Below are 56,393 nucleotides of genomic sequence, written 5' to 3' on the forward strand. Positions count from 1 at the left end.
GGAAAACCCCGTCAACGCCCACAAAGCAGGCACCATCACCGGCCTGACCGTCACCGCAGGCGACGCCATCACCCAAGGCACCGTCCTCGCAGAGATCAAGTAGGGGAGTGTCCGATGACTGCCATCGCTGAATCGTTCGACGGTGGTACCTCGCCGGTGCATTCCACCGAGCTCGAAATCGTGTCCACGGTGCTGCGCATGGCGTCGGCCGCGCGGGTCCGTCTGGCGGAGGCACTGGACGCGCAGGGGCTGAGCTGGGCGAGGTACGAGGTGCTGGAACTGGTGTCCAGGCGAGGGCCGATGTCCTACAGTGCGCTGTCGCGGGAGTTGGTGCGGCACCGGACGAGTATCACCGCCACGACGGCCAGTCTCGTCGAGTCGGGGCTGTTGGTGCGGAGCGCCAATCCGCGAAATCGGCAGCAGTACATGGTCGAGGCCACCGACTCGGGGCACCGTGCGGTCACTCGGGCCGAGCGTGCGCTCGAACGCGCTCGGTCGAGGATGGCAGTCGATGCCGATTCTGCTCGGACGCTCGAGGTGTTGCGCGGCATCGAGAAGCAGTGGAACGGTCGGCGCTGACCGGCAGGTGACAACACCGGGCCGTCGGCTCTGAATGCAAGTACCCCTGGGGTGATACCCCCAGGGGTACTTGCATACCCCCTTGGGTATGTGCGAAGGTGGGCATGTTCGATCGATCCGGGGTTTCGTCTGCCCCCTTCGATACCCCCACCCGTATAGGAGCACCATGTCGCTGCGTGATGCCGAAGTTCTTCGTCCACCGGATGATCGGCCGGTAGCCGCGCCGGGCCTACTCGGCCGTGCGGGCGGCGCGATGGTGACCCATCGACGATGGGTGTTCGGTGTGTGGCTCATCGCGCTCGTCGGCCTCGGTTCGTTCGCGCCCTCGGTGTTCTCGTCCCTCGCCGGAGCGGGATGGCAGGCGAACGGATCCGAATCCGTTCAAGTTCGAGAATTGGCCCAGCAGCACTTCGGCGGTAATTCCTCCGCCGCGGTGCAGGTGGTCGTCCACTCCGACGCGGAACCCATCACCGATCCCGCTGTTCGGAACGTGATTGCCGACGTGTCCGATGTGTTCGCCGGTGACACCAGATTCGGGGACGTCGTTGCGCCGCAACCGGGGATGACGATCAGCCCGGACGGCCGAACCGGCATCGTCATCGCCGGGGCGAACGGCACGACCGACGAGATGGTCGAAGCCGTCGACGATGTGAAGGAGCGGTTGACCGCGCTCTCGACCGACGGAATCGAGGTGTACCCCACCGGTTCGTCGGCCCTGTGGTCGGACTTCAACCAGGCGAACCACGACGCGATGATCCAAGCCGAATTGTTCTCGTGGCCGGTCACATTGGCGATCATGGTGCTTGCGTTCGGATCACTCGTCGCCGCCGGATTGCCGCTGCTGCTCACCGTTGCCGGTCTCGTCGCATCGGCTGGTGGTCTCGTTCTGCTCAACGGAGTCACGCCGATCTCGGTGTGGGCCATGAACTTCGCGATGATGTTCGCGCTCGCGCTGGGAATCGACTACGCGCTGTTCGTCGTCGCTCGATTCCGCGATGCGTTGCGTCACGCAGACCCTCGGGCGGCAGTGGCCGAAACCATGGACACCGCAGGCAAAGCCGTCGTGTTGTCCGGGCTGACGGTGCTGGTGAGTCTGTCCGCAGTGTTGCTGGTCCCCGCGCCTGCGGTGCGCACGATGGCTGTCGGAATCATGCTGGCCGTTGCCTTCGTGTTGCTGGCGACCATGACACTGCTCCCTGCGGCGTTGGGCGCGCTCGGACCCAGGGTCGACGCCGCCTCGTTGCCGTACGCCAAGCGGCAGGAACATCGATCCCCGAAGTTCGCGGCCTGGGGCGAGTTGTTGCACAAGCACCCGTGGCCGTTCGCCGTCGTCTCCGTGGGAATTCTGATCGCCCTCGCCCTACCTGTGCTGGGATTGAAGGTGGCGATGCCGTCGATCGCGGTGGTGCCCGAGAACGCACCGGTGCGCCAGGGCTACGAGCTCGTACAGGCCCAGTTCGGGCCGGGTGCACCGGGAGCGCTGCAGATCGTGGTGCCCGACGCCGATGCTCTCGGCACCGCGACCGCCGCTGCCGGGGTCGACGGGATCTCGATGGTGACTCCGCCACAGAGTGCGGCTGACGGTTCGGGATATGCTCTGCTGCAAGCAATTCCGTCGGTGGATCCGTCCGACGAATCGATGGGTACCATTCTCGCCGATCTGCGATCCACGCTGCCCGATTCGGCACTCGTCGGCGGAGCACCCGCGGAGAACCTGGACCTTCAGCAGGCTCTGAACGACTACCTGCCGATCGTCGTCGGGATCATCCTGGTCCTCGGGTTCGTGCTGCTTCTGGCCGCGCTGCAGGCTCCGCTGATCGCGCTGCTCGGCACTCTGGTGAGCCTGCTGTCCACGGCGGCGGCCTTCGGAGTTGCCAAGTTGATCTTCCAGGACGGCCACGGCGCGTCACTGCTCGGTTTCACCCCGCAGGGATTCCTGGACGGGTGGGGCCCGGTGTTCTTCTTCGCGATGATCTTCGCGATCGCCATGGACTACACGGTTTTTCTGCTGGCCACCGCGAAGGAACACTACGAACGCTCGGGCGATCCCAAGGCTGCTCAGGTCGACGGCTTGGCCCACTCGGGGCGAGTCATCTTTGCTGCCGCGGCGGTGATGGTGGCAGTGTTCTTCACGTTCGCACTGTCGGATCCGTTGCCCCCGAAAGAGATGGGCATCATCCTGGGTGTTGCGGTACTGCTCGACGCGTTCCTGGTTCGACTCGTCCTGCTTCCGGTCCTGCTACGGCTGACCGGACACGGCGCGTGGTGGTCGCCGGCGTGGCTGCGTGCGGTGCTGCCCTCCATTCGCTTTTCGCACTGACACAACAATTTTCGAGGAGTCATCATGAACATCGCATTGTCCACCACACTGACCGACACCGATTTCGCCGACGCGATCGAGAGCACGAGAAAGGCGTTGTCGGAGCAGGGATTCGGAGTTCTCACCGAAATCGACATGCAGGCCACGTTGAAGGCCAAGCTCGGCGAGGACATGGAGCGCTACGTGATCCTGGGCGCGTGTAACCCGGGACTGGCTCATCGCGCCGTCGGAGTGATGAAGCAGATCGGTCTGCTGTTGCCGTGCAACGTCGTGGTCCGCGAGAACACGTCGGTAGCGGGGTCTGTCGTCGTCGAGGCGATGAACCCGGCCATCATGGTCGAGGTCACCGGTGAGCCCGAGTTGGGTGCGGTCGCCTCCGAGGCCACCGTGAAATTGCAGGCGGCGATCGCGGCACTGGGCGGTACCGGATCCGATCTCGCTTGATGCCCCCGGGGGTACCATCGGGTTCACTACCGCAACCACCGAGGAGATCGACATGATCGGCGACGAAGACAGCATCGCACTGGTATTGAACCGGCTCAAGCGCGCGCACGGTCAGCTCGCCGGCGTCATCGGGATGATCGAGAACGGACGCGATTGCAAGGATGTGGTCACTCAGCTCGCTGCTGTTTCCAGAGCGCTGGACAAGGCCGGATTCAAGATCGTGGCAACGGGCCTGCGTGAATGCATGACGGGCGAGAGTGCGGGGCAGAAGGAGCCGATGACCGAGGCCGAACTGGAGAAGCTGTTCTTGGCACTGGCCTGATCCCGTCCCGAATCCAACCGAGGAGTGTAGGGAAAGCGAACAGTAGGAGTCGCGGTTGCTCGGTGACGGCGCTGTTGTTCGGCGTCCAGGTCGACATCCGGCGAATTCGTCTGCATACTTGACTTTGTCCAGAAAAGCGGAGGATAGTATTGCTGTGATGCCGATCTCACCGTACGCGGAGCTGTTACGCACCGCCGACATGCGCGTGACCCGTCCCAGGGTCGCGGTGCTCGAGGTCGTCGGATCCAATCCTCATGCAGACACCGACACGATCCTCGGACTCGTGCGATCGGTGCTGCCCGAGGTGTCGCGGCAAACCGTGTACGACGTGCTCAATGCGTTGACCGCGGCGCGCCTGGTGCGGCGAATCGAACCGGCAGGATCTCCCGCTCGGTACGAATCTCGCGTCGGCGACAACCACCACCACGCGGTGTGCCGCTCCTGTGGCGTCATCGCCGACGTGGACTGCGCGGTGGGCGAAACGCCATGTCTCACCGCATCGGACTCCGTCGGTTTCACGATCGACGAGGCGGAAGTCATCTACTGGGGCTTCTGCGCACAGTGTTCGACTGCTCGACGGCAGTCGACAGCTCCTGTTTCGTTCCCTCCCGGTTCTCGGACACAGCAGTGTTCGTGAACCGACCTCGATCACAGCCCGATCGTCACACCCTGGAAGGAAGCACGTGTCAGAAGATCACACAACACGCGAAAAAGAGATGAACGAGGATCAGCCACAGGAGTCGGGTGGCAAGTGTCCCGTCATGCACGACTCGATGCCGATGCCCGTCGAGGGCGGTAGCAACCGCGAGTGGTGGCCCAAGTCTCTGAACCTCAAGATTCTCAAGAAGAACCCGGCCGTCGGCGACCCGATGGGTGCCGACTACGACTATGCCGCCGAGTTCAACTCCCTCGACCTCGCCGAGGTCAAGCGCGACATCGAAGCGCTCATGACCAACTCGCAGCCCTGGTGGCCTGCCGACTTCGGTCACTACGGCCCCTTCTTCATCCGCATGGCGTGGCACGCCGCGGGCACCTACCGCAAGCAGGACGGACGCGGCGGTGCCGGAGCGGGCATGCAGCGCTTCGCACCCCTGAACAGCTGGCCGGACAACGCCAGCCTGGACAAGGCTCGCCGGCTGATCTGGCCGATCAAGCAGAAGTACGGCCGCAAGCTCTCCTGGGCCGACCTCATCGTGCTGACCGGCAACGTCGCGATCGAATCGATGGGTCTGCCCACCTACGGTTTCGCCGGCGGACGCGTCGACGCCTGGGAGCCGGACGAGGACGTCTACTGGGGCCCGGAGCAGACCTGGCTGGGCGACGAGCGCTACGACGGTGATCGCACGAGCCTCGAGAACCCGCTCGCCGCAGTGCAAATGGGTCTGATCTACGTCAACCCCGAAGGCCCCAACGGCAACCCGGACCCGGTGCAGTCCGCGCTGGACATCCGCGAGACCTTCGGCCGGATGGCCATGAACGACATCGAGACCGCGGCACTGGCCGTCGGTGGGCACACGTTCGGCAAGACGCACGGCGCAGCCGATCCCGACGAGCACATCGGTGCCGAGCCCGAGGGTGCACCCATCGAGCAGATGGGCCTCGGCTGGAAGAACAGCTACCAGAGCGGTGTCGGTGCGGACGCGATCACCAGTGGCCTCGAGGTCATCTGGACGCCCACGCCCACCCAGTGGGACAACAGCTTCCTCGAGACGCTGTACGGATTCGAGTGGGAGCTCTACAAGAGCCCCGCAGGCGCGCACCAGTGGCGTCCGAAGAACGGTGAGGGCGCAGATCTCGTTCCCGACCCCGCCGATCCCACCAAGCGTCGCCACCCGTCGATGCTGACCTCCGACATCGCGATGCGTGTCGACCCGATCTACGAGCAGATCACCCGTCGCTGGCTCGACCACCCCGAGGAGCTCGCAGAAGAGTTCCAGAAGGCTTGGTTCAAGCTCACCCACCGCGATATGGGACCGGTGTCGCGTTACCTCGGCCCCGAGGTTCCCTCGGAGACCCTGCTCTGGCAAGACCCGATCCCGGCCGTCGATCACGAGCTGATCGGTGAGGCGCAGATCGCCGAGCTCAAGCAGACGATCCTCGACTCCGAACTGACTCAGGACCAGCTGATTTCGGCTGCGTGGGCCGCGGCGTCGTCGTTCCGCGTCAGCGACAAGCGCGGCGGTGCCAACGGTGGCCGTCTGCGTCTGCAGCCGCAGGCAGGCTGGGAGGTCAACGAGCCCGACGAGATCGCACAGGTCATCCGCGTGCTCGAAGGCATCCAGCAGTCGTTCTCCGGGACGGTCTCGTTCGCCGACCTCGTCGTCCTCGGCGGCGTTGCCGCACTGGAGAAAGCGGCGGGAGTCAGCGTTCCGTTCACCCCGGGCCGCATGGATGCGACGCAGGAGCAGACGGACGTCGATTCGTTCTCCGACCTCGAGCCCAAGGCGGACGGTTTCCGTAACTTCCTCGGTAAGGGCCAGAAGCTTCCGGCGGAGTACTCCCTCGTCGATCGGGCAAACCTGTTGTCGCTCAGCGCACCCGAGATGACCGTGCTGGTCGGCGGACTGCGTGTGCTCGGAGTCAACTTCGGAAAGTCGTCGCACGGCGTCCTGACCGACAAGGTCGGAACGCTCACCAACGACTTCTTCGTCAACCTCCTCGACATGGGCACCGAATGGGTCCCCACCGCTGAGGACGGCATCTACGAGGCCAAGGATGCCGCGACCGGTGAGACGAAGTGGACCGGAACCCGTAACGACCTGGTGTTCGGATCGAACTCCGAATTGCGCGCTCTCGCCGAGGTTTACGCCTGCGACGACGCCAAGGACAAGTTCGTTCAGGACTTCGTGGCGGCGTGGGACAAGGTCATGATGCTCGATCGGTTCGAGCTGGCCTGACCTTCTCTACCGAACTCGAAGTTATGGATGGAAACCGTGCTCGATCCATCCATAGCTTCGAGTTCGTCGTTACCGGTCCGTGACCTTTCGTTGCCGATTCGTGTCCTCGGTCCCCGGCTCGCTGCAATTTGCGAGCGGCAAGCTACAAGACATGACACACGACGAGGGGGCGGCAGGAGCCGTCGACCACAACATGGACGAATCACGCAAGGGAGCATCCGGCTTCGGGTCGTTCCTGGAGATGTTCCAGGATGCCTCCACCGACAAATCCGACATCGAGCGCTGAATCCTCAGCGAGTACCGATCGTGTTGGTAACCGATCCGATTCGTTCGATGCTCAGTTCGACGCGATCGCCCGGGGCTATCCAGCGGTCGAGCTCCAGGCCGCATCCGCGGGGAAGCGTGCCGGAGGTCAACAACTCACCGGGGTAGACGTTCTCGCCGCGACTGGCGTACGCGAGTGATTCTCCGATCGAGTACCGCATGCCTGCGGTGCCCGTGGTCGACCACACTTCGTCGTCGACCGTCACGGTGGCCGTCAACGAGTCCAGATACGGTGACACCTCGTCAGCGGTGACGATGTCGGCTCCCATGGAGCTGGCGAAGGTCTTGGTCTTGACCACCGGGCCGAACGGGGTGCGGCGCTGCTCCTCCCACTGGGTGTCGCGAGCACTGATGTCGTCGAACACTACGTACCCACCGATCGCAGCGGTGGCTTCCCGCTCGGACACGTCGCGAACGGGCCTGGTCACCACGGCTCCGAACTCGAGCTCGAAATCCAGTGCCCGGCTGTAGGACGGCCACTCGACCGGAGCTTCGTCGGCGACGACGGTGAGGTGATTGCCCGTGTAGTAGACCGGATGGTCGTCGAACCCCGGTCCCGGACGGAGTGCAGGAAACGTCGACCGTGTGACGGCCTCGAACCCGCGGATGAAGGGGACAGCTCTCGGGAGGTTACGGCGAACCAGGTTGTGCGCAGCCAGATCCCAGTGCGCCTCCCAGCCGAGGAAGCACCGAAGCGACGCAGGAACCACCGGCAGTGTCGGTGCCGGTCGGTCGATCACCGCAACTCCCTCGGACACCGCACGCTGCACCACGGACCGAGCCGAGTCGCGCGCACGTTCGCCGGCGTCGAGAAATCCGAGCACCGTGCGGGTGAGTGGGCGCAGAGCCTCGTCGGCACCCAGCGTCGACACTGCGGCATCGAGATCGACCCAGGCACCGGACTCGGGTGCGTACACGGCCAGACGATCTGTCGAGTCGGCAGCGATCAGGCGTCGCAATCGCACGTCAGGAATCCGATCTTCGCGGGAGGGGCCCTACAACGGTTGAGGAACCAGGAGTGTAAGCGGCAGTACGGCCGCGATGTCAAGGCCTGTTCGTCGAGGACTAGCGTGGACACATGAGATCGCCTGTTCCCGAATACCTCGCATCCGTGTTGGAGGACTGTCGAGAGTTCGACGGCGGGACCGTGACCGAGGGCAACCCGGTAGTGGCCTCGGCGGATCCCGACACGTTCGCGGTCGCACTCGCCACCGTCGGGGGATCGCTGCACGGAGCGGGCGATACCGACACCGAATTCTCGATCCAATCGATAGCCAAAGCGGTCGCATATGCGCTCGCCATCGAGGACAACGGCATCGAGGCGGTGCTCGAGGCCGTCGACGTCGAACCGTCGGGCGACTCGTTCAACGAGATATCGCTGGAAGCAGAGACCGGAAGGCCGCGGAACCCGTTGATCAATGCCGGTGCGCTGGCAGTGCATTCGATGATTCGAGGCCACGGGAGCGAAGAGCGGGCGGGGCGAATGTCGGACCTTCTGAGCAGGATGGCAGGCCGCGAACTCTCCGTCGACCGTCAGGTGTACGAGGCCGAACTGGAATCCGACGACCGGAACACCGCGATCGCGCACCTGCTGAAGTCGGTCGGCCACCTCGGAGCCGAGCCCGCCGATGTCGTCGACGGCTATGCGCGTCAGTGTGCGGTGACCGTGACCTGTAACGACCTGGCCCGGATCGCCGCGGTGATGGCGAACGGCGGCAAAGATCCTCGGACGGGCGAGCAGACACTCGATTCGGCGATCGATCGTCACGTACTGGCGGTCATGGCGACCTGTGGAATGTACGACGGCAGTGGCAGCTGGCTCGCGACCGTGGGTATACCCGCCAAGAGCGGGGTGGCCGGGGCGATCATCGGTGTGTTGCCGGGTCAGGTGGGTATTGCCGTCGTCTCACCCAGACTGAACGAGCATGGCAACAGTGTGCGCGGGGTGGCGGTGTTCGAGAGACTCTCGCGCGATCTGGGCCTGCACATGATGAACGTCGCGCCCAGCGGTGAATCGGCCATCCGCAGCGTGACCGAGGCGGACGGCGTGACCACCGTGGAGCTGCAGGGCGATCTTCGGTTCGCGGGTGCAGAGGCGGTCACGTCCCGTTTGGTCGCCGATGTCGGCGAAAACACCTGTACTACGGTCGATTTCAGTGAGGTACGTGCCATGGACGGCGCGGCTCGACGGCTCCTGCGCGATGCGTTTCGCGCCCTGGACGACGACGGACATCGGGTCGTCGCTCACGACCCCGACGGGTTCATGGAGTCGCCCGACCGGTCAGAGTCGGCCGGCGAGAATCATGTTCCAGTAGGACAGCGGTAGGCCGTATCGGTCGAAGGCCCAGGCGGAGCGCCTCGGCTTCAGCGAATCGAGGAACGACGGCAGCGACGGTGTCAGGGTTCCGGTGCGGTCGAATTCGGCGGCGATCAAGCTGTGTGCGCCGACGGCGATGGGGGCAACGGTGTAGCCGTCGTACTCCGACAACGGTTTCCCGCTACGCGCTGCGATCAGATTGTCGACGAGAATCGAAATCTGTTTGCGCAGTGCGCCACCCGAGGAGTCGGTGTCGATTGCTGCTCCGTCACCCGCGGCCCAGACCTCCGGATACACCCGGTGGCGCAGAGTCCGACCGTCGATGTCGACGACACCGTGCGCCGCAGATCCGGTCAGGTTCGACTCCTCCAGCCACGTCGGACCGCGGAACGGCGGTACGAGGTGCAGCATGTCGTAGCGGATGCGATCGTCGACGCCGTCGTTGTCCGTGACGGTGATGTGTCCGGTCTCCGGATGCAGAGCCGTCACTGCGGTACGGGGGAGTATTCGCACGCCGAGCTCGCGTAGTCGCCCGACGACGATGGCGTCGAGCTCGGGATTGCCCAACATTCGATGTCGATCCACCACCAGTGTGATTTCGATTCCCGGCAGGCGCCCGCTGCGCATCCAGTGGTCCGCTGCGAGAAACAACGGCTTGAGCGTGGTGCCGGTACAGCCCACCGGTGGGCGGGGCACTGTGAACACAGCACTGCTGCCGACGGGGAGATCCCGTGTCAGGCGCCAGGTGGCTTCTGCTCGGTCGAGGTAATTGCTTGCAACACCGGGGAATTCGAGTGCCGCGTGTACTCCGGGCAGGGCGTCGGTGTCCACCACGAGACCCTGGCCGAGAACGAGGTCTCGATAGCCGTACGCCCTGCCGGACGTGCATCGCACCAGACGGTTCACCGGATCGATCGCTGTCACCGAGTCTTCCAGCCAGACGCATCCGGTCGGAATCACCGAACGCTGTGTGCGTTCCGCCTCGGTCAGCGCTGCCTGACCGGAGCCCACGTAGGACAGCAGTGGACGATACGTGTGCACCTGCTCGGGCTCGATGACAGCGACGTCGGAGATGCCCTTCTTCAGCAGCCGCGCAGCCGCGCTGATGCCTGCGTTGCCTCCGCCGACGACGAGCACGTCGTAGGTCTTGCTCGGGGTGGTCACTTACGACACCTCTCGCGAATCGGCAGGCCATACCGTCGCCGAACGGATCACCTGGTGTCTGCTGCCGGTACCGCCACGGACTCGGTCGTCGAGCGACGAACGTCGACTCGCTCCGGTACGAGACCGATGACGGACTGCTGCAGATCTGGTGAAAGCACCACTGCCAGTTTCTGATTCCATCGTCCGAGTCGGATGGAGGTGGCGTCGAGCACGGAGCGGACGCCTGTGGCGACGCCTGCCACCGAGGACAGATCGAGGATCAACGTGCGTCCGCGTTCGGCGGCCTCGCCGAGTGTTTCGGCGAGAACGGGGACGTCCGCGTCACCGATCGTTCCGATCACTCGCACGATGATGTCGGCACCCGCGCTCTCGTTCACCGACAGCGTCATCTCGGGTTCGAGACTCGACGACTCGGACAGCGACGGAACGACTTCCGTGAGGCGTGGCGTAATGGACGGTACGACGATCATGGACACTCCTGTGCAGCCGAACTCCCCACCGGGTGCACGTGAGAAATCGACAGTCGACATTCGGGGACGGCGGGCTACTCCTCAACCACGCTCGACAGGACTACCCCGGGAGGCCGGATCGTAAGCATCGAGACAGCAACGGGTTTGACTGCGAGTCTCACGGGAATACGACTTCGATCGCTACACCGTGGGAGGCACGCCGATGACGACAGCCGAAACCGAATCCGCCAGAACCCTGGCGGCCGTGCACGCCGATCCCGGAGTGTACGAACCGCAGGAGGATTCGCTACTGCTGTGCGATATCGCCGCCACGACGGGCATCGTTCCCGGTGCGCGAGTGCTCGACATGTGCACCGGCAGCGGTGCCGTGGCCATCACCGCCGCACTGTTGGGTGCGCGTGAGGTCGTCGCGTTCGACATTTCCGCACGGGCCGTCGACTGCGCGCAGCGCAACGCGCGCTCGGTGGGCGTCGAGGTGGACGTCAGGTTGGGTTCCCTTGCAGAGGCGGACGCACTCGAATCGTTCGACGTCGTGCTGTGCAATCCTCCGTACGTTCCGTCCGAGGCAGAGCCGACCGGAATGGGACTTCACCGGGCCTGGGACGCAGGTGAGGACGGCCGCATGGTGCTCGACCCGCTGTGCCTGGCAGCCGCCTCGCTGCTGGTTCCGGGTGGAACACTGCTGGTTGTACATTCCGAGTTCTCCGGGCCGCGACGCACCGTCGACATGCTCGCGGACAACGGATTCTCGGTCGTCGAAGAGATCAGGCAATCCATCGATTTCGGCCCGGTGATGCACCGCCGTGCCGGGTGGCTCGAAGCCCGCGGTCTGTTGGCTCCGGGGCGTCGAACGGAGGAGTTGGTGGTGATTCGTGGCGACAAGCGATGACTCGGCCGGCACACGGACGACGGTGAGAATCGTTCGTGGTGGCCCGATGCTGATCGACGGACCGGTGAACATCGAACTCGACGACGGCACGAAAGTGGAGTCGGACCGCTTCGTCGTCGCGGTGTGCACGTGCAAGCGGAGCAAGAGCTATCCGCTGTGCGACACGAGCCACCGCGCGAAGAGGCGACCCTCTCAGTCCAGCGAGGACTGACCGGCCGACCATCGCCGCATCACGTGGTCGGCGAGTTCGTTCTCGACGAAATCCAGTGCGCGCATTCCGAACACCACATCTGCTTCGAGTTCGGGCTCGTGGCGAAGAAGAGTGCCGACCACGTCGTGACGTAGCACCTGCTCGTGCACGGCGTCCGCCTCGACGTGCTCGGCGTAGAACGCGATGCATGCCGACGGTGCATCGAGCCTCCGCAGTCCCTGCACGTAGCGCTGCGAGCCGGGCGACGACGTGATCTCGGTTGCCGCCAAGTGGCCCACGGTGGCACCGCGCAGCCCTCGATGCAAACCGAACAACGACATGAGATTGACCCAGGCCAGTGTCTGTGCCGGGACGCGATCGACATAACCGAGATACGTCGGATCGAGATCGGCCGCCACCATCGATTCGGCCCACAGATGCTGGTGCAGGCGGTCGCCCTTGCCGCCGCCGTACTCGTCGAATTCGACCGCGACGTAGGAGGCCTTGGTCTGGCCCGTCAGACGGGGGATGGCCCACGCGTGCGGGTCGGCTTCCTTGAGGTGGTAGACGGACCGGTGCACGAAGTACTCGCGCATCTGCTCCCACGAACCTTCGTCGCGAAGGAACCACGAGGGGCCGCTCCCCGAGGTCGCTTCGATCGACAGCGCGTCCATCTCCGCCACTGCGTCGGTGCCGGGCTCCACGTTCTCTCGCACGTATCGCAGAAAAGCGGATTCCAGCCCTCCTCGCAGCCGGAGGAGCTCGGGGTCCCACTCCCAGGCGTCGTCCACGCCCTCGAATCCGCGGTAGTGCAGTTCGTAGCAGATCAGAAGCGCGAGTTGCGCGTCTCGGGACGTGGGATCGGCCTCGATCGGATCGGGCATCACCGGGGTTCCGGTCGGCACACCCGCGGCCAGCGATTGGGTGACGGCTTCCGAGATCGGCCCGCAGGGGGTGGGTAGGGCGGGAGATCGAGCGGTGGACGGATCGACTGAGAACAACGCGGTCATAGTGGTGGCTACCCGCTGCCGGGCGGTACCAACCACTGCAGGCGTATGTGTTTGTGACCTGTCACAACAGGCAATGCGCAGTGCAGCGAACATCGAACTTCGAAGTCGCTTCATGGAAGGACGTCATGCGCGCAGTGACCTGGCAGGGCAAGAGAAAAGTCAGCGTCGACACCGTTCCCGATCCGCGGATAGAACTTCCGACGGACGCGATCGTGAAGATCACGACCACCAACATTTGCGGCTCGGACCTGCATTTGTACGAAACGCTCGGAGCCTTCATGGACGAAGGTGACATTCTGGGGCACGAGCCGATGGGCATCGTCGAGGAAGTCGGCTCGCAGACAGGCGATCTGGCAGTCGGAGACCGAGTGGTCATTCCGTTCCAGATCTCGTGCGGACACTGCTACATGTGCAATTCGAGCCTGTACACCCAGTGCGAGACCACACAGGTTCGCGAACAGGGAATGGGCGCGGCACTGTTCGGCTTCTCCAAGCTCTACGGTCAGGTCCCCGGTGGGCAGGCCGAGTACCTCCGTGTGCCGCAGGCGCAGTTCACGCACATCAAGGTGCCGGAGGGACCGCCGGATTCGCGATTCGTATACCTCTCCGACGTACTGCCCACCGCTTGGCAGTCGGTCGAGTACGCGGCGATTCCCGACGGGGGATCGGTGACGGTTCTCGGTCTCGGGCCCATCGGCGACATGGCAGCACGCATCGCGCAGCACAAGGGCGCACGAGTGATCGCCGTCGACCTGGTCCCCGAGCGCCTCGCCCGCGCCGCGGCACGGGGTATCGAGACGGTGAACCTGGCCGAGCACAGCGGTGGCGTCGGCGACGTCATTCGTGAGATGACCGACGGCAGGGGTACCGATTCCGTCATCGATGCGGTGGGCATGGAGGCGCACGGATCTCCGGTCGGCAAACTCGCTCAGCAGATCGTCGGCATGCTCCCCGATGCCGTTGCTGCGCCGATGATGCAGAAGGCCGGTGTCGATCGACTGGGAGCGCTGTACTCTGCGATCGACATCGTTCGACGCGGCGGAACCATCTCGATCATCGGTGTGTACGGCGGTATGGCCGATCCACTGCCGCTGATGACCATGTTCGACAAGCAGATTCAGCTCCGCATGGGCCAGGCGAACGTCAAGAGGTGGGTGGACGACATCATGCCGCTGCTCGGCGACGACGACCCGCTCGGTGTCGATTCGTTTGCCACACACGAGCTTTCGCTCGAAGAAGCCCCGCACGCATACGAGATCTTCCAGAAGAAGCAGGACGGTGCCATCAAGGTGTTGCTCAAGCCCTAGCGGGTTGCTTCGAATACAGCGATGCGGCCCGGAAGTTCACGGGCCGCATCGGTATTCGCAGAAGGTCAGTCGATCGAGATGACGTCCTTGGCGATTGCTGCCACGCGCGTCTGTCCTGCGGACACGACTCCGTGGCGGTTCTTGTGTGCCTCTTCGTACGCCACGACGGTGCGAACGTCGGTCGGGTTCGTGAGGTCCTTGATGGCGGCAACGGCGTCCGAGACGTTCAGGTCGTCGTAGTCCGCGATCGGCAGCTCGTCGGCGTCCAGGGTTCCGCTGGCCGACCGTGCGGTGTGGATCGCGTCGGCGACGGTGTCGACTCCCTCGCTACGAGTGACGTCCTCGGCTGCTTCGAGTGCTGCATCGCGGCTCGCCGTCAGCGTCTTGACTGCCACGTCACCGGCGTGAGCTCCGCGGCCCAGCAGAGCGGCGAGGCGATCCGGGGTGGCTCGGGCTGCGTCCAGTGCGCGGTCGAGACCGCGGGCCGACCAGGTTGCCGGAGCGTTGACGATCTTGACTGCGGTGCCCGTGGCGGCCTGGAACGGAGTGCGGCGTAGCGCTGCGGGTCCGCCGAGTGCGTCTTCGGCGAGCACGGTTTCGAGCCACTCCACCGTTGCGCTGTGTGCTGTGGCCAGCCGGGTCGCCAACGCGACGACGGTGGGCTCGTTCGCTGCCGTGGCCAGTGCCTTGATGTACTTGGCGCGGCCCAGCAGCTGCTGCTCGAGTGCGAGATCGCCCAGCAGGGCCTCGTCGAACGGCTGCGCCTGCTCCGCGACCGTCTTGACGGCGGCGAGTGTGCGCCCCAGGAACGGTGCAACCAGTTCGGGTAGTCCGCCGAGTCCGCGGATTGCTTCTTCGATGGCTGCCGCGCGCTCACGGCCGTTCGCGGCGTTCTGAGTCAACTCCCTGCGTACCGCCTCGGTGCGCGCCTGAACGACGCGAGTTTCCGCGATCTGAATTTCGGTGTTCGTCAACTGCAGTGCGACACGCAACTGCGCGATCAACGTGGATGTGCTCATGGTGCTCCCCTTTCGGTTCGGTGGTCGTTTGCTCTGGCCGATGCCTGTGGGTCACAGCGTTATGCTCGGCCCTGACAGCAGCGTTACCCGTCGGTAGGTTCGGTCAAACTGATGTATCCGATGTGTGAACATCGACACGTACCCCTCGGTCTCGACCCGGGCGCGTGGACTCCGCCGGTTTCGATCGGCTGCCGAGTGGACATCCGACATCGATGAACACCGAGCTGTACACAGCAACTGTCTCAGCCACCGCGACGGGAGTCACCTCCGACGACGGGGTTCTGTCCCTCGGTGTGCGAGAACCGAAGCAACTCGGAGGGCCGGGGGAGCACACCAACCCCGAGCAACTGATGGCTGCCGCTCTGTCGAGCTGCCTGGTCGAGTCTCTGCGTATCGCGCTCGGAACCGTCGGCGGTAGCGTCGACGACCTCGCAGTGAAGGGCACCGTCGTACTCACCGACTCGGATGCATCCGGCTACGACGCCACGTTCGCCCTCGCAGTATCTCTTCCCGGCACCGACGATCCCGAAGCGGTACTGGCGCAGGCAACCTCGATCTGCCCGTTTCTGAAGGTCATCGATGGTGTGGACATCACCCTTGAATGACGCCGTCGCGGTCGGCGCGTTACTCGGTGCTCGCGCGAGATGACCTCGATACGCACGAGGGCCACGCGCGGAGTCGGCGCGATCAAAGCCGGGTTCGCCCGCGAGGACACCACCTTGATCGCGGGCGGCTTGACCTTCTACGCCGTCATCGCTGTGGTGCCGCTACTGCTGCTGACCATCCGCGCCTGCACCCTGTTGGTGTCGGCGGACTGGGTACGCGGCGGGTTCGACGCCATGTCGGCGTTGTTGCCCGACGCCCTGGGTGCTCGCGCGGCGGTGGATGGATTGGCCACGGCCGGAGTCGAACTCGGCCCGATCGGTGTCCTGATCGCCATCTTTCCCGCGACGTTCTACGGGGAGGGCCTGCGCCGGGCCATCGTGCGGTTCGCACCGACACGAGAGTCGTTCACCGGTTGGCGGGGTCGACTGGCGATGGTCCCGTTCTTCGCCGCCGCACCGGTCTTGCTGGCCGGGGTCCTCTGCGTCGCGCGGCTGCTCGACGCGTCGACCGGCGGTGGCGGAATCGGTGCCATGACGCTGCGCGTGTTCCTCGGCTTCAACTGCCTGTGGGTGATCCTGTCGGTCCCCCTGGCTTGGACCTATCGCGTGATCGCGCCACGCGCGGTGAACTGGCGGGCGTTGATCGTCGGATCACTCGTCACCTCGTCCATCGTCACCGGATTCGTACACGGATTCATCTTGTTCCTGGCGATACCGGTGGACCTGGGTGCGCCGTTCGGAGGCCTCACCGCGATCGGCGGCGGGGTCGCAATCATGTTGTGGATGTTCGTGTTCCATGTACTGGCACTCGCCGGCTGGCTGGTCACCGCCGAATTCGATCGGCTCGACGATGCAGCCCGAACATCAACTGGGTGAACCCGACGGCCGCGAGCGCGCACGTCACCGACATCCCGATGGTCGCCGACGTTCCCGCAGCAGCAGGCGCTGCCCCGGCGACCGTCGCCGTGACCGCAGCCGCGATCACCCGCGAGGGACGCTCCCATATCGTCAGGAAGCCGACGTCCTCGATGCCGGAACCCACCGCGCGGGCACGGGCCATCTCGTGCAGCAACGTCACCACGCCGACCGCGACGACGAGCGGCATCGGGGCACCCAGAGCGAGACCGCTCGCCAACAGCAGCAGGTCGCTGCAGCGATCGGCGACGGTGTCGAGCAGGTACCCCCACTGAGATTGGGAACGGCCGATCATCGCGACCCCGCCGTCGATGCCGTCCAGCAGGCCGGAGATCACGATGAGCAGCGCCGCGATCAACGGTGCGGAGGTACCGGGTCGCGACATCGCCACTGCAGCCCCTGCCACGACCACGGCGGTGAGGGTGACGGCGTGGGCGGAGACGGACGCGCGAACCAGCGGCGCGCTCAGCGAATAGACCACGCGAAGCCAACCCGAGACCAACGCGGACGAGGAAGGATCGATGCCGTTGTGCAGTGTCGACCACGTCGACAGATACTCGTCGCGAGTCGCCGGCCGTGCCGACGTTCCGTGCTGCTGCGACGTACTGCGCTGATTGACCATCGAGAACCCTTGCTCGCCACTGACTGAGAGGAACTCGACGAGCAGGTGACCGGCTGTTGCGCGTCGAGACTTCGAAGCGGAGTACCCGCCCACGGCGTTCTCAATCCGCACCTCGGCGGACTCGTCAGTCGTTCTCGGAATTGCTCGCTCTGCGGCGCGCTTTCAGTCGCGAGATCTTGATGCCCACGGCTGCGAGCACGATGAGCCATCCCGAGATCAGTACTCCGCCACCGACGAACGCCGCACGGCGCAGTGGGTGTTCATCGGCGTACACGTAACCGACTGTGCCCCAGATCAATGCAATGAGAGCGATGATCGCCATCATCCAGAGCATCGAATACAGCGTTCTGTTCATCGTCCACCCGACCTTGCTGTTCCGTCGTCCCCGACGACCGCCGATACATATTCTTCCATCAGTCGCCGCCGCGCCGTATTCGACGTCACCAGGACAGATCCGGTTGATGCTCACCGGTCGAGATCCCGAACTCGACGGCTGTGCGGTGCGTGTGCCCGAAGAGATCCTCGGCCACGTCGAGCGGATCACGACCGAGTGCATCGGCCCACCGCGCCGCACGCGCCCGCGAACGCGAACTGCGACACTCGACGACGCCGCTGCCGCCGACGTCCACGGTCATACGATCGGCACCGATTGCCAGCATGCGGCGCAGAGAGTGCTCACCGAACAGTACGAGTCCGCGCACGTGCACGACGATATGGCTGCGGCCGGTGTCGCCGGGCCGACCCGAACGAATGCGCGGGTCGACGTCACCCCACTGCTCTCGCAACGACGCTGCGTCGGGACCGTCGATCCACACCGCGCAGTCATGTTGGCGCAGAATCGATCCGACGGTGGACAGCAGTGACGCCGAGCTGTGTCCGGTTGCATCGACGATCACGATCGTCTCGGGCACGGCATAGACGAGACCGTGGGTGCGAGCGGCCGGGTCGGTGATGCGGGAAGACAGCATCAGCGCTTCGAGGTTCTTGCGTTCCCGATCCCCGCCCGTACGCTCGGCCCATTCGGGTCCGTCGTGCCAGGCGACGGCGGCAGGCAGGTGCGCCAGCACGGCACCGGCGTCGTACGCGCGATGCGCGAAGTCCCAGTCCTCTCCGCCGTATCCGACGAAGGTCTCGTCGAATCCACCGATGTCGGAGAACAATTCACGGCTGCACGACATCACGGCGCTGATGACGAATCGGTACGAACGTCGATCGGCATCGAGCAAGTCGCGTGAGCGCGAGTACCCGTCCCGAAGCCACCCCGGCTCCGACAGTTCCGGCGGTCCGTGCGAACCTCCGCCGAACCACCCGGCCACGTCCTCGGCGGTCCAGCCCGTCAGATCGGCGTGGCGTCGCCGACCCACGGTGAGCGCATCGGGAACTGCCCCGGTCAGCCGCACCGACTCCGCGATGTACTCGGGTTCGGGGACCGTATCCGCGTCCAGAAAACACAGAATCTCCCCGTCGGCGACCGATGCACCGAGATTGCGCGCCGCCGCCGCACGGAAGCCGCGATCCTCCTGTCGAACGACGGTGATGTCGAGAGCGGGCAGGAAGGTATCGACGTCCGGCGCGTCGGGCGACCCGTCGTCGGCGACGATCACCTGGAGCAGGGTGGCCGGATAGCTCTGCAACGTCAGCGCAGTGAGTACGAACTCCAGCTGACGCTGCTGACGAAAGTACGGAATCACCACGGACACTCGCGGGTTGCGATCGACAGACGGGGCGAGATCCCACCGATTGCCCGGTACCACCCACCGGCCGTCGGGCAGCTCCTTGGCCGCTTTCGCACGCTGTTCGTCGAACAATGCGCGGTACAGCACGGCCGCCTGCTCGAGCGTGGGGTAGGCGACCACGTCGTGCTGCTGCCATGTCATGTCGGGATGGCGTAGAGCCTCTGCCATCGCAGCGGCGAGGCCCTCGATCGAATTGTCGTGAATCCACAGGGCCCCGGGGGAGTTGGTCTCCATCTCCTCCACGTACCGACCCCGCGGGACGAGTGGTCGACGGCCTGCCGCGATCCAGGAATTGATCGAACCCGATGCCGACACATGTCGGTGGAACGCAACGGGAATGGCGACCGACTGCAGGATCTCGTCCAGCTCGGCGTCGGGAACGAAACCGGTCGAGGTGAACGATCGGCCGAGTTGCTCTGCAGCAGAACAGAGTTCGTCGATCATGGATTCGTGCCCCGGTGACGCGGAACCGATGGAGAGAACGTCGACGTCGGTGTCCAGCGACGTCATGGCACCGAGTACCTCCTCGTGCCCCTTACCCGGATAGACGAACCCGAGTACACCGACGACCTTTCGCGGGGCGACGCCGTCTGCTGTCCGCTCCGCCGCGCGTCCGATCGGGAGCGGGATGACCCGAACGTCGTGCCGGCGATCCAGGATGTCCTCGAGCAGTAGTCGCTCGTGCATGCTGGAGACCACCACGATTGCCGCGCAGTCGATCACCCGTCGGTAGCAGTCCTTCCGCGCCTCGAATGCGTGGCCGTCGGATGCCTGCGGCACATCGTGGACCGTGACGGTGATGGGCGCTAGATGGCGTTCGGCGAGCGCGGTGAATGCGTCTGCGGCCTCGGTTGCGTTACGTCCGAACAGCCGGTCGGTGAAGTGCACGTGGAGTGCCGTGTCGGAGGGAGGATGCTCGAGGTCGGAGATCACCGGACTGCCTGTTGCGGAGGCCAATTCGCGGGCGCAGCGGACGACACCGTGCTCGTCCGGTCCCACCAGATGATGTACCGGCCCGGTCACGGTGCCAGCTCCAGGGTTCGGATCAGCTCGGCGTGTCGTTCGAGGGCCGCGCCGACGAATTCGGGACGAGCTGCGTACCACTGCAGGTGAGCGCGGTGAACGGAATCCGGCGTCAGGTCGGAGCCGTCGACCGACCAGTTCGGCCGTGGATCGCCGTGCAGGCCGAGCGCATTCAGCACTCGACCCTCGACGGGCGCGCGAACACCTCCGAGCAGCTCCCGCCCTGGATCCCGCACCGTGCTACCGATGTTCAGGTGGTCGAGTACTCGCTGAGCCAGGCCGGTGAGCACCACGTTGGTCGCGTGGTTGATCGTGTGGGTGGCATGGCGGCCCGCGTCTCGAAACAGATCGGACGCAACGATATCGGTGTCTCGGTCCTCGCGTCGACGCAACTCGTCGAGACTCGCATCGGCTGCCCGACGTAGACCGTCGTCCGAGACCGGAACGTCCCAGTCCGCGTCGCTGCCGAGGCCGCGATGGACCGCGAGGATCGTGCGCAAGTCGTGATAGGGCACCATGTTCGGAACTGCAGCCGGGGCACTGGGGTGGCGAACGATGACCTGGAAGGGGTGCAACCCCGAATATCGGAGCACCGGCCAACGCACCACGGTGGCGTCGGGCGGTAGCGCGTCGACCAGATCGGGCACGCCCAGGGGCAGCGACCGATAGCCGGCTCGAACCGGTTGGGTGAGCAGCACCGACGCCTGCCGCACGAGTCGGTCGACGTGGGGCAGATCGGAGGATTCGAGTTCGTGCACCGGTGGAATGCGGACGGTCCGCATGGGCATGGCCGGATCGGAGGCAAGGAGGATGCGCAGCGCCTCGGCCTGGCAATTTCCCCAGACGAGGAGGAGCAGTCCGTCGTGCTCGGAGCGACTCGGCTCGTCCGATATGCCGTAGAAGTCGCCGTAGTGGCGGGTGCGCCCGTCCATGCTTGCCCCGACGTCGTGTGCTCGTTCGTGTTGGACCATTCTCTCGTCAACGTAGACCCGGGGGACGGGCTTCGCCAACCCCGATTGAACCTGGGTGCAACTGGGTACTGACTACGTATCGCGTGTCGGGAACAGGCACGATCCACCTGCCTGAACCCGAAGGAATTCATGATTCGCGTTGCATCGGTTCCGTCCTCGCACGCCTATGTCCGACACCTGCAGCCCGTCGTCGGCGACTCCGCACACGCGGCGTCGGCCGAACCGTCGGTGATCGTGCTGCCCGATCCGGCCCCTGTTCGAGTCGACGTACCCGACCAGTGGTGGCCTCCGCGGTTGCTCGATGCTCGGTGGCTCGCCGAACAGACTGACGTGGACTTCGACGTTCTGCACGTGCATTTCGGGTTCGAGTCCTTTTCCCCGGACGAGCTCACCCGTACCGTCGACCATCTACGCGCCCACCGGCAGCCGTTGGTCCTGACGGTCCACGACCTGCACAATCCCCATTTCGCGGACAACGCCGATCACCTGCGGCAGTTGGACGTACTGGTTCGCGCGGCCGCCGCCGTCATCACCCTCACCGCGGGTGCTGCTGCTCGGATTCACGATCGGTGGGGCGTCGAGGCAACGGTGGTCGAGCATCCGCACGTCGTGCCGCTCGAGCGGATGGCACTCCCGCGCCCGGTGTCGGATTCGTTCGTCATCGGTGTCCACGCCAAGAATCTGAGGTCCAACATCGACGCGTTGGCAGTGATGGACGCAGTGGTCGAGGCTGCTCGGGCGCTACCCGACGCAACGGTGAGACTGGACATCGACGAGGACGTCTTCGAGCACTCCAGCCACTGGTACAACCCGACGGTCGGCGCGAAGCTGCTGGACTACAACAGCTTTCCCGACGTCGACGTACGCGTGCACCGACGTTTCGACGACGACGCGCTCTGGGACTATCTGTCGTCGATCGATGTCTCGGTGCTGCCGTATCGATTCGGAACACACTCGGGCTGGCTCGAGGCCTGCCGCGACCTCGGTACCGCCGTCGTCGCATCCGACTGCGGCTTCTACGCAGATCAGGCGCGGGTGCACAGCTTCCGGATGGGCATCGACTCGTTCGATCCCGCCTCGCTCGTCTCTGCCGTGCGGGCATCGCACGCAGAACGCGTTCCGGCAGTCGATTCCGGAACCAGATCAGAACAACGTCAACGAATCGCAGCAACTCATGCGGCGATCTATTCAGCAGTGATCAAGGAGATGCGTTGAACGAGAACCCACTTCGCATCGCGGTGCTGGCGTCATCGAGTTTTCCGGTGGCACAGCCTTTCGCGGGCGGCCTGGAGGCACATGTCTACAACCTGGTGCGTGCGCTCACCGAGCGCGGGCATCAGGTGAGTCTGTTCGCTGCGGACGGGTCGAGCGTCGACCTGGATGCGACCCTGCTACCGGTGCGGACGTTGGATCTGACTCCGATCTCCATCGCCGACGTCGCGATCACACCCACCGCGATTCGTGAGCATCATGCGTATCTGGCGGTGATGCTCGAACTCGCCGGAACACTGTCTCGGTCCTTCGACATCGTGCACAACCACAGCCTGCACTACCTGCCGCTGGCGATGTCGGCGACGCTGTCGGTACCGATGGTGACGACACTGCACACACCGCCGTTCGCGTGGCTGGAGTCCGCAGTTGCGCTGGCTCCTCCCGGTGCCAACACGTTTGCCGCGGTCAGCGAGTTCGCCGCCTCGCAGTGGGCCGATGTCACCGCCGGGACCGTCGTCATTCGCAACGGAATCTCCCTGGCGGACTGGCCGTTCGGTACCGGCGGAGACTACGTGGTGTGGTCGGGTCGGGTGGTCCCCGAGAAAGGGGTGCACCTGGCCATTGCGGCTGCGAAGGAAGCAGGCCGCTCGCTGCGTATCGCCGGACCGCTGAGCAATCTCGAGTATTTCCACGAGTTCGTCGAGCCGATGCTCGACGAGAACATCCGCTACGTCGGTCACCTCGATCAGCCCGCTTTGGCGGCGTTGGTGGCCGGTGCCGAGGTAGCGCTCGTCTCACCGGTCTGGTCCGAGCCGTACGGCCTGGTGGTGGCGGAAGCACTCGCCTGCGGCACCCCGGTCGCCGCGTTCGCACGAGGCGGCATACCGGAGATCGTCGATGCATCGTCGGGAGTGCTGGTAGCGGCCGACGACGTGCACGGCCTCGCGGCGGCGATCCCCGCGGCGGCAGCGCTGAGAAGGTCGGACGTCCGGGCGCGCGCGGAGCAGGTGTGCTCGATGGATCGGATGGTGGACGAGTACGAGGCCCTGTACCACTCGACACTGGCTGCGGCTGCGGACAAGCTCGACGACCGGCTCGCGATCGCATGATCGGGTATTACGCCCACCACCACGGGGTCGGTCACATCACCCGTTCCGATGCCATCGCGCGGTCGATGGCAGAGCCGATGACGGTGCTGTCCTCGCGCGCTCGACCGGCAACGCATGCGGCGGCCGAGTGGATCTCGCTTCCGCTCGACGTCGACGATTCCGTCGAAAGTGCTGCCGCGGAGGATAGTTCGGCCGGAGGGGTGCTGCACTGGGCGCCTCACGACGTGGACGGTCTGACCGAGCGGATGGCGATCATCGCGGAGTGGGTGGCGCGCGAGCGGCCGCGAGCGGTGGTGGTCGACGTATCGGTGGAAGTGGCGATGTTCTTGCGACTGATGGGTGTTCGGGTGATCGTGATGGCAATACCCGGGGAGCGGGACGATCCGATTCACGACCTGGCCTATCGCGCGGCGACCCACATCGTCGCGCCGTGGTCACGCGAGGTCTACGACCCGACCTGGCTGCGTCCCTTCGCGGAGAAGACCACCTATGCCGGCTCGATCAGTCGATTCGCCGAGCGCGAGCGAGTCACTGCCCACGCCGATCCGACGGTGGTGGTTCTGGGTGCCGCCGGTGGCACGGAGCTGACCCGAGACCTGGTGGACTCGTGGTCGGCGGTGGACGCCCGATTCGAGTTCCGCGCACTCGGCGTGGCAGGGGGCGACTGGGTGGACGACGTGTGGCCGGCGTTGTGTTCGGCAGCGCTCGTCGTCACGCACGCCGGCCAGAACGCCGTCGCCGACGTCGCCGCCTCGGGCGTGCCCGCCATCGTCGTGCCGCAGGCTCGACCTTTCGACGAACAGTCGGCCACCGGACGGGCCCTGGCCCACGGGTCGGTCGCCGAGGTGCTCGACACGTGGCCGTCCGTCGCGCGGTGGCACGCAGCGGCGAACCGCGCTCTCGACATCGGTGGCGGTCGGTGGTCGGCTTTGCGTACCGCGGGTGCACCTGCCCGCGCCGCCAGGGCGATCGAGCAGGCCGCACCTCGCGCGGTGCGACAGTGAAGACCGTCGTCGTCACCGTGGTGTCCGGACGACACGAGCACTTGGCCGCGCAGGTGCGTGGTCTGGGTACATCGACCGCAGAGCAGGTCGAGCACGTCGTCGTGTCCATGGGCGACAACACGATTGCCGACCTGCTCGACCGAACCGGTTCGCCCGCCACCTATCTCGAGATGCCTGCGCAGCATCCGCTGCCGCTGGCGGCTGCTCGCAATCTGGGTGCGGCCGCGGCAATCGATCGCGGCGCGGAGTTGCTGGTGTTCCTGGACGTGGACTGCATCCCCGGTCCGGAGACGATCGAGCGATACCGGCGTGCGGCAACACTGCCCGGCAACGAGCGATCGCTGCTCTGTGGTCCGGTGACCTACCTGAAAGAGAAGGACATCGGTGCCGAGGGTGAGGTCCTGAACTCTCTGACCGCGCCGCATCCGGCGCGGCCGAATCCACCGGTCGACACCGTCGAGCACGGAGACAACTTCGACCTGTTCTGGTCGCTGTCCTTCGCGGTCGGGGCGGCGACCTGGGCCGAACTCGGCGGCTTCTGCGAGGACTACACCGGCTACGGCGGTGAGGACACCGATTTCGCAGCGACCGCGGAGGCGTCGGGCATCGGGTTGCGGTGGGTCGGCGGGGCGCACGCCTACCACCAGTTCCATCCGGTCTCCGATCCTCCGGTGGAACATCTCGACGACATCGTCACCAACGCGCGCACGTTCTTCGATCGATGGGGTCGGTGGCCGATGATCGGCTGGCTCGACGCCTTCGCCGCACGCGGCCTCGTCGAGTTCGACGGCTCCCGGATTCGCCGCACGGCCGACCGATTCGTTTAGGCTGGGTCCAAATTCGGCCGAATGGAGTCTGGACGTGCCTACGCCTTCTCACCCGTTGCTTTCGCTCGGATTTCTCACGATCGGGCTCTTCGACGAGTCCGATCCAGCACGCGGCCACGAATCGACGTTGAACATCATCGAACTCGGCGAGCAGCTCGGCTTCGACAGTGCATGGCTTCGGCATCGCCACCTGCAGTTCGGAATATCGTCGCCCATCGCAGTCATGGCTGCGGCGTCGCAGCGGACCCATCGGATAGCGCTCGGTACAGCAGTGACGCCACTGGGTTGGGAGAACCCACTGCGACTGGCAGAGGACCTGGCGACGGTCGACGTGTTGTCCGGTGGGCGGATCAATCCCGGAGTCAGTGTGGGACAACCGATGCAGTTCGACCGGGTCAAGCATTCGCTCTATCCCGACACCGCGGATACCGAGGATTTCGGGTACGAACGGGTATCGAGGCTACTCGGGTTCGTCGCCGGGGAGCCGGCGTCGACGTGGTCGGGGACCGAGGGCATCGAGTCGTATTCCGCTCGCGTGCAGCCGCATTCACCCGGTCTGCGTGGTCGGATGTGGTACGGGGGAGCGAGCCTGCGGTCGGCGCAGTGGGCCGGTGAGAACGAGATGAATCTTCTGGTCAGCAGCGTGGTGCGCGCCGAGGAGTCGACCGATTTCGACGACATCCAGCTCTCCCACATCCGGCGCTTTCGTCGGTTTCACCCGGCCGGGAACGATGCGAGGGTCTCGCAAGGGTTGGTGGTGATCCCGACCGACAGTGCGAGCCCGTCGCAGACGGCCAAGTACGAGGAGTACGTGCGTGGGCGATCGGCACGCACGCTCGAGCCACAGGGTCCGGCTCGGATGATGTTCGCGCCCGACCTCGTCGGGACTTCGGACGTGATCGCCGAGAAGTTGTACGCCAACAAGTCTTTTCGTGAGGTGAACGAGGTGGCGTTCGCACTGCCGTTCAGCTTCGACCACGAGGACTACGTGCAGATTCTGACCGACATGGCACACACGCTCGGGCCCGCACTCGGATGGGCACCTGCACAGCAGTGAGGGCGATCGGGTCGGTGCCCGATCGCCCTCACCCAGGTGTGACTAGCCGCCGGTGATCGGTGAGTTGAAGGCACACGGGATCGACTTCGTGGGGAAGCCCTTCGGATCCAGTGCGTTCTTCACGATGCCGATCGCTCGAGGCGAGACGGAGATCGACAGGTGATCGGACAGATCGATGCCGCAGCCGTCCTGCAACGTGACGTTGTTGACGGTGGCACCGGGACCCGCGGTGAGGAACGTCGTCTTGTAGGGGGTCACCACCTCGTCGTACTTGGTACCGATCACGGTGTACTTGATGCCGGGGTCGGTGTCGCCGCCCACTGCCAATCCCTTGACCAGAGCGGAATCGATGACCTGGTCCGAGGCTGCGGGTCCGGCGATGGCACCGACAACGCCGAGCACGTTCAGACCCAGGTTGTTGATCGTGCGACCGAGCGTGCCGATTCCGACGAGAGTGGTGCCGTGGTTGGACCCGGCGACGCTCACGACGGTGTTCACCTTGTTCTTGGTCGGATCGGCGGGGTTGGCACCACCCTCGAAGCGAAGGTACTGGCGGGTGACGAGTCCGCCCTGGGAATGGCCGACGATATCGACCTGCGCAGAACCGGTCGCGGTACGCACGGCGTCGATGTACGTGGCGATCTCCTTCGCGCTGGATGCAACGGATGCGGTACCGCGCAGTGACGGGAGGTTGCCGACGATGCTCGGGTCGCTGTCACCGTAGTTCAGCGCGAAGATGCAGTAGCCCTCCTTCTTGAGCGCAGGCGACATCCGCGCGAAGTTGTTGTAGGCGTTCTCCCAGGTGCCGTGCAGCAGCACGACCGGACGCGGATGTGCCGCCGACGGCTTGCAGTTCCAGTCGTTGGCACCCTGAGGTGCGACATTGGGATTGACGATGCTGTAGAGGAATCCGGCCAGGAAGTTCTTCTGTTCCGGTCCGTAACCCGTGGTCTCGGTCCGTGGGTCGTAGGTGACGGTCGCGGGAGCGGCCGATTGGATGTTCGGCTGGGCTATTCCCTGGTCGGCTGCCTTCGGTGATGCCTCGGTCGGGCCGGGGGGAACGACAGTGGCACCCTGCACGGTGGCAGGCGGGGCAGGCGGGGCAGGTGCGGGCGCGGGCTGTGCCTGTGCTGCGACACCGGCACCGAGGGTGAGTGAGCACGCCATTGCCGCGATCATCGCAGCGCGCACCGTCGCTGCCTTCCGCGTTGCGCGGAGGGTGGACCGAGAAGTGGTCATGGAGCCTGACTTTCGACGAGGGTTGATGGACAAGGCGGAACAGTAGGTGCGGATTCGGGTCGTATGCGCCCTCCTGCCAGGCGTTTGGAATCTGGCCGCAACCGACGCGTCATCTGTGAGAAATCGTCACAATTGAGCTCCGGGGGACGAATCTGGATGGACTGCCGGATATATTCGGTAAAACAATCCACAGGTTTGATTTTTGTTCTACTGTTCGTGTGTCTGCCGCCCGGTCTCGCTCGATGTGGCTGCACGCGCGACGGTGAGACCGAGCGATCCGTCGAGGAGCCGGTCGGACGGGGAAGCGAACCCGAAGAGGGTGTCGAGTTTCGAGGGGTGGGGTCTTCGGTGACGGCAGCAGAGAGCGTGCACGTGTCGCAAGAGGAGTACGTCAGCGGGCGGCGGGCCTCCGACCGTCTGCGGACGCCGAGAGAGACAGCCGCGCGCATGTTGGATCAGTACTTCGGTGAACCCGAGGACACACCACCACCGCGCGAGTGTGCCCGCGGTGAGCTCGACGACATGACGACGACCTGCTGCGAACTGGCGACCGGTGTCCTCGAATCCGGTCGGCTACCGATACCCGGTGCCATGGACGTCTTTCGCGACGCGGCAACCCGATGGGCCCGAGACGGTGTACCGCTCGGCCGGATCCAACATGCCATCAACGAGGGCTGCGCACTCGCTGTGCGACAGGCGTCCCGTTCGGTCGACGAGGACGCGGGCGATCGGCTGGTCGAGGGAACCGTCCTGGTCATGGAACTGTTGGACGTCGTCACCGCGGCGGTGTCCGATGCCTACCTGGTCGAGTTTCGGACGCTGACCCAGAACGGTCCCCGTCACGACGTGGAACTGCTCGACGCGCTGCTGACCGGTGACGGCACGGCTCGTAAGATCGCCGACCGGATGGGTACGCTGCTTGCCGAGGATTATCACGTTGTCGCCCTGCACATTCCGGCGCACGCCGAAGAGGGTGGCCGACGGATCGACGCGGCGATGACGGCGGCTCGAAAGCTGCGAAGAATGCACTCGGCGCTGGCGACGTTCGACGCGGAGTACCTGCCCATCGCCTCGATCAGCCCCACCGGCGGAACCGTCCTGCTGCCCGATGTTCCCGGTGTCGACATCGGCGAACTCGTCGATCGTCTCGCCGACGCGGGTCAGGTGGTGATGACCGCGACGACCGGGTCGGCCGCGGTCGACGACATCGCCACGACCGCGCCCCACCTGTACGAACTGCTCGGTCTGGTGCGTCGACTCGGATACGCACCCGGGACCTACCGGATGTCGGATCTCGTGTTCGAGTACCAGGTGAGCAGGCCGGGCCTGGGTCGCAAACATCTCGTGACACTGATCGATCCGCTGCGCGATTCCGTCGATCTGTTGCCGACGCTGCAAGCGTTCGTCGACTCGGACTCCAACCGAAAGAAGACGGCCACCTGGCTGACGGTGCATCCCAACACCGTCGACTACCGCTTGAAGAGGGTGGAGCAGCTCACCGGGCTCGATCCGATGAAGCCGTCCGGACTGCGAAGACTGCATGCCGCGCTGATCGCCGACCGCCTCGAGGCCCGCCGCGTTCCGGTGGACGAGCGATCACTATGACTGCGCCGGACGGCGCGGTGCTGGCAGCATCGGCGGCGCTCGATTCGGTGGAGTCCGTCGCTGCTCTCTTCCAGCCCGTCGTCGAACTCGCCACCGGTACCGTCGTGGGATACGAGGCCCTGGCCAGGTGGCCGTCTCCGAGCCTGGCCGTTCCCGAAGACGTCTTCGCGCTGGCCCGAGAGCGTGGGATGGTGGGTCGCGTCGATGTGGCGTGTCGCGCCGCCGCGTTGCGGGCAGCACGCGAGTGCGCGTATTCGCGTCGGGTGCGCTTCTTTCTCAACATCGAGCCGGGTTGTTTCGCCGACGAACGTGACGTCGCCACCCACCTCGATGCGATCGGTGACGATCTCGACGTCGTACTCGAGATCACCGAGCGAGACCTCGACCGAAACGTCCCGTTGCTGATGGCCCTGGTTCGAGGAGCCCGCGCTCGCGGCATGTCGGTGGCCATGGACGACGTGGGTGCCACGCCCGCGACGTTGGAACTGCTGGCCGCCGTCGCGCCGGACATCGTCAAACTCGACGCGTCGATCATCCGATCTCCGTATCGGTCGCGTGCCGCGGTGCGGCAGGTGCGCGCGTACGTCCGCACGAGCGATGCAGTCCTACTGGCCGAAGGAATCGAAACCCACAGTCATCTGCGTCGTGCCAAGTCTCTGGGAGCAACCCTCGGTCAGGGTTGGTTGTTCGGCCGTCCATTGCCGTTGCCGAATCCGCCGATCTGATCGGTGGCCTGCAACGAGGAAACCCCGCACCTGCGACGGCCGAGGCCTGGGTGCGGGGTTTCGATTCGACCGATCGAGACGATCAGTTCGTGAACTTGTCCTTGATGTTGCCTGCAGCGTCCGAGACGTCGTCGCCGACCTGCTTGGTCTTGCCCGACGCCTGATCCTTTGCGCCTTCGGCAGCAAGATCGTCGTTGTCGGTCTTGTGGCCGATCTTTTCCTTGGCTTCGCCCACGAGCTCTTCTGCCTTGTGCTTTGCCTTGTCGATGAAATCAGCCATGAGAACTCCTCGAAATCGATTGTCTTCGTCCGTTCGGGGAGAGCTATACCCGCGATCGGAGTCGGTAATCATGCACAGCGCGTCCGGGTTGTGCCGGGCCGATTCGGGTAAGCGCGCTCCATGGATCAACACAACGACGCCGAGTCGGCCTCCGAGACGCCCTCGCCCGAACACCAGCGCCCGAGCGGCGTGGACGACGCGACAGTGGCCGCGGTGGGAAAGCTCTCCGAGGCCCTCGAATGTGTCGAGCGTGCTCGTGGGCATCTCTACTCGTTTCACCAGCTGATGGGGCACGCAGATCTGCTGCTCGGCGACGCGGTCGATGCACTTGCCGATGCAGGCCACACCACTGCATCCGAGCGGATCGACACGGACATGATCGGTCGTAACATCGCACCGGGGCGGTGGACCTTTCAGCTCGTCGAAGAATTCGACGACGGATATTGGGGCCCGTTGCGCGAACACGATCGTGCGGTGCGAAACGAGTTGATGGACGGGCGTCGCCACGTCTTCGAGGCCGAGATGAAGGAGAAGCGTCGAACCCACGGCCGCAGCGGGCACGAGGCCAGGCCGACCGACTGACCCTTCGAAACGACGAACACCGACCTCGCCGGGTCACGGCGAGATCGGTGTTCGGATGGATGGTGTCTAGCCTGCTTGCTTCGCCGCGTCGACCTCGCTGGTCGCGTTGGCGGTGGAGAGCTGACCACCGGAATTCTCGAGGTGTGCCCGCACGAACCAGTGGAAGAGTTCGAGCTGCGCGCTCTGACCGATCAGCATGTCCTCGGTCACCGGGTCGATCTCGCCGACCTCTTCGATGTTCTTGCGAGTGGTCTCGATGACCCCGGTGTACACCAGGTCGAGTGCACCGAGGTGCTCGATGGCCGTCGCGCGACCGATCGAGTAGTCGTCCCAGCTGCGCTCGGAGACGATGGTGCCCGGTGTGCCCTTGGCCGAGGAGCCGAGGGTCGCGATGCGCTCGGCGACGTCGTCCGCGAAACCGCGAACTGCTTCGACCTGAGGATCGAGCATCTCGTGTACCGAGATGAAGTTGGGTCCGACGACATTCCAGTGAATGTGCTTGAGAGTCAGATGGAGATCGTTGTAGGCGTTCAGTCGATCCTGAAGGATCGCGGCGACGCGCGCGCCCACTTCCGAGGTGAGTCCGGGAACGGTGTACGAGTTCTTTTCAGCCATGCGCGTTGTTTGCCCCATCCCCTCGGAACACAAACATGCCCCGCCGAATCGAATTCGGCGGGGCATGTGTGGTGAGCGGTCAGGACTTGTCGAGTCTCGGCGAGTCCGTGCCCGACGTTCCGGTCGACGAGGTGCCGGCCGAGGAGGTTCCGTTCGTCGGATCGACGATCGGGCTGTCGGCAGCGACCTGGTCGATCGCGTCTGCCGTGTCTTCCTCGGGAGGATTCTTCAGGCTCAGGATGATCGAGCCTGCCAGGACCACGATGATGACCACCAGGCTGACCAGAGACGGGATCTCGGGGATCGATGTGCTGATCACCTTGTGTCCGGCCTGCAGGATCAGCTTGACGCCGATGAAGGCGAGGATGATCGCCAGTCCCTTGGACAGGTAGTGGAACTTCTCGAGCAACCCTGCGAGCAGGAAGTACAGGGCGCGGAGACCGAGGATGGCGAACGCGTTCGAGGAGTAGACGATGAACGGGTCGTCGGTCACCGCGAGGACGGCAGGAACGCTGTCCACGGCGAAGACCAGGTCGGCGGCTTCGATCGCCACCACGACGGCGAGAAGTGGTGTGGCCACCCGCTTGCCGGCTTCCTTGACGAAGAACTTGGTTCCTTCGTATTCGTCGCGGACAGGAATGATCTTGCGAAGCAGGCGAACTGCGATCGAGGTACTCGGGTCGTACGAGTCGTCCTCGTCCTTCATCAGCTTGTAGGCGCTGTAGAGCAGGATCGCTGCGAAGACGAACAGAACGGCAGCGAACTTGCTGACGATGGCCACACCTGCGGCCAGGAAGATCGCGCGGAAGACGAGGGCACCGATCACACCGAAGAACAGCACCCGGTGCTGGTACTCACGGGGAACCTTGAAGTAGCCGAAGATCAGCGCGAAGACGAAGAGGTTGTCGACGGACAGACTCTTCTCGAGCAACCAGGCCGTCGTGTACTCGACTCCGGCCGTGGTTCCCAACGTGAAGAACACCACGATGCCGAAGATGATCGCCACGCCGACCCACAGTGCGCTCCACCATGCGGCTTCCTTGAAGCCGATGATGTGCGCACCGCGGTGCGCCAACAGGTCGATGGCCAACAGGATGAGGACGACGGCACCGAATGCCGCCCATGCCCACCACGGGACGACGTTCATGAACGGCCACCTCTATTCGTGAATTTGCTGCCGAGTTGCTTCAACTTCGCCTGATTCTCGGGCTTGGTTGCGTACCGACGTGCTTGATCGATCATCTTCTTGCCCTGTGGGCTGCGAGCGAACGATGTCAATTTCTGTGTCAACGACGCCATTTGTCACATGCTCCTTTTCGTTCTCGTCTGTCTTCGTCCTACCGGTGTTCCGGCCGTGCGTTCGGGCCTCTGCGGAAAACGCTCGGTCATTCCGCGACTACTCCAGTGTGACTGTTCGCTTTCCTGCAGGCATGGTCGTTTTGCGGACACGTTTCGACCGATTTGGTTGCCTGGTTACGGCAATTCGAGCAGTCTGTACCCGTTACGACGGCGAGCGAACCTCGGGCCAGTCGAGCAGCTTCGCTCCGAGTACCGCCGTGTGCAGCGCGAATGCCTCGACGGGGTTGCCCACATTCTGCCCGGTCAAATCCTTTATTCGAGACAATCTGTAGGTCACTGCCCGCACCGACAGATGCATCCGGCGTGCGGTGGATGCGGTGTTCGCGCCGGTGTCGAAGTACACCTGCAACGTCTCCAACAGGGGACCCGCCCCGCCTCGCGCGCCCAGCAACGGTGTCAACAACGTGTCGACCAGATCGGCGATCGCCGCACGGTCACTGATCAGGACGCGGTAGACGAGCAGATCACGCGCATCGATCACGGATGCGTCGAACCCGAGCGAGGCGGCGAGATCGAGCGCGTCGAGGGCTTCCCGATACGACGCGGCGACACCGACCGCCCCGCTGCGTGGGCGGCCGATCCCGATCTGCGTCCGGCCGTATTCCCCTTTGCGCCGGAGGTCGACCGATTCGCTCGACGCCGAGTTGGACGTACCGAGGGCGCGTCCGACCCGGTCGAGGACATGGTCGACGGCGTCGAGGTCGGGTGCCGGGAACACCAGAATCAACCGGTCCTGCTTGGTGGCCACGAGCAATTCGGCGTCTCCCTTGCTGCCCTGCACGCTGCGCTCGACGAGGGTGATGGCAGAGCTGGCGTCGGTGAACGGCTTGGTCGACGTCACCACGGCCACCACGTGCGGGCTCGACAGGTCGAGGCCGAACGTCTGCGCGCGCCCGAGGACCCCGGCGACATCGGAGGTGCCCGAGAGCAGATCGTCGACGAATTCACGGCGGGCGAGTACTTCGGCTCGCACGAGAGTGCGCCGGGCGAGCTGAAATCCCTCGGCCAGTTCGGCCACCGCGTCGTCGACCGCGCGCAGCATGACCTCGCCTGCGGTGACGACTCCGGCCGGGTCGTCCGCGGCGGCGACGACAGCGGGTAGTTCCCGCCACAGCCGCCACGCAGAGGTCAGGTACAGGTCCAGCAACGCCCGCAGTGCGACGCCTGCGCGGGCAGCAGCATCACCCTGCGCTCGAAATTCCTGCAGCTGCCCGCGGTTCAGTGGGACGCCTGCATCGACGGCGTCGGCGAGAACGTCGAGGAAGCTGCCCAGTAGAGCGACGTCGAGTCCGCCTGCGTCCGAGGCGGCCTGCGCAGCGACCGAATCGAGCGGTAGCGCATCGCGCTGTGTGGCCATCTGTTCTCGTGTCTCCCATCCGACTCGAGGCCAATGGTAGGCATCGAGGCTGCGGCGAAGAAACGGACCGGTGTGGGAATCGACCGATTCCACCGCGTGTTCGGCGTGCGAGAGGCGGTATCGGGGAGCACAATCAGCCGATCCGCACCGTTCGTCTCCACGTTGGGAGTGCCGGCCATGACATCGTCGAACAGACCTGCATCGAGTCTGCGATCTCAACTGCTTCGCAGGAAGCCGATCGTGGATCCGGACCAGCAGAGCAGTGGCGGGCTGGAACGGACCATCGGCACCTTCCAACTGACGATGTTCGGCGTCGGTGCCACCATCGGTACCGGCATCTTCTTCGTGCTCTCGCTCGCGGTCCCCGAAGCCGGTCCCGCGGTGGTGCTCTCGTTCCTGGCCGCGGGTGTGGCGGCCGGTCTCGCAGCCATCTGTTACGCCGAAATGGCCTCGGCGGTACCGGTTTCCGGCTCGACCTACTCGTACGCGTATGTGACGATGGGCGAGGTTGTCGCGATGGGCGTCGCCGCCTGCCTGTTGCTCGAGTACGGAGTGTCCAGCGCTGCCGTCGCCGTCGGGTGGAGCGGGTACCTCAACGAGCTGTTGAACAACCTCTTCGGCTTCACCATCCCGCACGCGCTGTCGGCTGCGCCGGGTGACGCCGACCCCGGCATCATGAATCTGCCTGCAGTCGTGCTGATCGTGCTGTGCGCCGTTCTGCTCATTCGTGGCGCGAGCGAGTCGGCGGCGGTCAACGCAGTCATGGTCGTCATCAAACTCGGTGTGCTGGCTCTGTTCGCGATCGTCGGATTCACCGCCTTCGACTCCGGCAACTTCTCGGACTTCATGCCCCTGGGCGCAGCAGGGGTGACGGCGGCCGCGGGCACGATCTTCTTCTCGTTCATCGGACTCGACGCGGTGTCCACTGCGGGCGACGAGGTGAAGGATCCTCAGAAGACCATGCCGCGGGCCATCGTTGCGGCGCTGATCGTCGTCATCGTCTTCTATCTCTTCGTGGCCGTGGCCGCCCTGGGGACGCAGCCGTGGACCGACTTCGCCGGCCAGGAGGAAGCCGGGCTGGCGGAAATCCTGCGCAACGTCACCGGGCAAGCCTGGCCGGCAACGATTCTGGCTGCAGGTGCGGTCATCTCGATCTTCTCGGTGACGTTGGTGACGATGTACGGGCAGACTCGCATCCTGTTCGCGATGGGCCGAGACGGCATGTTGCCCAAAGCTTTCGCCAAGGTCAGCCCCCGCACGCACACGCCGGTCAACAACACGATCGTCGTCGCCGTCGTGATTTCGATCCTCGCCGCGTTCATTCCGCTCGACAAGCTGGCGGACCTGGTGTCGATCGGCACCCTCGTCGCATTCATCGTCGTATCCATCGGGGTGATCGTGCTGCGCCGTTCGATGCCCGATCTCGAACGGCCGTTCAAGGTTCCGGGATACCCGGTCACTCCGGTGCTGTCGGTCCTCGCCTGCCTGTACATCCTGTCCGGACTGCACTGGACCACGTGGTTCTGGTTCGGGCTCTGGCTCGCGGTGGTGTTGGCGTTCTACTGGTTCTGGGGTCGGCACCACTCGACGCTGCGCGGAGCAGAACAGGACCTGCGATGAGTGTCCTGATCGCATTCGCGCCGGGGAAAGGCAGCGTCGGTGCCCTCGATCTCGGTGCCCAGCTCGCTCGGTCGCTCGGCACCGACATCGATGTGGCGACGGTGGTGCCCAAACCGTGGTCGACTCCGTCGATGGCACGGGTGGATGCGGAGTTCGCCGACTGGGCCGCGACGACGGCAGCCGAGTCGGAGGCGAAAGCGCGCCACTACCTCGAAGACCGGGCACCCGACATCACTGCATCGTTCCACCGATTCGCACACCGCTCGGTCTCGACGGCATTGACCGAGGCGGCCGAGAGCATCTCGGCCTCGATACTGGTTCTCGGCTCCTCGGGCGACGGCGCTCTCGGGCAGGTGGTCGTCGGGTCGACGGCAGACAAGCTTCTGCACTCGTCCCCGGTGACCGTGGCGCTCGCACCCCGCGGCTATCGGATGCGCGAACGCGCCACACTGACCCGGATCACGTGCGCGTTCTCCGGCGACAGCGAGGCGTCGCGCGTCGTGGGTCCGACCGCCGAACTCGCCCGAGACGCGGGTATTCCGCTCCGCTTGGCGTCGTTCGTCGTTCGGGGAGCGACGATGTATCCGCCCGAGGTCGGCCTACGCGTCGAGGACGACGTTGCCGCCGAACTCGCCGTCGGGTTGACCGAGGCACTGACCGCGGCGATGGACGACGCAGTCGCGGTTGGGCTTTCGGCCGAGCAGGTCACGACCGAACTGGCCATGGCCGGCAGTTGGCGCGAGGCCCTCGACGAGGTTCACTGGCAGGACGGCGAAGTACTGACCATCGGATCGTCCGGGCCGCTGGGGCCGATCGCTCGGGTGTTCCTCGGTTCGCGCGCCACCAAGATCATCCGCCATTCGCCGGTGCCGATCCTGGTGTTGCCGAAACGGTGAGGTGGGCGTCCTACCGGTTGAGGGCGAGCACCGACAACAGCTCGTAGGCGACATGTGCCGCTGCAATCCCGGTGATCTCGGCGTGATCGTATGCGGGTACCACCTCGACGATGTCGGCCCCGACCACGTGGAGGCCCACGAGTCCGCGCAGGGTGTTGAGCAACTCTCGGGACGTCATGCCACCGGCCTCGGGCGTGCCGGTGCCCGGCGCGTGCGCCGGGTCGAGAACGTCGATGTCGACCGAGACGTACACCGGACCGCCGTCGAGGCGTCGACGCATCCGTTCGACGATGCTGGCCACGCCGTCGACCTCGTAGTCGTCGGACCGAATCACCTGGAAGCCCAGTACACGATCGTCCTCGAGATCCTGCTCGCTGTAGAGCGGGCCGCGGATGCCGATGTGCTGCGAGCGTTCGAGATCGATCAGACCCTCCTCGCTGGCTCGTCGGAACGGCGTGCCGTGGGTGTAAGGAGCACCGAAGTACGTATCCCACGTGTCGAGGTGCGCGTCGAAGTGCAGTACCGCGATCGGCCCGTGATCGCGTGCGAGCGAACGCAGAATCGGCAGGGCGATGGTGTGGTCGCCGCCGAGGGTGAGAACCGAGGAGCCGTCGGCGCGCAGGTCCGTCACCGCGTCGTGCACCGTGGTCAAGGCCTCGGTGATGTCGAACGGATTGACGCCGATGTCACCGAAATCGGCCACCTGTTGGCGGGCGAAGGGTGAGACCTTCAGCGCGGGGTTGTACGGACGTAAGAGTTTCGAGGCCGCCCTGATGTGCCCCGGGCCGAAACGTGCGCCGGGGCGGTAACTGACTCCGGAATCGAACGGCACACCGAGGATGGTGACGTCGGCGCGGGACACCTCGTCGAGACGGGGCAGCCGCGCGAACGTGGTCGGCTCGGCGAAGCGAGGGACCTTGGTCGCGTCGACCGGACCGATCGGCGGGTGTTCGGGATTGCTCGGGTTCATCGAGAATTCCTTCCGAATTTTCATCAGTCCGGTGACGTTCGAGTCGACCAGTTCGCCCGGCAAGCGTTACTCTGATGCTCGATCTTGTCAACACGAGTTTCCTGGAAGGCGAGAGCGGTGTCCCTTGCTACGTCGGTCGTCGGCGATACGCCGCGTATCGGCGCACGGCTCAAGGAGGCTCGGCAGAAGAAGCGACTGACCCTCGACGCACTCGCCGACGCCTGCGGAGTCACCAAGGGATATCTGTCCAAGCTCGAACGCAACCAGGTCAATGCGTCGGTGGCGTCCCTGGTTCGAGTCTGCGCCGCCCTGGAGCTTCCGGTCGGCTCGCTGTTCGACGACGCGCCGTCCGGTGAGGTGGTCCGGGCGCAGTCGTTGCCGCGCATCATGTTCGGCGGGGAAGCGATGACCGAGTACCTGTTGACGCCGGTGGGGGAGCGCCGGGTGCAGGTGTTGCTGGGTCACATCGACGCCGGTGGCGGCAGCGGAGCCGAGGCGTACACCCTCCCGCTCGACGTGACGTTCGTGCACGTGATCACCGGCGAGTTGCGGGTGACCTTCGACGCCGAAGCGGACGGCACCTTCGCGGGCGACGAGGTGCTGCTCGGTCCGGGAGATGCGTTCACCTTCTCGCCGCGTCGCAGGCACAGTTTCCGAGCCGAAGGCGCAGACGGTGCTCAGGTCCTGTGGGTGTTGGCACCCGCGCTACCCGAGGAGTTGCCGACGAGGAAACAGGAGTTGCAACCATGACCGTCACCGTGTCTCTCTATCAAGGGCCGGAACTGGCCGGCGATGTCCACGCGAACCTCACCGCACTCGACGACGCAGCGAGAAACGCGGCCGCAGCAGGTGCATCGATCCTGGTGACCCCGGAGATGTCGGTCAGCGGATACGACATCGGTGATCTGGTGCTCGAACGAGCAGAACCGTTCGACGGACCGATCTTCGAGAAGGTGTCGACGATCGCTCGATCCCACGGCCTCGCGATCGTCTACGGATATCCCGAACGCAGTCGATCGACGCTCGGTGGCGAGGTGGTGTTCAATGCGGTGCAGGTGGTCGATGCATCGGGACGGTCGGTGGCGCGCTACCGCAAGACCCACCTGTTCGGTGAACTCGATCGCGCGCACTTCACTCCCGGGTCGGAACTGTTGGTGCAGTTCGACTTCGGCGGACTGCGCTGCGGTCTGCTCACCTGCTACGACGTCGAATTCCCGGAAACCGTTCGCGCCCACGCCGACGCCGGAACGCAGTGGTTGATCGTCCCGACCGGCCTGATGACCCCGTTCGAGATCATCGCAACCCACGTCGTTCCGACGCGCGCGTACGAGAGTCAACTGTTCGTCACCTACGTCAATCGCTGCGGCACGGAAGCGAGTCTGACGTACTGCGGACTGACCTGCGCCGTCGCGCCGGGTGGCACCGACCTCGCGCGGGCAGGTGCGCACGAACAGCTTCTGACGGTGGATCTGGATCCGGCCGAACTCCTTCGATCTCGCGCCGTCAACACTCACCTGGACGATCGTCGCCACGATCTGTACCGGACAGTTCTCGACCCGACAGGACCCTCGCGGTCCGAGCAGGAGACCGACCGATGACCACACCCGTCACCCCGGACAGCGCGATCGAATCCGAGGACGACCAACCGCTCACGATGTTCGGTCCTGATTTTCCGTTCGCCTACGACGACTATTTGGCGCACCCGGCCGGCCTCGGGAGCGTTCCCGACGCTGCCCTCGGTACGAAGGTCGCGGTGATCGGGGGCGGACTCGCGGGTATGGTCGTCGCGCGCGAGTTGCTCAGGCTCGGCCTGGAACCCGTTGTGTACGAATCGGATCGAATCGGCGGCCGGATGCGGTCGGTGCCGTTCGAGGGGCACCCGGGTGTGGTGGCCGAGATGGGTGCGATGCGGTTTCCGCCGTCGTCGACGGCACTGTTCCACTACCTCGACGCAGTCGGGCTGGAGACGACGCCGTTTCCGAACCCGTTGGCAGAAGCGACCCCCAGTACGGTGATCGACCTCAAGGGCGAGAGCCACTACGCCCAGAAGCTCGAGGATCTACCGCCGGTGTTCGCCGAGGTCGCCGACGCGTGGAACCGGACGCTGGAGGAACACGCCGAACTGATCCCACTGCAGCGGGCCATCCGCAGGCGCGACGTTGCCGAGATCAAGCGAATCTGGAACGAGCTGATCGTGAAGTTCGACGATCAGACCTTCTACGGATTTCTCGCTGCATCCGAACACTTCTCGTCGTTTCGGATGCGAGAGCTGTTCGGCCAGGTCGGCTTCGGAACGGGCGGATGGGACACCGACTACCCCAACTCGATCCTCGAGATCCTTCGAGTCGTCATCACGGCGGCGGACGACCACCACCGCGGAATCGTCGGCGGCTCACAGCAACTGCCGATGCGGCTGTGGACCGATTCGCCGGCGAACATGGCGCACTGGCCCGCGGGAACGTCGGTGGCGTCGCTGAACGGCGGCGCCACGATGTCGCGTGTCACCGAGATCAGACGTACCGACGGCGGCACCACGATCCACGACGACCGCGGCAACATTCGTACCTACGCGGCCGCCGTCGTGACCGCCCAGAGCTGGATGCTGCTCAGCAACATCAGGTGTGACGACGATCTGTTTCCCATCGACCACTGGACAGCCATCGAACGCACCCACTACATGGGGTCGACCAAGGTGTTCGCACTCGTCGACCGGCCCTTCTGGAAGGACAAGGATCCGGTCACCGGCCGCGATGTGGTCAGCATGACGCTGACCGACCGGATGAGTCGTGGCACCTACCTACTCGACCAAGGGGAGGGCAGGCCTGGGCTGATCTGCCTGTCCTACACGTGGTCCGACGATTCGCTCAAGCTGCTGGCCCTGGACCCGACCGAGCGAATGAACATCATGCTGCGCTCGCTCGAGGAGATCTATCCCGGCGTCGATTTCCGCAGTCACATCATCTCCACGCCGGTGACGCTGTCCTGGGAAACCGAACGCGACTTCATGGGTGCCTTCAAAGCCAACCTGCCCGGTCACTACCGCTACCAGGAGAGGCTGTTCACGCACTTCGTGCAACACCGACTCGACCCGCGACATCGAGGAATCTTCCTTGCCGGCGACGACATCTCGTGGACGGCGGGGTGGGCCGAGGGTGCCATTCATACCGCACTGAATGCGGTGTGGGGCGTCGTGCATCATCTGGGAGGAAAGTCGGCAGAGGGTAATCCGGGACCGGGCGACGTCTTCGATGCCATCGCACCACTTCGATTGGGTGACTAGGTCGCTCAGTGTTTCGGCGATCGTGGCCGGGGAGAGCGCTCGTCGAACACGAACAACGCCAGGGCGATCGTCAGCATGAGGGCAACCACCCAGATCGCCCGTAGCCCGAACAACTCGACCGCAACCGCCCCGAGCAGCGCCCCGCCGAAGAATCCCGAGATCACCGCGCCGAACCGTCGGGCGCGGGTTCCGGCCTCCAGATCGTGTTCGACCACCCGATGGAATGCGGCCATCGCCATGCTGCGGAGATTCCCGGTCGTCATGGTGGTGTTGTACGGCGAGTCCACCAGTACGCGAAAGGTGGTCACCTGCACGCCGGCAACGTGAGCGAGAATCACCGACACCACCGCATCGGGCACGGTCGCCGGCAGAAAACCGACGACGAGGACAACGAGGATCTCGAACACCAGCACCGCCCGTACCGGTCGTCGCACGATCTTCGCAACCGCGGGCAGCGCGATGAACTCTGCGGTCGCGACGCCCAGGACGAAGGCAGCCAACGGCGGCAGAAAAGCCAGGGCCTCGACCCACCGGCCACCGGCGACATCGACGCCGAGCAGCACCACGTTGCCTGTCTGCGCCCCGGCGAACACCCCGCCACGGGTGATGAAGGTGTACGCGTCGAGGAATCCACCGACTGCCGCCAACAGAACACCGAGTCGGACCGATTTCGCAGTTGCGACGGCGATGTGGGGTTCGGGACGAGGCGTGGTCATCGGGAGATCCTGACACGATCGCCGATATTCACGTTGTCGAGGCAAGCAGTGAGAGCAACAGTTCGGCTCGTACCCGCGCCGACGTCAGATCCACCGCGAGCAGTTCCTCGCACCGCGTGATGCGGTTTCGCAGCGTGTGACGATGAACGGACAGATGCGCCGCAGCGGTTTCCCAATGCCCGTTCGCCTCGAGGAACGCCCGAAGCGATCCCACCAGATCGGCGGAATGGGTGCGGTCGTACTCGGCCAGTACCGCGATGGTGACTGCAGCCATGGCACGCAACGACTCCTGCACCGGTTCGGACGCCAACAGCATCGATCCGGTGAACTCGACGATCCGATCGCTCGCGCCGGCTGCGGCGCACGCGAGCGAAGCCTGCTTCAGAGCAACAGGGGTCTCGGAGATGTGTCGGCTGGAACTGAGGCCGACGCACACCGACCTCGGCAGTGAATCGAGCAGTCGAGCAACGACATCGGAGTCATCGCTACCGCGCAACAACACCGCGACACCGGCGTCGGTCGTGCGCGCGAACGTGGGCCGCGCCCGGGCCCGGCACTCGGCATCGACCGCCTCGACGACGCGCTCGGCGGGTCCGCGGACCATCGCAACCCTGACGCGAGAGTCGTCGTCGGCCGCGTCCACGAGGTAGCTCGGTAGCGCGGTGCCGTCGGGGGCAGGCAGATGGCCGTCCAGTAACAACCCGAGCGCGAGCGTGTTGAGTCGGGACTGTTCGGCGCGCAGACGTGTGGGCTTCTCGAGCTCGAGGGTCACCAGCGACACCGCGTGCCCCAGCAGGATCTGCTCGACACCCGTCACCGGGCCTGAGGTACGGATGGCGAGAAAGCTCGACGCCCCGCCGGAGATCGCGACGGAGTGCAGAGTGACGGTGCACCCCGGTTCGCTGACCGAGACCGTGGCCGGTGACGACGACGGGCGAATGCTGCGGGCGACCTCGCGGGCGCGCTCGACGAGATCGGCTGCGGCGGCGGGATGAAACGATTCGGTGCGATTGCCGATCAGCGCCACCGACGTGGACGTGGCGACGGCCAGTTCGCGAACGATCGCGTCGACGCCGCCGTGCAACGCTGCCCGAGTGATACGGGTCTGGACCGAGGCCGCACGAAGAACCTGCTCGTATTCCTGCTCGGCTATGCGCTTCATGACCGCCCTGATCACGGCGGCGAACGGGGTGTCGTACGGGACCTCGACGACGGGAAGGCCGACGGCCTCGGCCGTGTCGAGAATGTGACGCGGGATCGTGCTGTGGGACAACCCGACTCCGAATCCGAGGCAGGCGACACCCGCGGCCGCCAGGGTCCGGACGTAGGTGGCGAGAGCCGGGCCGTCGGCGTCGAAGCCGAGCCCGGTCGTGAGAATCAGTTCACCGCCGGACAGCCAGGGGCTCGGATCGGTGAGCTCGGTCGCCTGCGCGAACGTGATCGGCACACTGCTGCGCTCCGGTCCGCCGCGATGACTCAGGCGGAGGTGTTGCTGCCTCAGCAGCCAGGACATCTGCACGCTCACCTGTGGAACTGTAGCGCTGTGCCTGCCGAAATGGAGTGTGATCCAGCCCTGATGTGTACGAAATGGCGTCGCGCTGTCTCGCTCGGAGAGTCGCATACTGACTGCACAAGCCCACACGAAAGGTGCGACCATGGCCTCGATCGAGTACCGACTTCCGCAGGAACGCAAGATCGTCACCGCCTTCCCCGGTCCGAAGTCGGCGGCGTTGGCGCAGCGCCGCAAGGCCGTCGTCGGTGCAGGCGTGGCGTCGACGCTGCCGGTGTACGTGGCCGATGCCGACGGTGGCGTCGTGGTCGATGTCGACGGGAACTCGCTGATCGACCTCGGGGCCGGAATCGCAGTGACGACAGTCGGTGCCTCGAACCCGGCAGTCGTTGCTGCAGTGCAGGATCAGGTCGCACACTTCACCCACACGTGTTTCATGATCGCGCCGTACGAGGGGTACATCGAGGTCGCCGAGAAGCTCGCCGAGTTGACGCCGGGGGATCACGACAAACGCAGCGTGCTGTTCAACAGTGGTGCCGAGGCAGTCGAGAACGCCGTGAAGATCGCACGGCACGCCACCGGGCGGTCGGCCGTCGTCGTGTTCGACCACGCCTACCACGGTCGTACCAATCTGACGATGGCGCTGACCTCCAAATCGATGCCGTACAAGAGCGGGTTCGGGCCGTTCGCCCCCGAGGTCTATCGGGCGCCGATGTCCTACCCGTTCAGGGAGGGCCTGAACTCCGACGGTTCCGCGGTCACCGGTGCCCAGGCGGCGGCGCGAGCGATCTCCGTCATCGACAAGCAGATCGGCGCGGGCAATCTGGCCGCGATCCTGATCGAACCCATTCAGGGTGAGGGCGGCTTCATCGTGCCCGCAGAAGGATTCCTGCCTGCACTGGCGGACTGGGCACGCGAGAACGGCGTGGTGTTCATCGCCGACGAGGTACAGGCCGGATTCACCCGCACCGGCGCGTGGTTCGCGAGCGAACACGAGTCCGTCGTGCCGGACCTGATCACCATGGCGAAGGGGATAGCAGGAGGAATGCCGCTGGCCGCGGTCACCGGCCGGGCCGATCTGATCGACGCCGTGCATCCCGGTGGACTCGGTGGAACCTACGGCGGAAACCCCGTCGCCTGCGCCGCGGCCCTGGCGTCCATCGAACAGATGGAGACACTGAACCTCAACGCCCGAGCCCGCGACATCGAACGAATCGTGTTCGATCGACTGAATGCGTTGAGTGCCGAGGTCGGCATCATCGGTGAGGTGCGTGGCCGCGGAGCCATGCTCGCGATCGAGCTCGTCGTGCCGGGTGGACGTGAGCCCAACCCCGAGGCCACCAAAGCCGTTGCGGCGGCGGCGCTCGCGGCCGGGGTGATCGTACTGACGTGCGGCACCTACGGCAACGTCATCCGGTTGCTGCCGCCACTGGTGATCTCCGACGAGCTGCTCGGTGAAGCGCTCACTGTGCTCGAAGACGCGCTGCGCGCTGTGGCACAGGAGAACTGACATGTCGGCTACCGACCTGATCTCCAAGCTGCCCACCGAACTGTGGCTCGGCGGCGTGCAGACTCCCTCTGCGTCGGGCGCGCGATTCTCGGTGCTGAACCCGGCGACCGGCGAGGAGTTGACCACCGTCGCCGACGCCACCGCGGCCGATGGCATCACCGCGCTCGACCTTGCCGCCGAGGCGCAGCCGGGGTGGGCGGCGACGCCCGCTCGTGAGCGAGCCGAGGTTCTGCGGCGCGCCTTCGATCTGCTGCAGGAGCGTGCTGCCGACTTCGCTCTGCTGATGACACTCGAAATGGGAAAGTCGTTGGCGGAGAGCCACGGCGAGGTGAAGTACGGCAGCGAGTTCCTACGCTGGTTCGGTGAGGAGGCCGTCCGGATCGGCGGCCGGTTCACCCCCGCTCCTGCGGGCAACGGTTCGATCCTGGTCACCAAGTCGCCGGTCGGTCCGGTCCTGGCGATCACTCCGTGGAACTTCCCATTGGCCATGGGCACACGCAAGATCGGGCCGGCGCTGGCGGCGGGGTGCACCGTCATCGTCAAACCGGCCGAGGACACCCCGCTGACGATGCTTCTGCTCGGGCAGGTGTTCGCCGACGCCGGGTTGCCCCGTGGCGTGCTGTCGATACTCCCGGCCTCCGACGCCGCGTCCGTCACCGGACCGTTGATGGACGATCCGAGGCTGCGAAAGATCACGTTCACCGGTTCCACCGGAGTGGGAAAACTGTTGGTCCGCAACGCTGCCGATCGTCTGTTGAGGACGTCGATGGAGCTCGGTGGCAATGCTCCGTTCATCGTGTTCGACGACGCAGACGTCGACGCCGCTGTCGACGGAGCGATGCTGGCCAAGATGCGCAACGGCGGCGAGGCGTGCACGGCAGCGAATCGTCTGTACGTCGCCAACTCGGTGCGCGAGGAGTTCACCGCGAAGCTGACCGCACGGATCGACGCGCTGACCGTCGGTCCCGGTGATGCGGACGGTACCGACATCGGGCCGCTCATCAACGACAAGCAGCGTCGAACGGTCACCGCACTGGTCGACGACGCCGTCGCGAAGGGAGCCCGAGTGCGCACCGGCGGAGCCGCACCCGAGGGACCCGGATTCTTCTACGCACCGACGGTGCTCGACCGAATTCCGGCCGACGCGAATCTGTTGCAGGACGAGATCTTCGGGCCCGTCGCGGCAATCATCGGATTCGACACCGAGGACGAGGCCGTCGCCGCAGCCAACGACACCCGGTACGGGTTGGTGGCCTACTTCTACACCGAGAGCCTCGACCGAGCACTGCGGGTGTCGGCAGCACTGGACACTGGCATGGTCGGGGTCAACCGCGGTGCGATCTCCGACGCGGCCGCCCCGTTCGGTGGCGTCAAGGAATCGGGCTTCGGCCGCGAGGGCGGGTCGGAGGGCATCGAGGAATACCTCGAGACCAAATACATCGCTCTACGGTAGAGCTGCACGTTTCGCTCCACCCCAGGCCGTGGGTGCAGGATGCCCCCCGATCCACGACCGGGAGTGGAGCGTCGTGTGCCGAGATCATCGCCGCATTTCTCGGTCCAATTCGTAGCGGACCGCGTCGAGGAACTGCTCGGTGGTCAGGTAGTGCTGGTCTTCACCGATCAGTGTTGCGAGGTCCTTCGTCATTCGACCGTCTTCGACGGTCCTCACGACGACGTGTTCGAGTGTGCGGGCGAACCGGCCCACGTCGGGCGTTCCATCCAACTTGCTGCGGTGTTCGAGGCCGCGAGTCCAGGCGAAGATCGACGCGATCGGGTTGGTCGACGTGGGTTCACCGGCCTCGTACCTACGGAAGTGGCGTCGCACGGTTCCGTGGGCAGCTTCGGTCAGGCATGTTCTGCCATCCGGTGTGAGCAGGATGGACGTCATCAAGCCAGGTGAACCGAATCCCTGTGCGACCGAGTCCGATTGCACGTCTCCGTCGTAGTTCTTGCAGGCCCACACGTACCCGCCTTTCCACTTCATGGCCGACGCGACCATGTCGTCGATGAGGCGGTGTTCGTACGTCAGTCCGGCTGCCTCGAACTCGGTCTGGAACTCGGTCCGATAGATGTGCTCGAAGACGTCCTTGAATCGGCCGTCGTACGCCTTCAGGATGGTGTTCTTCGTCGACAGGTAGACCGGATAGTTCTGCTGCAAACCGTAGTTCAACGAGGCCCGCGCGAAATCGATGATGGACTGGGTGAAGTTGTACTGACCCTGCACCACTCCGCCGAGGCTTTCGTCGGTGAACCTCACCAACTCGTGCTGTATCGGTTCGCCTCCGTCGTCGGGGGTGTAGGTGATGGTGACGGTACCCGGCCCGGGCACGGTGAAATCGGTGGCGCGGTATTGGTCGCCGAAGGCGTGACGCCCGATGACGATGGGTTCGGTCCACCCGGGCACGAGTCGGGGAACATTCGAGATGATGATGGGGGCTCGAAAAATAGTCCCTCCGAGTACATTCCGAATGGTGCCGTTGGGCGAGCGCCACATCTGTCGCAGAGCGTACTCCTCCACTCTGCCGGCGTCGGGTGTGATGGTGGCGCACTTGATGCCGACGCCGTGGTTCTCGACAGCTCGTGCAGCGTCGACGGTGATCTGATCGTCTGTGGAGTCGCGGGACCGTATTCCAAGGTCGTAGTACTCGAGGTTCACGTCGAGATACGGAAGGATCAGATGATCCCTGGTGTAGTGCCAGATGACTCGGGTCATCTCGTCGCCGTCCAGTTCGACGACGGTGCCCTCGACTCGGGTTTTCGGCTTCGGCATGAGAGGTAGGTCCCTTCAGTGGACTCTGCACTGCGGCAGGGTCATTCGTTGTATCCGAAGATCGAGTTCCACGCAGTCTGATCCTCGGCGGAGTGGGTGGTCGATTCCTCCGGGGTGATCCGGTGCACCTTGGGATCGGTGAAGTCGGGGAGCTGAACACCGAGAATGTTCGGCGGATCGACGTCGGTCCGTACCGAGTATTCGCCGAGGTCGGTGAACACCCGCTGGCCGCGGGTGGAGAGGTTCCAGTTCATGAATACCTGTGCGGCAGCAAGATTGCGTGCGGTGTCGGCAACTCCCGTGTAGTAGTCGTACGAGGTGACTCCCTCGTCCGGTACGACGAAATCGACAGGAGCGTTCTCGTTGTTCGCGATGTTCACGCTGCTCACGACGACGGTGCCCGCGTTGATCTCGCCGCGGGCCAAGGCATCGAGCTGGGCACCGATCGAGTCGAACACTCGCGCCTCCGAGGAGTATCTGCGGAGGTAGTCGTCGCCGAGAACATCGCGCTGAAATCGAGTCAGAGCGAGCGCGCTTCCGCCCGAACCGGCCTGCGCGATACCGAGTTTGTCGTCCCAACGATCCTCGAGAAGAGAATTCCACGACGTGGGGGCGTCGGCGTCGTCGACGACAGCGCGGTTGTAGCCGAAGGTGTAGATCGGGTTGAACGTGCGGAAATATCGGTTGTCGTCGAACGAGACGTCATCCTGCAGATTGTCCGCAGTACCGGGCAAGTAGGGCTGGAACAGTCCGCGCTCGGCCAGACCCCGAACGAATCCGGGGTCGGAAATCCGGATGACGTCTGCATCGAGGCGACCGGTACTGTATTCGGCCGTGAGGCGTTCGTAGAGCCGATTGGAGGTCAAGCGAACGAGTTTCACCTCGATACCGGTGTCGGCCTCGAACTGTTCGAGCACCTCGGATTCGGTGTCCTGGGTGTATCCGCTGTACAGCGTTATCGTGCCCTCGGATTCTGCGCGCGACCACAGATCCGGGTCTGCGATCTGCTCGCCGTCGATCACCAGAGCCCCACCTGGTTCGGTGATGGACGCGGCCGACCGTGCCAGCGATGGGGCCTGCGGTGGTGGACTGCATGCGGTCACCGCGGCGACCGCGATCGCGCACACTGCGGCCCCGAACCGCCGGATCGTCGATGTGGTCATCTACTTGGACTCCTTTGCGCCGAATCGGCGGGACAGTGCAGCAAGAACGCCGATCACGACGCAGTAGAGCAACCCGAGTTCGGCTGCCGATCGGATGGATCCGTTGTCGTAGGCGTCGAAGATCGCTATGGACAGCAGTCTGGTGTCAGAGGTGAAAAGGAACAGGGCCGCAGTCAATTCGCGCATCGACAACATGAGCAGCAGCAGAAAGGTCGAGGACAGCCCGATTCGGAGCAGGGGCACTGTCACGAATCGGATGGCCTTTGCTCGGCTCGCGCCGAGCATCACTGCGCTGTCCTCGAGGTCCTGGTCGAGCTGAACGATGGAGGAGGACACTCCGCGGTATCCCTGCGGCAGGAAGACTGCGATGAATGCGACGACGAGGACGGCGAGAGTTCCGTAGATCGGCACCGGCAACGCCAGCCAGGTCCAGAGCAAACCCAGCCCGAGCACGATGGCGGGAACTGCCAACGGCAGCATTGCCAGGTACTCCAGCACCGATCGTCCGGGCGACCTGGTCCGGTACCGGGTGTACGCCAACGCAAAACAGAAAGTCGTGCCTATGGCCGCGGTCGACACACCGACGATGACACTGTTGAGCACAACGTTGTGGAAGTCCGGGTCCTGAACTGTTTGCCCCAGGCTCCACAGGGACAATGCGCCTGCGTCGAACAACTCCCCGAATCGGGCCAGGTACGGGCTGGTCTGGAGCGACGCCACCACGAGGGCTCCCATCGGGAGTGCCACGGCGAGAACGAAGTACAGCCATGCGAGAGCGGCGGCCGGCCAACGCCAGCCCCGAAGTGGCACCTGTCGTGCGCGCACTCCCTTGCCGCTGACGGTGGTGTATTCCTTGCTGCCGGTCACTCTGTTCTGCAAGGCCACGACGATCACGAGCAGAACGGTGAGGACGACGGCGATGGCTGCCGCGTCGTTACTGCGGGCAGGCGCAGCGTTCATGAGTCGATAGATGAGGGTGGGCAGGGTGTCCACGCCGCCGGGTACACCGATGACCTGTGCGACGGCGAAGTTCTCGACGGTCAGGGCGAACACGAGTATGCCGGATCCGATCGTGGCAGGAAGCACGAGCGGAAAGGTGATCTTGCGGAGCATCTGGGTGAGCCCTGCCCCGTGCAGGCTGGCTGCATCTTCCAGATCCGGATTCATCAACGACAACGCCGAGTGAATCATCAGGAACGGATACGGAGCGTAATACAGGCCGAGAACGAAGATCATTCCGGCGAAACTGTAGATGTCGACGAATCCGGGGAGTCCGAGGGCAGTCAGGGCGAGATTGAGGTAACCGGTTGCGGGGCCGGCGAGCAGAGCCCACGCCAGCGCACCGACGAGCGACGGCAGGAACAGTGGGGCAATTCCGATGCCGTAGATCAATTTTCGACCCGGGATGTTGGTTCTTGCGGCCAGGAACGCCAATGTCGCACCGATGAGGAGGGCGAGAATCGACGATCCGATTCCGACGATCGCGGAGCTCCACATCGCCTCTCGAGCCGACTGGCGTCCCAGTAGAGCGAAGTTGTCGAAAGTGAAGTGACCGAAGTCGAAGACGTTGCTGCGGTCGGGATTGTCGGTGAAGGCACCCATGACGATGAAGAACATCGGGCACAGGACGATGAGCGCGAGAAGCGCGAGTTGGACGAGTGTCGGAAGGCTCCGCCGCAGCCGACGGTTGCGGGTGCGCGACACCGAGACGCTCGGCGTCGGTGCCGGTGCGTGCCGCGGACGGTCGGTGGTGGGGGCGCTCACGAGTGAGCCCCGACGAGTTGCGTGCGGTCGTCGACCAGCAGCTGTGCGGCTCCGGGTGTGATGTCGACGGCGACCCGTTCTCCCGCGTGCAGCGCCCGTTTCGCGGCCCCGGTGGCGAGGGCCTCGATGTTCGGCCCGCCGTCGAGAGTGATGCGGTAACGAATGGACGCCCCCTGGTAGCTCGCGACGTCGACACGCCCTGCCCAACCCACTCCCGTAGCCGGCTCGTCGTGTACGGGCGTGACGGTCATGTCCTCGGGACGCAGGCACACGAGCAGTCGGTCGGCATTGTCGGGCACGGTGGCATCGATTCGGACCGTGAAGTCGTGGTCGGTGAGCGTGACTGCTCCGGACATGCCAGGAGTGGGTGAGCACGCGAACAGGTTGCCCACGCCGAGGAACTCTGCGATCGACCCACTGGCGGGCGCGGTGTAGATCTGATCGGGTGCGCCGCTCTGGACGATTCGGCCGTTCTGCATCAGCGCGATGCGGTCGGCCAAGGCGAATGCTTCCACCTGATCGTGCGTGACGTAGATCGTGGTCAGGCCGAGTCGCAGTTGTAGTTCACGTAGTTCCATTCGCAGGCGTTCGCGCAGACGCGCATCGAGATTGGACAACGGCTCGTCGAGCAACAGGACGTTGGGGCGCATGACCAGGCTCCGTGCGAGGGCTACCCGCTGCATCTGGCCACCGCTCAACAGGCTGGCTCCGCGCTCGGCCAACTCACGCAGCCCGACCAGATCGAGTGTCTCGTACACGCGGGAGACGAGTTCGTCCTTACCGACTTTCTGCATCTGCAGCGAGAATGCGACATTCTCGAACACGGTGCGATGAGGCCATACCGCGTACGACTGAAACACCATTCCGACGTTGCGCTTGTTGGGCGGTACGGTTCGGCCACTGGATGAATCGTGCATCACGTTGTCGCCTATGGTGATTCGTCCTTCGCTCGGACTTTCGAGACCTGCGACGCAACGCATGGTGCTGGTCTTGCCGCAGCCGGATTGACCGAGTAACACGAGCGATTCTCCGTCGGCAATCTCGAGATCGAGGTCGCGGACGACGGTGTTCTTTCCGTAGGCGAGGGTCAAATTCTCTATCGATACCTTCATGGGAATTCCTTCGACTTGTCGGTTCTTCTCAGACCCGAGACTCGACGAGCTGATGCAACGCTCGAATATCACTGTCGTCGAGCGTGATCCCGTCTCGGATCTGCTCGTGGTAACGCGCCATCTCGTATTCGCCCGGTAGTCGAACGGGATCGGCGGGATCTGTTGCCGGAACCGAATGCAACCGATCCCCGAAGTCCTGGACGCGCTCGTGCAGATCGGGCCCGGAGAGCAGCAGCTCGGTGTCGACGAGGACGAAGAAGTGCCCCAGGTTCTGGGCCCGCTCGGGTGAGACGCTCCATGAGCTGACCTTGTCCAGATATGCCGCACCGGAAAGTAATCCGGCGAACAGGTCGACCATGACCGCCAGCCCGTATCCCTTGTGGCCCGCGATGGGCTGCAGGAACCCCGAGAGCGCAGCGCTCGGATCGGTCGTGGGGTGGCCTGCGCTGTCGGTGGCCCACGTGGCGGGAATGGTGCGGCCATCGGTTTGCGCGGCCCGAATCTTCGCTCGTGCTGCGACGCTCAACGCGATGTCGAGAAGAATGGGGTCGCCACCCGGATTGGGGACACCCCATCCCATCGGGTTGTTGCCCACCCGGGTGGCCTTCCCTCCGGACGGTGCGATGGTGGTCGTCGCATTACTGGCGATGATCGCCGCGAATCCCTCCGAAGCAGCCTTGAAAAGGTACGGCATGACCGGCCCGAAATGGTTGCTGTGCCGTGCGAACGCCGCTCCCACACCGCATGTTCGGGCACCGTCCATGGCTGCGGTGAGTGCAGCACTACCGACCAGAGGTCCCACTGCGTTGGCACCGTCGATCAGCGCGAGAGCGGGGGCAGGTCTGGTGGTGGTGACGTCGGCGCGCGGATCCATGCCCCCGATCGCGGCGCGGTCGAGGTACTGGGGGACCCGTTGGATTCCGTGTGTGTGGATGCCGAACAGGTCGGCCAACACGAGGACTTCTGCGATGGTCCGAGCTGACGCCTCGGACATGCCGCACGTGATCAGTGCTCGCGATGCGAGATCTTCGAGTTGGGCGGCGGAAACCGTAACTGTCGACATGGTGCCATGGCTTTCTGTGCAGTCGGGGAGTGTCGAGGAACGTTCGCGGAACAGGTCCGGTGAACGGTGGCCTATGGCCTGGATCACTCTCGAAAGCCACTATGGCAGCGCCGATAGATAAGTAGTAGTCAAGGTTTCTTGAGTCCGACATAAGTGATGCTAAAGTTGGGTAGATGAGGGCCGATTTGACCCGGCTGCAGATCTTGTCGGCTGTCGGACGACACGGATCTATGGCCGCGGCAGCCGACGAGCTGAGATACACCTCGTCGGCCATCTCGCAGCAAATCAGCAAGTTGGAGTCCGAACTCGCCGTCGAGCTCGTCGAGCGACATGCACGCGGTGTGCGCTTGACCGAGGCCGGGCGAGCGGTTGTCGTGAGGGCACGCGCCATCGACGAGCAACTCGACGGGATGAAAGACGATCTCCGTGAGCTCGCCGAAGGGTTCACCGGGACAGTTCGCTTCGGAGTATTTCCCACGTTTGCCGCGTCGTTGTTGCCCGACGTCGTCATCGGACTACGTGAGGCGCACCCGGGAATTCGTCTGTCGATACATTCGAGCCGAATCGCACCTTTGCGGGAGTTGCTCGAGACGCGGCAGCTCGATCTGGCGCTGACGTGGGACTATCCGTGGAATCGAACCGTCGACGAAGGTCTGACCGTTCGCGAAATTCTCAGCGACTCAACGGTATTGATTGTTCGGCGTGATCACGAACTGGCGCACGCGGATACGGTCGAGCTCTCGGATCTGAGCAACGACGACTGGATCGTGCGAGCTGGAGGTCACCCCACCACAGAGCATCTCTGGCGCTGTGCCGACACCGCCGGCTTCACGCCGACGGTGGCGGTCGAAGCGAGCGACTATCAGGAAACGCAGGCCATGGTCGCCGCGGGTCTCGGTGTCACGCTGTGCCCCCAACTCGCCACCAGCTACGTCCGCGGCGAGGTCGTCGTCAAGCGGCTCGCCGCGTCCGTACCGGCACGGCGGATCTGTACGGCTCGTCCGTCGGACGTCAAACCGTCCGTTGCCAGTCTCCGCCTGGAAGGGCTGCTTCATCGGGTCGTGAAGGGATACAACCTTTCTCAGGGGTAGTCCTCCGACAGGCCGTCGTCGGTGCGGGATGCCGGAGGGATACCACCTCTCAGCCCTGGGCGGCCGCGATTCGATCCTCGGCCAGACGATCGGCCGCTGCCCCGAGCAGGATGCCCTCGGCGCGGGCGATGGCGAAGATGCCCGTGACGGTGTCGCGGATCTTGCCGATCGTGGCCATCACCTGAGCCGAATCCTTGCCGCGCAGTTCGCCTTCCACCTGGATCAGGCCGCCGGCGTTGGCGACGTAGTCGGGTACCCACACGATTCCGCGGGCAGCCAGCATCGCTTCGACGTCGGGTGTGAGCAGTTGATTGTTGGCCGCGCCGCAGACGATGGACGCCGACAACCGGGCTACCGAGGACGCGTCGAGAGTGGCACCCATGGCGCACGGCGCGTAGACGTCGATGTCGGAACCGATGATGTCGGATCTCACGGTGACACCGGGGAAGTCGGCGACGATGCGATCGAGGGCAGGCGGATAGGAGTCGCTGACGACCACCTCGGCACCGGCTTCGCGAAGCAGTGAGACGAGGTTGTAGCCCACCTTGCCCGCGCCCTCGACGCCGACACGCTTGCCGGTCAGATCGTCCGAGCCCCATGTGGATTCGGCTGCGGCCAGGAGTGAGAGAAAGACTCCGAGCGCAGTCTGGGGGCCGCTGTCGCCGGTACCGCCGGCGGTGGTGTTCTTGCCGACGACGTGCGTCGTCTCCTCGGCGATGATGTCGAGATCGTCGCTGTTGGTGCCCACATCGCCCGCGGTGACGTAGGTTCCGCCGAGCGACTCGACGAATCGGCCGTACGCGCCCAGTAGCGTCGGGGTCTTGATGGCGTTGGGGTTACCGATGATCACTGCCTTTCCGCCGCCGAGATCGACTCCCGCGACGGCCGCCTTGTACGTCATTCCGCGGGAGAGGCGCAGCACGTCGGTCAACGCTTCCTGCTCGGAAACGTAAGGGTAGAAGCGAGTTCCACCGAGAGCCGGACCGAGGACCGTGGAGTGGACCGCGATGATCGCGCGCAGACCGGTGTCGGGGTCCTGGCAGAACACGACGCGTTCGTGCGCGCAGTCGCGCGGCATGTCGGGACGATCGAAGACGCCGGTCGAGGCGGGGAAGGAATCGGACGAGGTGCTCGATGCGGCGGGGTGGTCGGCAACGACGGACACAGGCGGTCTCTTTCGGTGATGAGGCGGCGGTACCGGAAATGGGTGGTATCCGGAATTCGTGTCCCCGAAGAGTGTCGTGAACGTGCACGCTGGTCAACCGCTGTAACCGAGAATGTGCATGTTGCACGGTGCATCTCGGATCGACCGAGCCGGGATGGTCGGGCTGCTCAGCGACGACCGTCCTCGGCGAGTTGCTCGAGCAACGGCTTGGTGCGGTACTGGATCAGCTCGCTCATCGCGATGGACATGTTGGTGCGCTCGACTCCGGGGATGTCCAGAATGAGGCCTGCGATGCGATACAGGTCGTCGGCATCGACGGCCGCGATGCGGATGTGCATGTCCGCTGCCCCGGAGAGGCCGAACACCTCGAGCACCTCCGGGATGGTGCGCAGGTGCTCGGTGACCGCGGCCAGCGTGTGCTGATTGACCTGTGCGGTCACGAACGCCTGCAGCGGGCGTCCCAACGACTTCGGTGGGATGCGGTGATCGATGGGCGTGAGCGATCCCTTGTCGTCCCAACGGCCGAGGCGCGCCTGCACGGTGTTGCGGGACAGCCCCAACGTCGTGGCGAGTTCGACGCCGGTGGCGCGCGGTTTGGCGCAGAGGGCGAGGAGGAGTCGGGCGTCGGTCTTGTCCAGATCGGTCATTGCGCACTTCCTGTCGCTCAGTCGTTACCCAATATTGTGCACACTGCGCAGTTGTGAAGTCATCACTTGTGCAGGGTGGATGTCGGTGGTGTTCTTGTGAAGGACATCACATCACGACGGAGAGTGCGACGATCATGACTACCACCTCGCTGGTACAGCTGATAAAGGAATCTGGGACGGTGGTCCGCAACGAGACCTACTCGCCGCTGGTCGCCGACATCGACACGGCCGCGATGATGGACTTGTACCGAGATCTCGTGGTCGTTCGCCGCATCGACACCGAGGCGACCGCACTGCAGCGACAGGGCGAACTGGGGTTGTGGGCACCGCTGCTCGGTCAGGAAGCGGCGCAGGTCGGTTCGGCCCGCGCTCTCGACACCGAGGACTTCGTGTTCGCCAGTTACCGCGAGCACGGGGTCGCCTATTGCCGGGGCGTCGACCCGACGCAGATGCTGCGCTTCTGGCGCGGATCGACCCTCTCGGGCTGGGATCCCTACGAATTCCGCATGACGACGCCGGCCATCATCGTCGGATCTCAGGGCCTGCACGCCACCGGGTACGCCATCGGCATGCAACTCGAGGGGGCCGAGGGCGCAGCCATCACCTACTTCGGCGACGGCGCGACCAGCCAGGGCGATATTTCCGAGGCACTCGGCTTCGCCGCGAGTTTCCACGCACCGGTGGTGTTCTTCTGCCAGAACAACCAGTGGGCCATCTCCGAACCGGTCACGGTGCAGACGAAGGCCACGATCGCCGCTCGCGGTGAGGGATACGGCATCCCGTCGGTGCGCGTCGACGGCAACGACGTTCTCGCCGTCCTGGCCGTCACCAGGGCAGCGCTCGCCCGCGCCCGCGAAGGTAGCGGCCCGACGCTCATCGAGGCCGTCACCTACCGCATGGGCCCGCACACCACCTCGGACGATCCGACGCGATACCGCTCGGGTGCCACCGACGACGAATGGCGTGCCAAGGATCCGATCGATCGAATCGAGAGGCTGCTCAGGCGAATCGGCGTGTTCGA

Annotated in this window: 56 protein-coding genes (1 of these 56 running past the window's edge); 31 read left to right on the forward strand and 25 right to left on the reverse strand. The window is 64.9% G+C overall.

Annotated elements, in window-relative coordinates:
- The 8 genes from CH274_RS28795 to CH274_RS29550 all read left to right on the forward strand — a co-directional run.
- Positions 1–103 (forward strand): biotin/lipoyl-containing protein (locus CH274_RS28795; RefSeq protein WP_141215328.1); only part of this gene is annotated, 103 nt, incomplete at its 5' end.
- Between the two features lie 11 nt (positions 104–114).
- Positions 115–579 (forward strand): MarR family transcriptional regulator, encoded by a 465-nt coding sequence (locus CH274_RS00020; protein WP_052050232.1) that lies wholly within the window; start codon positions 115–117, stop codon positions 577–579.
- Positions 580–745: 166 nt separating this feature from the next.
- Positions 746–2,899, forward strand: a complete 2,154-nt coding sequence (locus tag CH274_RS00025) for an MMPL family transporter (protein ID WP_373453895.1) — start codon at positions 746–748, stop codon at positions 2,897–2,899.
- A 24-nt stretch (positions 2,900–2,923) separates the two neighbouring features.
- Positions 2,924–3,343 (forward strand): DUF302 domain-containing protein, encoded by a 420-nt coding sequence (locus CH274_RS00030; RefSeq protein WP_032397636.1) that lies wholly within the window; start codon positions 2,924–2,926, stop codon positions 3,341–3,343.
- Positions 3,344–3,395: 52 nt separating this feature from the next.
- On the forward strand, positions 3,396–3,665 hold the full coding sequence (locus CH274_RS00035) for a metal-sensitive transcriptional regulator (protein WP_094656466.1): 270 nt from the start codon (positions 3,396–3,398) through the stop codon (positions 3,663–3,665).
- A gap of 157 nt (positions 3,666–3,822) precedes the next feature.
- Complete coding sequence (locus tag CH274_RS00040) at positions 3,823–4,302, forward strand: Fur family transcriptional regulator (RefSeq protein WP_094656467.1); 480 nt, start codon at positions 3,823–3,825, stop codon at positions 4,300–4,302.
- Positions 4,303–4,381: 79 nt separating this feature from the next.
- Positions 4,382–6,562 carry a catalase/peroxidase HPI gene (gene katG, locus CH274_RS00045; RefSeq protein ID WP_230597033.1) on the forward strand — a complete coding sequence of 727 codons (2,181 nt, stop codon included), beginning with the start codon at positions 4,382–4,384 and terminating at the stop codon, positions 6,560–6,562.
- Between the two features lie 151 nt (positions 6,563–6,713).
- On the forward strand, positions 6,714–6,848 hold the full coding sequence (locus CH274_RS29550; protein ID WP_254923937.1) for a hypothetical protein: 135 nt from the start codon (positions 6,714–6,716) through the stop codon (positions 6,846–6,848).
- A 4-nt stretch (positions 6,849–6,852) separates the two neighbouring features.
- On the opposite strand, the gene CH274_RS00055 is transcribed toward CH274_RS29550, so the two are convergent.
- Positions 6,853–7,851 carry a fumarylacetoacetate hydrolase family protein gene (locus tag CH274_RS00055; protein WP_179272938.1) on the reverse strand — a complete coding sequence of 333 codons (999 nt, stop codon included), beginning with the start codon at positions 7,849–7,851 and terminating at the stop codon, positions 6,853–6,855.
- A 113-nt stretch (positions 7,852–7,964) separates the two neighbouring features.
- Between CH274_RS00055 and glsA the strand changes: the two genes are divergently transcribed.
- Positions 7,965–9,212 carry a glutaminase A gene (gene glsA / locus CH274_RS00060; protein ID WP_094656468.1) on the forward strand — a complete coding sequence of 416 codons (1,248 nt, stop codon included), beginning with the start codon at positions 7,965–7,967 and terminating at the stop codon, positions 9,210–9,212.
- Here the strand turns inward: glsA and CH274_RS00065 are convergent.
- Together CH274_RS00065 and CH274_RS00070 are read right to left on the reverse strand one after the other, a co-directional pair.
- Positions 9,168–10,367: an NAD(P)/FAD-dependent oxidoreductase gene (locus CH274_RS00065; protein ID WP_094656469.1), complete on the reverse strand. Its 1,200-nt coding sequence runs from the start codon at positions 10,365–10,367 to the stop codon at positions 9,168–9,170. The genes glsA and CH274_RS00065 overlap by 45 nt on opposite strands.
- A gap of 47 nt (positions 10,368–10,414) precedes the next feature.
- The gene (locus CH274_RS00070; RefSeq protein ID WP_143546506.1) at positions 10,415–10,837 is read right to left on the reverse strand and encodes a hypothetical protein; all 423 of its coding nucleotides are present in this window, start codon (positions 10,835–10,837) and stop codon (positions 10,415–10,417) included.
- A 202-nt stretch (positions 10,838–11,039) separates the two neighbouring features.
- On the opposite strand from CH274_RS00070, the gene CH274_RS00075 reads away from it, so the two are divergent.
- Together CH274_RS00075 and CH274_RS00080 are read left to right on the forward strand one after the other, a co-directional pair.
- On the forward strand, positions 11,040–11,726 hold the full coding sequence (locus tag CH274_RS00075) for a HemK2/MTQ2 family protein methyltransferase (protein WP_094645445.1): 687 nt from the start codon (positions 11,040–11,042) through the stop codon (positions 11,724–11,726).
- A gap of 46 nt (positions 11,727–11,772) precedes the next feature.
- The gene (locus CH274_RS00080) at positions 11,773–11,937 is read left to right on the forward strand and encodes a CDGSH iron-sulfur domain-containing protein (protein WP_082074008.1); all 165 of its coding nucleotides are present in this window, start codon (positions 11,773–11,775) and stop codon (positions 11,935–11,937) included.
- Here CH274_RS00080 and CH274_RS00085 read toward each other — a convergent pair.
- Positions 11,919–12,926: an iron-containing redox enzyme family protein gene (locus CH274_RS00085; protein ID WP_094656471.1), complete on the reverse strand. Its 1,008-nt coding sequence runs from the start codon at positions 12,924–12,926 to the stop codon at positions 11,919–11,921. The genes CH274_RS00080 and CH274_RS00085 overlap by 19 nt on opposite strands.
- Positions 12,927–13,051: 125 nt before the next feature.
- Here CH274_RS00085 and CH274_RS00090 point away from each other — a divergent pair, with 125 nt between their 5' ends.
- Complete coding sequence (locus tag CH274_RS00090; RefSeq protein WP_094645444.1) at positions 13,052–14,233, forward strand: zinc-dependent alcohol dehydrogenase; 1,182 nt, start codon at positions 13,052–13,054, stop codon at positions 14,231–14,233.
- A 65-nt stretch (positions 14,234–14,298) separates the two neighbouring features.
- On the opposite strand, the gene CH274_RS00095 is transcribed toward CH274_RS00090, so the two are convergent.
- A complete protein-coding gene (locus CH274_RS00095) occupies positions 14,299–15,252 on the reverse strand; it encodes a hypothetical protein (RefSeq protein ID WP_094629387.1) in 954 nt (317 codons plus the stop codon).
- Between the two features lie 212 nt (positions 15,253–15,464).
- On the opposite strand from CH274_RS00095, the gene CH274_RS00100 reads away from it, so the two are divergent.
- The gene (locus tag CH274_RS00100; RefSeq protein ID WP_032398274.1) at positions 15,465–15,857 is read left to right on the forward strand and encodes an OsmC family protein; all 393 of its coding nucleotides are present in this window, start codon (positions 15,465–15,467) and stop codon (positions 15,855–15,857) included.
- A 39-nt stretch (positions 15,858–15,896) separates the two neighbouring features.
- Positions 15,897–16,733, forward strand: a complete 837-nt coding sequence (locus CH274_RS00105) for a YihY/virulence factor BrkB family protein (protein WP_094645443.1) — start codon at positions 15,897–15,899, stop codon at positions 16,731–16,733.
- Here CH274_RS00105 and CH274_RS00110 read toward each other — a convergent pair.
- The 4 genes from CH274_RS00110 to CH274_RS00125 all read right to left on the reverse strand — a co-directional run bounded on the left by CH274_RS00110 (position 16,681) and on the right by CH274_RS00125 (position 21,085).
- Positions 16,681–17,505, reverse strand: coding sequence for a CDP-alcohol phosphatidyltransferase family protein (locus CH274_RS00110; protein WP_094656472.1), 825 nt, complete (start codon positions 17,503–17,505; stop codon positions 16,681–16,683). The two genes, CH274_RS00105 and CH274_RS00110, sit on opposite strands and share 53 nt — an antisense overlap.
- Positions 17,506–17,518: 13 nt before the next feature.
- Complete coding sequence (locus CH274_RS00115) at positions 17,519–17,749, reverse strand: hypothetical protein (protein ID WP_230596994.1); 231 nt, start codon at positions 17,747–17,749, stop codon at positions 17,519–17,521.
- Positions 17,750–17,834: 85 nt separating this feature from the next.
- Positions 17,835–20,153 carry a glycosyltransferase gene (locus CH274_RS29555; protein WP_256993436.1) on the reverse strand — a complete coding sequence of 773 codons (2,319 nt, stop codon included), beginning with the start codon at positions 20,151–20,153 and terminating at the stop codon, positions 17,835–17,837.
- A complete protein-coding gene (locus CH274_RS00125; protein WP_256981000.1) occupies positions 20,150–21,085 on the reverse strand; it encodes a WcbI family polysaccharide biosynthesis putative acetyltransferase in 936 nt (311 codons plus the stop codon). Before CH274_RS00125 ends, CH274_RS29555 begins: the two co-directional genes overlap by 4 nt.
- Positions 21,086–21,253: 168 nt before the next feature.
- Between CH274_RS00125 and CH274_RS00130 the strand changes: the two genes are divergently transcribed.
- The 5 genes from CH274_RS00130 to CH274_RS00150 are packed head-to-tail and all read left to right on the forward strand — an operon-like array spanning position 21,254 to position 26,333.
- Positions 21,254–22,339 carry a glycosyltransferase gene (locus CH274_RS00130; protein ID WP_094645441.1) on the forward strand — a complete coding sequence of 362 codons (1,086 nt, stop codon included), beginning with the start codon at positions 21,254–21,256 and terminating at the stop codon, positions 22,337–22,339.
- The gene (locus CH274_RS00135) at positions 22,336–23,445 is read left to right on the forward strand and encodes a glycosyltransferase (protein ID WP_032397620.1); all 1,110 of its coding nucleotides are present in this window, start codon (positions 22,336–22,338) and stop codon (positions 23,443–23,445) included. Before CH274_RS00130 ends, CH274_RS00135 begins: the two co-directional genes overlap by 4 nt.
- Positions 23,442–24,449: a glycosyltransferase gene (locus CH274_RS00140; RefSeq protein ID WP_094645440.1), complete on the forward strand. Its 1,008-nt coding sequence runs from the start codon at positions 23,442–23,444 to the stop codon at positions 24,447–24,449. The genes CH274_RS00135 and CH274_RS00140 overlap by 4 nt, the downstream gene beginning before the upstream one ends.
- Positions 24,446–25,276: a galactosyltransferase-related protein gene (locus CH274_RS00145; RefSeq protein ID WP_094629380.1), complete on the forward strand. Its 831-nt coding sequence runs from the start codon at positions 24,446–24,448 to the stop codon at positions 25,274–25,276. Before CH274_RS00140 ends, CH274_RS00145 begins: the two co-directional genes overlap by 4 nt.
- Before the next feature lie 34 nt (positions 25,277–25,310).
- Complete coding sequence (locus CH274_RS00150; protein ID WP_094656473.1) at positions 25,311–26,333, forward strand: LLM class flavin-dependent oxidoreductase; 1,023 nt, start codon at positions 25,311–25,313, stop codon at positions 26,331–26,333.
- A gap of 42 nt (positions 26,334–26,375) precedes the next feature.
- Here the strand turns inward: CH274_RS00150 and CH274_RS00155 are convergent, their stop codons facing one another.
- Positions 26,376–27,572: an esterase/lipase family protein gene (locus CH274_RS00155; RefSeq protein WP_045196069.1), complete on the reverse strand. Its 1,197-nt coding sequence runs from the start codon at positions 27,570–27,572 to the stop codon at positions 26,376–26,378.
- Positions 27,573–27,920: 348 nt separating this feature from the next.
- On the opposite strand from CH274_RS00155, the gene CH274_RS00160 reads away from it, so the two are divergent.
- Together CH274_RS00160 and CH274_RS00165 are read left to right on the forward strand one after the other, a co-directional pair.
- Positions 27,921–29,177: a PucR family transcriptional regulator gene (locus CH274_RS00160; protein WP_032398269.1), complete on the forward strand. Its 1,257-nt coding sequence runs from the start codon at positions 27,921–27,923 to the stop codon at positions 29,175–29,177.
- Positions 29,174–29,902, forward strand: coding sequence for an EAL domain-containing protein (locus tag CH274_RS00165; RefSeq protein ID WP_094656474.1), 729 nt, complete (start codon positions 29,174–29,176; stop codon positions 29,900–29,902). Before CH274_RS00160 ends, CH274_RS00165 begins: the two co-directional genes overlap by 4 nt.
- Before the next feature lie 82 nt (positions 29,903–29,984).
- On the opposite strand, the gene CH274_RS00170 is transcribed toward CH274_RS00165, so the two are convergent.
- Positions 29,985–30,182: a CsbD family protein gene (locus CH274_RS00170; RefSeq protein WP_027496220.1), complete on the reverse strand. Its 198-nt coding sequence runs from the start codon at positions 30,180–30,182 to the stop codon at positions 29,985–29,987.
- A gap of 120 nt (positions 30,183–30,302) precedes the next feature.
- Here CH274_RS00170 and CH274_RS00175 point away from each other — a divergent pair, with 120 nt between their 5' ends.
- Positions 30,303–30,764, forward strand: a complete 462-nt coding sequence (locus tag CH274_RS00175) for a hypothetical protein (protein WP_094656475.1) — start codon at positions 30,303–30,305, stop codon at positions 30,762–30,764.
- Positions 30,765–30,830: 66 nt separating this feature from the next.
- Here CH274_RS00175 and CH274_RS00180 read toward each other — a convergent pair whose 3' ends face one another.
- The 4 genes from CH274_RS00180 to CH274_RS00190 form a co-directional block, all read right to left on the reverse strand.
- Complete coding sequence (locus CH274_RS00180; protein ID WP_032397614.1) at positions 30,831–31,379, reverse strand: Dps family protein; 549 nt, start codon at positions 31,377–31,379, stop codon at positions 30,831–30,833.
- Positions 31,380–31,458: 79 nt separating this feature from the next.
- A complete protein-coding gene (locus CH274_RS00185) occupies positions 31,459–32,526 on the reverse strand; it encodes a TerC family protein (protein ID WP_032397613.1) in 1,068 nt (355 codons plus the stop codon).
- A complete protein-coding gene (locus CH274_RS29005) occupies positions 32,523–32,678 on the reverse strand; it encodes a hypothetical protein (protein ID WP_179275604.1) in 156 nt (51 codons plus the stop codon). Before CH274_RS29005 ends, CH274_RS00185 begins: the two co-directional genes overlap by 4 nt.
- A gap of 202 nt (positions 32,679–32,880) precedes the next feature.
- The gene (locus tag CH274_RS00190) at positions 32,881–34,095 is read right to left on the reverse strand and encodes a PucR family transcriptional regulator (protein ID WP_045200073.1); all 1,215 of its coding nucleotides are present in this window, start codon (positions 34,093–34,095) and stop codon (positions 32,881–32,883) included.
- A gap of 177 nt (positions 34,096–34,272) precedes the next feature.
- Between CH274_RS00190 and CH274_RS00195 the strand changes: the two genes are divergently transcribed.
- Both CH274_RS00195 and CH274_RS00200 read left to right on the forward strand, forming a co-directional pair.
- Positions 34,273–35,715: an amino acid permease gene (locus tag CH274_RS00195; RefSeq protein ID WP_094656503.1), complete on the forward strand. Its 1,443-nt coding sequence runs from the start codon at positions 34,273–34,275 to the stop codon at positions 35,713–35,715.
- Positions 35,712–36,611, forward strand: coding sequence for a universal stress protein (locus CH274_RS00200; protein WP_032397612.1), 900 nt, complete (start codon positions 35,712–35,714; stop codon positions 36,609–36,611). The genes CH274_RS00195 and CH274_RS00200 overlap by 4 nt, the downstream gene beginning before the upstream one ends.
- Positions 36,612–36,621: 10 nt before the next feature.
- On the opposite strand, the gene speB is transcribed toward CH274_RS00200, so the two are convergent.
- On the reverse strand, positions 36,622–37,581 hold the full coding sequence (gene speB / locus CH274_RS00205; protein WP_094656504.1) for an agmatinase: 960 nt from the start codon (positions 37,579–37,581) through the stop codon (positions 36,622–36,624).
- Positions 37,582–37,698: 117 nt separating this feature from the next.
- Between speB and CH274_RS00210 the strand changes: the two genes are divergently transcribed.
- Genes CH274_RS00210 through CH274_RS00220 form a run of 3 tightly spaced genes read left to right on the forward strand, consistent with a single transcriptional unit; the run spans position 37,699 to position 40,861 of the window.
- Positions 37,699–38,331 carry a helix-turn-helix domain-containing protein gene (locus CH274_RS00210; RefSeq protein WP_094656476.1) on the forward strand — a complete coding sequence of 211 codons (633 nt, stop codon included), beginning with the start codon at positions 37,699–37,701 and terminating at the stop codon, positions 38,329–38,331.
- Entirely contained in the window at positions 38,328–39,179 is an 852-nt protein-coding gene (locus tag CH274_RS00215; protein WP_094656477.1) for a carbon-nitrogen hydrolase family protein, read from the forward strand. The genes CH274_RS00210 and CH274_RS00215 overlap by 4 nt, the downstream gene beginning before the upstream one ends.
- Positions 39,176–40,861 carry a flavin monoamine oxidase family protein gene (locus CH274_RS00220; RefSeq protein WP_094656478.1) on the forward strand — a complete coding sequence of 562 codons (1,686 nt, stop codon included), beginning with the start codon at positions 39,176–39,178 and terminating at the stop codon, positions 40,859–40,861. Before CH274_RS00215 ends, CH274_RS00220 begins: the two co-directional genes overlap by 4 nt.
- A gap of 5 nt (positions 40,862–40,866) precedes the next feature.
- Here CH274_RS00220 and CH274_RS00225 read toward each other — a convergent pair whose 3' ends face one another.
- Entirely contained in the window at positions 40,867–41,577 is a 711-nt protein-coding gene (locus tag CH274_RS00225) for a YoaK family protein (protein WP_094656479.1), read from the reverse strand.
- A gap of 28 nt (positions 41,578–41,605) precedes the next feature.
- The gene (locus CH274_RS00230; RefSeq protein ID WP_094656480.1) at positions 41,606–43,102 is read right to left on the reverse strand and encodes a PucR family transcriptional regulator; all 1,497 of its coding nucleotides are present in this window, start codon (positions 43,100–43,102) and stop codon (positions 41,606–41,608) included.
- Between the two features lie 130 nt (positions 43,103–43,232).
- Here CH274_RS00230 and gabT point away from each other — a divergent pair, with 130 nt between their 5' ends.
- Together gabT and CH274_RS00240 are read left to right on the forward strand one after the other, a co-directional pair.
- Entirely contained in the window at positions 43,233–44,597 is a 1,365-nt protein-coding gene (gabT, locus tag CH274_RS00235) for a 4-aminobutyrate--2-oxoglutarate transaminase (protein WP_045196050.1), read from the forward strand.
- Position 44,598: 1 nt separating this feature from the next.
- Entirely contained in the window at positions 44,599–46,050 is a 1,452-nt protein-coding gene (locus CH274_RS00240; RefSeq protein WP_094656481.1) for an NAD-dependent succinate-semialdehyde dehydrogenase, read from the forward strand.
- Positions 46,051–46,134: 84 nt separating this feature from the next.
- On the opposite strand, the gene CH274_RS00245 is transcribed toward CH274_RS00240, so the two are convergent.
- Genes CH274_RS00245 through CH274_RS00265 form a run of 5 tightly spaced genes read right to left on the reverse strand, consistent with a single transcriptional unit; the run spans position 46,135 to position 52,469 of the window.
- The gene (locus tag CH274_RS00245) at positions 46,135–47,367 is read right to left on the reverse strand and encodes an NADP-dependent isocitrate dehydrogenase (RefSeq protein WP_094656482.1); all 1,233 of its coding nucleotides are present in this window, start codon (positions 47,365–47,367) and stop codon (positions 46,135–46,137) included.
- A gap of 41 nt (positions 47,368–47,408) precedes the next feature.
- Positions 47,409–48,530, reverse strand: a complete 1,122-nt coding sequence (locus tag CH274_RS00250) for an ABC transporter substrate-binding protein (RefSeq protein WP_094645430.1) — start codon at positions 48,528–48,530, stop codon at positions 47,409–47,411.
- Positions 48,531–50,294 carry an ABC transporter permease gene (locus CH274_RS00255; RefSeq protein ID WP_094629367.1) on the reverse strand — a complete coding sequence of 588 codons (1,764 nt, stop codon included), beginning with the start codon at positions 50,292–50,294 and terminating at the stop codon, positions 48,531–48,533.
- A complete protein-coding gene (locus CH274_RS00260) occupies positions 50,291–51,406 on the reverse strand; it encodes an ABC transporter ATP-binding protein (protein WP_094656483.1) in 1,116 nt (371 codons plus the stop codon). The genes CH274_RS00255 and CH274_RS00260 overlap by 4 nt, the downstream gene beginning before the upstream one ends.
- A gap of 28 nt (positions 51,407–51,434) precedes the next feature.
- Entirely contained in the window at positions 51,435–52,469 is a 1,035-nt protein-coding gene (locus CH274_RS00265) for an Ldh family oxidoreductase (protein ID WP_094645427.1), read from the reverse strand.
- Between the two features lie 173 nt (positions 52,470–52,642).
- Between CH274_RS00265 and CH274_RS00270 the strand changes: the two genes are divergently transcribed.
- Complete coding sequence (locus tag CH274_RS00270; RefSeq protein ID WP_094656484.1) at positions 52,643–53,560, forward strand: LysR family transcriptional regulator; 918 nt, start codon at positions 52,643–52,645, stop codon at positions 53,558–53,560.
- A 49-nt stretch (positions 53,561–53,609) separates the two neighbouring features.
- Here CH274_RS00270 and CH274_RS00275 read toward each other — a convergent pair whose 3' ends face one another.
- Both CH274_RS00275 and CH274_RS00280 read right to left on the reverse strand, forming a co-directional pair.
- The gene (locus CH274_RS00275) at positions 53,610–54,725 is read right to left on the reverse strand and encodes a Glu/Leu/Phe/Val family dehydrogenase (protein WP_373453896.1); all 1,116 of its coding nucleotides are present in this window, start codon (positions 54,723–54,725) and stop codon (positions 53,610–53,612) included.
- A 167-nt stretch (positions 54,726–54,892) separates the two neighbouring features.
- A complete protein-coding gene (locus CH274_RS00280) occupies positions 54,893–55,372 on the reverse strand; it encodes an Lrp/AsnC family transcriptional regulator (protein WP_068050387.1) in 480 nt (159 codons plus the stop codon).
- Between the two features lie 134 nt (positions 55,373–55,506).
- On the opposite strand from CH274_RS00280, the gene pdhA reads away from it, so the two are divergent.
- On the forward strand, positions 55,507–56,393 hold the 5' portion of the coding sequence (pdhA, locus tag CH274_RS00285; protein WP_094656485.1) for a pyruvate dehydrogenase (acetyl-transferring) E1 component subunit alpha. 196 nt of this gene lie beyond the right edge of the window; only the first 887 of its 1,083 coding nucleotides appear in the window; the start codon lies at positions 55,507–55,509; its stop codon lies off the right edge, out of view.

The organism is Rhodococcus sp. 06-418-5 (genome assembly GCF_002258285.1).
Classification (GTDB): Bacteria; Actinomycetota; Actinomycetes; order Mycobacteriales; family Mycobacteriaceae; genus Rhodococcoides.

Excerpts from the sequence above, each read along its gene's own strand:
- CH274_RS00020 (WP_052050232.1), top strand. The coding sequence starts at position 115 with ATGACTGCCATCGCTGAATCGTTCGACGGTGGTACCTCGCCGGTGCAT.
- CH274_RS00025 (WP_373453895.1), top strand. The coding sequence starts at position 746 with ATGTCGCTGCGTGATGCCGAAGTTCTTCGTCCACCGGATGATCGGCCG.
- CH274_RS00030 (WP_032397636.1), top strand. The coding sequence starts at position 2,924 with ATGAACATCGCATTGTCCACCACACTGACCGACACCGATTTCGCCGAC.
- CH274_RS00035 (WP_094656466.1), top strand. The coding sequence starts at position 3,396 with ATGATCGGCGACGAAGACAGCATCGCACTGGTATTGAACCGGCTCAAG.
- CH274_RS00040 (WP_094656467.1), top strand. The coding sequence starts at position 3,823 with ATGCCGATCTCACCGTACGCGGAGCTGTTACGCACCGCCGACATGCGC.
- katG (WP_230597033.1), top strand. The coding sequence starts at position 4,382 with ATGAACGAGGATCAGCCACAGGAGTCGGGTGGCAAGTGTCCCGTCATG.
- CH274_RS29550 (WP_254923937.1), top strand. The coding sequence starts at position 6,714 with ATGACACACGACGAGGGGGCGGCAGGAGCCGTCGACCACAACATGGAC.
- glsA (WP_094656468.1), top strand. The coding sequence starts at position 7,965 with ATGAGATCGCCTGTTCCCGAATACCTCGCATCCGTGTTGGAGGACTGT.
- CH274_RS00070 (WP_143546506.1), bottom strand. The coding sequence starts at position 10,837 with ATGATCGTCGTACCGTCCATTACGCCACGCCTCACGGAAGTCGTTCCG.
- CH274_RS00075 (WP_094645445.1), top strand. The coding sequence starts at position 11,040 with ATGACGACAGCCGAAACCGAATCCGCCAGAACCCTGGCGGCCGTGCAC.
- CH274_RS00080 (WP_082074008.1), top strand. The coding sequence starts at position 11,773 with ATGCTGATCGACGGACCGGTGAACATCGAACTCGACGACGGCACGAAA.
- CH274_RS00085 (WP_094656471.1), bottom strand. The coding sequence starts at position 12,926 with ATGACCGCGTTGTTCTCAGTCGATCCGTCCACCGCTCGATCTCCCGCC.
- CH274_RS00090 (WP_094645444.1), top strand. The coding sequence starts at position 13,052 with ATGCGCGCAGTGACCTGGCAGGGCAAGAGAAAAGTCAGCGTCGACACC.
- CH274_RS00095 (WP_094629387.1), bottom strand. The coding sequence starts at position 15,252 with ATGAGCACATCCACGTTGATCGCGCAGTTGCGTGTCGCACTGCAGTTG.
- CH274_RS00100 (WP_032398274.1), top strand. The coding sequence starts at position 15,465 with ATGAACACCGAGCTGTACACAGCAACTGTCTCAGCCACCGCGACGGGA.
- CH274_RS00105 (WP_094645443.1), top strand. The coding sequence starts at position 15,897 with ATGACCTCGATACGCACGAGGGCCACGCGCGGAGTCGGCGCGATCAAA.
- CH274_RS00115 (WP_230596994.1), bottom strand. The coding sequence starts at position 17,749 with ATGAACAGAACGCTGTATTCGATGCTCTGGATGATGGCGATCATCGCT.
- CH274_RS00125 (WP_256981000.1), bottom strand. The coding sequence starts at position 21,085 with ATGGACGGGCGCACCCGCCACTACGGCGACTTCTACGGCATATCGGAC.
- CH274_RS00130 (WP_094645441.1), top strand. The coding sequence starts at position 21,254 with ATGATTCGCGTTGCATCGGTTCCGTCCTCGCACGCCTATGTCCGACAC.
- CH274_RS00140 (WP_094645440.1), top strand. The coding sequence starts at position 23,442 with ATGATCGGGTATTACGCCCACCACCACGGGGTCGGTCACATCACCCGT.
- CH274_RS00155 (WP_045196069.1), bottom strand. The coding sequence starts at position 27,572 with ATGACCACTTCTCGGTCCACCCTCCGCGCAACGCGGAAGGCAGCGACG.
- CH274_RS00165 (WP_094656474.1), top strand. The coding sequence starts at position 29,174 with ATGACTGCGCCGGACGGCGCGGTGCTGGCAGCATCGGCGGCGCTCGAT.
- CH274_RS00170 (WP_027496220.1), bottom strand. The coding sequence starts at position 30,182 with ATGGCTGATTTCATCGACAAGGCAAAGCACAAGGCAGAAGAGCTCGTG.
- CH274_RS00175 (WP_094656475.1), top strand. The coding sequence starts at position 30,303 with ATGGATCAACACAACGACGCCGAGTCGGCCTCCGAGACGCCCTCGCCC.
- CH274_RS00180 (WP_032397614.1), bottom strand. The coding sequence starts at position 31,379 with ATGGCTGAAAAGAACTCGTACACCGTTCCCGGACTCACCTCGGAAGTG.
- CH274_RS00185 (WP_032397613.1), bottom strand. The coding sequence starts at position 32,526 with ATGAACGTCGTCCCGTGGTGGGCATGGGCGGCATTCGGTGCCGTCGTC.
- CH274_RS29005 (WP_179275604.1), bottom strand. The coding sequence starts at position 32,678 with ATGGCGTCGTTGACACAGAAATTGACATCGTTCGCTCGCAGCCCACAG.
- CH274_RS00190 (WP_045200073.1), bottom strand. The coding sequence starts at position 34,095 with ATGGCCACACAGCGCGATGCGCTACCGCTCGATTCGGTCGCTGCGCAG.
- CH274_RS00195 (WP_094656503.1), top strand. The coding sequence starts at position 34,273 with ATGACATCGTCGAACAGACCTGCATCGAGTCTGCGATCTCAACTGCTT.
- CH274_RS00200 (WP_032397612.1), top strand. The coding sequence starts at position 35,712 with ATGAGTGTCCTGATCGCATTCGCGCCGGGGAAAGGCAGCGTCGGTGCC.
- speB (WP_094656504.1), bottom strand. The coding sequence starts at position 37,581 with ATGAACCCGAGCAATCCCGAACACCCGCCGATCGGTCCGGTCGACGCG.
- CH274_RS00215 (WP_094656477.1), top strand. The coding sequence starts at position 38,328 with ATGACCGTCACCGTGTCTCTCTATCAAGGGCCGGAACTGGCCGGCGAT.
- CH274_RS00220 (WP_094656478.1), top strand. The coding sequence starts at position 39,176 with ATGACCACACCCGTCACCCCGGACAGCGCGATCGAATCCGAGGACGAC.
- CH274_RS00225 (WP_094656479.1), bottom strand. The coding sequence starts at position 41,577 with ATGACCACGCCTCGTCCCGAACCCCACATCGCCGTCGCAACTGCGAAA.
- gabT (WP_045196050.1), top strand. The coding sequence starts at position 43,233 with ATGGCCTCGATCGAGTACCGACTTCCGCAGGAACGCAAGATCGTCACC.
- CH274_RS00240 (WP_094656481.1), top strand. The coding sequence starts at position 44,599 with ATGTCGGCTACCGACCTGATCTCCAAGCTGCCCACCGAACTGTGGCTC.
- CH274_RS00245 (WP_094656482.1), bottom strand. The coding sequence starts at position 47,367 with ATGCCGAAGCCGAAAACCCGAGTCGAGGGCACCGTCGTCGAACTGGAC.
- CH274_RS00250 (WP_094645430.1), bottom strand. The coding sequence starts at position 48,530 with ATGACCACATCGACGATCCGGCGGTTCGGGGCCGCAGTGTGCGCGATC.
- CH274_RS00260 (WP_094656483.1), bottom strand. The coding sequence starts at position 51,406 with ATGAAGGTATCGATAGAGAATTTGACCCTCGCCTACGGAAAGAACACC.
- CH274_RS00265 (WP_094645427.1), bottom strand. The coding sequence starts at position 52,469 with ATGTCGACAGTTACGGTTTCCGCCGCCCAACTCGAAGATCTCGCATCG.
- CH274_RS00270 (WP_094656484.1), top strand. The coding sequence starts at position 52,643 with ATGAGGGCCGATTTGACCCGGCTGCAGATCTTGTCGGCTGTCGGACGA.
- CH274_RS00280 (WP_068050387.1), bottom strand. The coding sequence starts at position 55,372 with ATGACCGATCTGGACAAGACCGACGCCCGACTCCTCCTCGCCCTCTGC.